Here is a 57,671-nt window from a genome sequence, read left to right on the forward strand (position 1 = left end):
TCAGGCAAGGGGCAACAGTGGATCAAGGGATGATCGTCTCACTTTTTCCTGTCAATGCCATCTGGGTGAACAGTTACCCTCAAGGCGCAGCAGGAGCAGGCTCGCAATGCCCTGCGTCTGCTGCTGGGCCGCAGCAGCGGGCCGTTGGAGTATGCACCCGCTTCCCTTGCAAAGCAGACCATCCCTGAACTTGCGGTGGGTATCCCGGCCAATGTGCTGGCCCGCCGCCCCGACGTCAAAGCGGCCGAATTGCGGCTGCGCAAGACGCTGGCAAAAGGGGACGAGATCCGCACCAGCTTCTACCCCAGCCTGACCCTGACCGGCAGTGCCAGCACGGCATCCGATAGATTGGCGCAGGTGCTGCAAAATCCGGTTGGTACGCTAGGAGCCAGCCTCGCCCTCCCCTTCCTTGAATACAACCGCACCCAGCTCGCCATTGAAAGCTCCGGGCTGGATTACCAGATCGCTGAAACCGAGTTTCGCAAACAGCTCTACACCGCACTGGTGGAGGTGGAAGACAATCTGGCCGCCCGCCACTATGGCCAGCAGCGACTCGATTATCTGCAGGAGCAGTTGAGTTATGCCCAGGAGGCCGAGCGGCTGGCCAAGGCTCGCTTCCAGGCGGGTGCAACCGGCGTGCAAGCCTGGCTTGATGAGCAGAACCGGCTGTGGGATGCCCGACAAAGCCTGCTGGCCCAGCAAAAAGAGCAGCTCACCACCACCGCCAAAATCTATCGCGCCCTGGGTGGCAGCGATAGCGTGATGCCCCGCTAACGGTTCACTCGACTATTCCTCACCCAGCAATACCCCACTCTGCCAGCAGAGTGGGGCTTCCATCGCCATACACCATACAGACCCCCGATCTCACACTGCAGCCAAACTCCATTGCCCATCATCAAGAGGCAGTCATGGCAGCGCAGCCAATTACATGCATCGGTGACCCAGAATATCCCGGCCATACCTTGCGGCTCTCTCTATCCCTCACGCTCCCTGAACGGAGATAACGATTACCGGATATTCCATCAGCAGAGAGCTCGGCTCTTGCCAAGCGGCGCCCCGTGAATCATGAGATGACATATCCGAAGCGCATATCTGCACGACGCATACAAATAGCGATATCACGCAGTTAATCCTGCACGACAAAATTAATCGTAAACAACGAGTGATATTGAGCAAAGTAACAGTGAAGTGAAACGACGGTAAAAAGGATACAAGCGAGGATGTAGATAACAGTGGGGCGGAAGGCGGATTGGATAACAACGAGTAAAACGGCAAAAAATAATGCCGCCCTTGGGCGGCATTATTCGATTTCTAAACCTGACGAATTAGATCAGGAAATCGTTCAGGTCTTTACCCAGCGCTACTTGAGCAGCAATGGCTTTCGGCATACGGCCTTGACCGGTCCAAGTTTTCATTTGACCGTCTTCTTCATACTGATATTTGGCAGGACGCGGAGCACGCTTGCTCTTGGCAGCACCGGCAGAAGCCGCGGGAGCAGCAGCGCTAGCCAGCAGCTCGCGAGGATCAATACCAGCCTGCTGCAGCATTTCGGTAAATTCATTCAGCTTGCGCTGACGCTCTTCCTGTTCAGCTCGGTCCTGTTCAACAGAAGCAGCGCGCTCTTGATAAACCAGGTCAAACTTCTCTTTAGCTTCCAGCAGTTGCTCAAACGGCAGCTCACGAATAGCGGCGCGCAGACTGCGAATGTTCAGCAGAACTTTCAGAAACTCGTTCATTATTTCCTCACAAAAAAGTCGGTTACAGGGATAACCGTTTCAGAATAGCATGGACAATTCTCGACAACATACAGTTTTTCTATATTAACGTTCTTTTTTTCTTAATTTTCACCATTGAGATCGAGTGCGCGTCACTATCAATAACAAACAAGCTGAAATGCAGATCTTTGAGGTTGTAGGTTGATTACCATGTTGTGCACAAGAAAAGTCGGTATTTCAAGACTCATTAATTTCCAGTTCAGTATCCAACAGACTGACTCTGTGACCTGTTATATAAGCCTTGAGCGCTCATTTCTACCATATGCTCAGCATCATTTGGTAAGCCTGCGACTCTCCGTTTAGCCATGAGCAAGCCAGGATCCCACACAGTTCACCCGATGACGAGGAGTATGTCCCAATTGACCATCAATGTATGCAAAACCATCAATTAAAAACAGATAACCACATATAAATCATAATCTTGCAATCACACTGTGACTTTTCAATGTATGTATTTCATGACCAGTTTTGTAGATGTATGTACCAGAAAATAATCTGTTCAGATGCAGGTAATCCAGAAGGCAAGCAATAAAAAAGCCAGCCTTTGTGAAGGGCTGGCTTTCTACGCAGTCAAATAGAACTATTTATTTTTGGTTATATTCTTGCCTGATTGATCAACCCCGGTAATCACTGCCGTTGCAGCCGACCCAGTCAAAAGGGGCTCGGATGGATAGAGCTTAAGTGCTGCTGATCGCATCGCATTGGCTTCCTCCGTACGACCCAATGCATTAAGCGCTATCACCATATTGGCGTATATGTTGGCACGTGGTGTATGGCGTACGAATGCCTGCCCCCACTCCAGATAAGCTTCCAGTTCAGCCTTGTTACTTGTCTGCAAACCCACCATTAGACGAACCGAGTTCACATCAAACTCGACTCGGGTCAACCAAGCCATGGGATTGACAATATCGAGTAACAAGGTCGGCTCTTTATACCCACCCCGTTCGTACTTGGTAACTACCCAGGCGGTGTGAATTGCAGTGAGCATAAAGGGGACCACCAACAGCGGGATAGCGATCGCCATAAATCGCAGCAACAACCAGGGGCGGCACCCCATATCCCACCATGATGAGCAAGCACGGCTCGCCAATCTGATCTCTTCAATTTCGGTATCGATGATATAAATCAGCGTCAGCAGCAACCACCACAACACGATTGCATGGTAGAGAGGATATTCCGTCTGGGTATGGAGCAATATCGGTGTCACCAGGGCAAGCAGCCCCATGGCATTTACCCAACGGACACTCGCCAGACGCCATAATAATGCGCCGCCCATGATCACCATGCCGATCATAGGTGCAATGCCCCCCTCAACAGCCCAATAGAGAAACTCGTTGTGGGGGTGGTCGAGATTGTACTCAATCTGCACCATAGATGGATTCAGCGCTTTATCAGCCATGTAGTGATGGAGAAAAACAGATTCAAAACTGCCGTATCCCCAACCACTCCAGGGAGCCTGTGCAATTAGTTTTGCTGCATAAGGCCAATAAATAGAACGCATGCCACCAGACTGATAAATCTCCAACCCGCGCTTTGCTCCAGCCAGCCAATATTGTGAGAACAGGCCAATCGCTACAGCCAAAATAACCAGACCCAATATTCGCCATAACAGCCGCTGTCGATAAAGCTGAGGCATCAGTAGAAACAGTGCTAGCAGACCGCCTAACTGCCCCACTCGGGATTGCAAAACAACGAGCAGCAGTGCTGCAGATAGAATGACTCCATAGCGCAGCGCCATCAGCAAGCGACCACCCTCTCGGCGTAATTCCAGCCAGATAGAAAGGGCAATCCCAGTCGCCATAAACGTCGCCATCACGTTTGGCTGTTGAAAGATCCCGTAAGGGCGATTGGCTTTGGTGTCATAGCCAATCCAGTTACCTGGCGTCAACAGATAGAATTGCACCAGACCCAATACCGCCTCCATCGCGATCGCAATCAGCATGAGATAGAGCAAGCGATCACGCTGCTGCCGATTAAAGCGCCATTGATAGAGCCCAAACAAAAACAGCAGACCAGCAAAAAGCCCCAGTAATCGGGGAATGGCATAATCCTTGAGTACAAATCCTGGATAGAGCATTGGGAGCAGCAGCAAGAGTGCCCCTACCCATAAGCCAGCCTGCAATGGAGAAAAGACCAGACGCTGGCGTAACGTCACCTTCCACAATCCCAACCCGATAGCCAGACTGGCGAAAATCCATCCCCACGCATTAAAGGGCAGATAGAGCCCAGCACCACCTGGATTGTGCATAAAAAAGTGCATACCGAACAACCAATAAGCGATAAAGAGTACGCCAAACACACCATTTATGTTTTTAATCATCATGCATTCCTAGCATAATTTCTTCAGATTGCCATATTTCTTGGGTAGATAATAAAAGAGCGAGCAGTTTACAACTGCTCGCTCTGTTTTATGAAGAAAGATCGGCCTTATGGCAACTTTCGATTACTGCAACTCTGTCAAACCGTAAAGACCACTCTTGCGGCTCAACATCTGGCCTCCATCCCGTGTCAAAGGAACCCACCCAATACTTCCTTTCGCGGTTGTTGGTTTGAGCAGCATCAAATCAAAAGGTATCGTGACATAAATTCCTTTAGTAAAACTACCTTCACCATACTCGTCCGCAGAGACATCTGTAAATGTTGCATATCCCCCCAAGATAACGCCCGAATCAAACCGTTTGGAGAAGTCGAATGTAGCGCCTTTGTCACCAGCTAAATACTGACCAACGGCGACTTTGGCTGTGACATTACTCATGAATGGTAACTGCCAATAAGCAGTAACATGTCCGGTCATCACATCGTAATCAGCCATTTTCAGGGTGTTGTTCCAGTCTCGCTGTTTCACCCAGTTGGCATCAACGCCAATGGCCCAAGCCTTACCATATGGACGATAGAGTACCTCACTCCCCACGCCTGCATACATCATCTCCAAATATCCCCCATAAACTTGCCCGTACCAATCTTGAGAAAGTGGTTGCATATGGGTTAACTGCAAGTTGTTGAGTAATACATCTGAGGAATCTACATACTCACGAATCCACGTCCGAACTCGTGGTAAGGCCGCGCCATCTGGAGGAGGGGCTTTATAATTGAACTCATCGTAGTTATTCGCCAGATTGACAAACAGCGTACCCTGCAAGCTGTTGTTTTCATTTATACGCCAATCAGCATTGGCATTAATGCCTAACTGATACATATAGAAAGACTCTGCACCACCAAATGATTGCGTCAGATCTGGATCAAAAGAGTATGAAAAAGCTTTGCGCTCAGAGGCATAGATGGGTTTCCCCTGAATTTTTCCTGCAGCCTGCACCGTCGATTTTTCATGCTGTTCGTCTCCCAATACCTGTACCACATTTGCACGACGAACAGATGGGAGATCGATGCGGGTCTCTTGTAACTGGAAATTCGCCTTACGTTCAACGACATTAAGTTCATCGACCGTACCAGGCAAATAATTTGCGGCTAACAAAGAGGCTCTCTTCATCGCCTCACTCTCATCGCGATACTTGCTCTGCGTACCGATGACAGTCACAGTATTGCTAGTTGTGTAAAACTCAGTATCTTGCCAACCAGCATTATCTTTCAAATCAGCGGTTAGCGCTTGCCACTTCACGTCCGTCATGATGGCTGGAACTTGGTCAGGCTGATAAATGGGTCTCGGCTGGTCAATATGAGCTGGTTTCATATCATTAAAGTTAGTCCGAAAAGTCACCCCCCACATCAAGGTGTTTCCTCTCTGCCAGCTAAGATGACTATCCAGATTATCGAAAACGCGGTACACAGCCCCTATATTCCAAGGTGAATTTTGAGATATATGGCCAGCAAACTCTTTGCTATAATCATTGCCATCATATTCCAACTTCAACCTAAGTGGTTGCCATGGTGTTTGATACTCAACACCACCGAAGAGTGCTGCTGGCCCATGAAACAAGCTATCAAACTCAAACTTACCACCATTACCGGAGAAGCTATTATTTCTTTGACACCAGCTATCTTTATACTCACAAAATGGGTTTTTAATATTACCACTTTCGGCCATATTTCCCCAGCCGATACCGATAGTAAAATCAAATGGACCATAGCGTTTGCTAGCCGTCACAAACTCACTGTCAAAGAGACCGGTCCCCATTAAATCTCTAAATCCCACGGAAACCTGTGGCAGATAGTTAGATTCTTGCCAAAGACGGAACTTGAAATCCATTCCTTTGTCTTTATAGGTTTGATCACCACTAAACTCTTCGTACGGACTATATTTTTTTGTTCTTACGTCTGTGTATCTTAGTGTCGCTTCAAACCAATCAAACGGCTGCGCGGAGATAGACCATCTACGATATTGGTCATTATCAACATAGTTGGCACTGAATTCACCTGTTTTTGCCATTCGTGCGGTAGGCATTTGCAGCAGACCCACCCCACCGAAATCCCCCTGTGAGGGACCATAAGGATCAATAACAGACTCTGCAGCACAAACAGCCCCGGAAACAAAGATCGCAATATATTTCAATTTAGGCAACATCATTCTGGTACTCGATTAGCAAGCAGATTGGCAATACGAATGTTGATATCTCTATACTGCTCAGGAAGGAGCTGGGCATCAAAACCGACAAACAGCGTGGCACCCGCCATAGGTTCACGATGCAGTTTGTTCCAGTTAGCTACAGGAACGCGGCTGATAGATCCGTCAGGCTGGATCAGGAATGCTTCATTCTGCGCAGCGCCTGCCAACAAGCGGTAATCCTGCCAATAGCTTGCCAAACTAGCCCCTGATTGAAGAGGCTGTTTACTACGACCGTTAATCAGTCCCACGAAGTAGATAAAGTCGGGTCTTGAAGCAACAAAGAGGGTGTACTGTCCTTTTAACAGTGGATTACCATTCGGATCAATTCTGGACTTGGCAGGGTCTAATGCGATTGACAAACGGCCACTGACAGGAACTTTATCCAGTTCTTGTAATAGCTGTTGAGTTGACTGGATCAATGCGCCTTTGTCACCCTCTCGCATCCAAAATACTTGGAGTGCTTTAAGATCCTTGAGCAAATTCTCTTTAGTCGTCTGGAACGCTGTGATTGTCTTTTCATTAGCTATTTGTGCAGTACGCCAATATATATCCTTAGGCAATTTAACATTAAATAACAGGTCTGCAAGTCTGGCTCCATCGTGAAACTCAATCTTTGCTGTAGAATGACGTTCAAAAATCACGTCTACATCAGTTTGAGCCAAAGCAAAAAATGGTATGAGACCGATCATCAGGTATTTTTTCATAATGCGTACGGCTTTAATATTGTCATTTCAATCACCGGTAAGTCCGGTCCCAATTGCTGCTGGCTTTTTAAGATTCTGCCCGTACTGCGCTCAAACCAATAGTAGTTATGCCAAGAGTTCTGACTCAGTCCGAAACTGACCAACTCGTCAACCAACATAACATCATGTGATTTATCAAGGATTAACAACTTTTCCGGCACTGCGGATATAAACTTAGCCTGCATGTTATATCCACTTACATAGTCTTTTTCCCATTCGGCATTATACTGCCAACGCATAGTATCGGGATTAAAAACCTCATCAGGTGCATTTGCCATTTTTTGCAATGGATCAGGCCAAGATGATGCCACTAAATACAGATCATTTTCCAAACCCACCGTCTTGTACAGCCGACCTGCTTTGGTAATAAAAAGCTTGTTATCCGAACTAACCCAGCTCAATGAGCCATCAGGATCTGCAAACGCAAGCACTATCAATGCCTGTGGGTTATCACCCACTCGCAGATAGGCACTGGCATAAGGCAACTCACGCACTTTTTCAGTCGTGACCTCCACATCATCCACCCCCAAAAAGGCATAGCGGAGCGTTGCATAGGTATCAGTACTGGTGGAGGAACAGCCACTCAAGAGTAACAATCCCCAAGGTATAAACAAACGAAGAGAAAACATAGACGGGTCACTCAGTGGAATTGGAAAATAATTGCAAAGTGACAAAAATAAGGCCGCCAATATGGCAGCCTTATTGCAACATAGAAAAACTTACTTTTTGGTAGAAGTTGTAGTGCTGGTACTGGTACTGGTGGAGTCGTCATTTGCATTAGAAACAACAACAGCAGCCAGAGCTGCGGCACCGACACCAACGGCAACCAGAGTAGTCGTACCCACAGCCGCGGTGCCAGCTACGCCAGTGGAACCAGCAGCAGTACCTGCAACTTCTTCAGCTGCAAATGCATTTGAAGAGAGAACCAACAAAGCAGCCAGAGTCAACGCTGATTTTTTCATTACTAATTTCCTTATTTAAACATGACTTAAAGTACTAATAGGATATCTTGAAACAGACCAATTGACCAGAGTGAGTCGCTCAGATGAACCCTCTCATCAGTGGCGAGGTGAACGACCGATTGCATGGCGTACCAGCACAATCATAACACCTAACATGCCACCAAGCAGAGTCCCCAATACGGCGATCAACGCCCGTTTGGGTTTCGCTTTTTCCTCAGCCACCACTGCAGGATCAAGGGTTTTAAACACGTACTCTTGGTTCACTTCAGTCAACATCAAGGTCTTGGTCTGATCCTCAATCAGTTGATAGAACACCTTCTGCATGTCTGCGACCGGGGTTTTCTCAAGCTGTGCTTTGAGATAGGTAATGTTACGTGTCGCATCAGTTTGATCACGCAGCTTCATGGCCTCATTGAGATCGGCAACCAACCAATCAACCCACTGCTTGGCACGCTTCGGCGAGTAGTAATCTACCGCAACCGTAACCAGCCCCGATTTGGCATCCTGGCTGATACTGGCAATATCGCGAAATGCCTTGATCAGCTCCCAGTCCGTTGGTTCAACCGACTTGCCAGGAGGAACTTCACGGACCCACTTTTTGCCGGTGACATCATAGACGCCTTCATCAATTACCAATTCACCGGTCGCCTTGTCCGCTTTGACGACAGCCATCAACGGCACTTCCAGCTGATGTTGACGAATAAAGTGACTTAAGAATTGGCGGGATTTCCCGATCTCAACCGCAATAGCCGTCTTGTCCGAACCGCCACCACTGAGATTTACGCCAGCCAAACTGGCAAGACCGCCAAACTGGGCAGCCATGGCGGCCAGCCCACCTCCTTGCTGCTCGGCAGAAGGTGCTAGCAACGCCTCTGAGCGATAAATATTGGGCAATGATATTGCAACAACAACGGCTATCACCGCCCCCACCAAGGTAGTGGCGACTATCCACCACTTACCACGCCAAAGCGCCGCGAATAATTCACGCAAATCGATCTCATCTTCCCCCCCTCCATTCATTGCTACTGGCAAGGGTGGGTGTTCTTTTACTTGTGTCATAACAAACCGGATCTCAGAAGAGTCAGGTGGCCTTCACCACCTGACTGAATGGGTTGTCAAATGAACGATACCATTACTTGATTGCACTCCACGCGACACCCAGTTGGTAGAGGATCTGGGTTGCAGAGGTCATGATACTCAGGTTATCCAGATAATCAGAATCTACTGGTACCACGATGGTATCCCCCGGCTCCAGGCTCTTGCGACCACCAAACCAGCTATCACCCGGCAGCGTCACACTACCATTGGCCTTGATCACGTAGATACGGTCGGTATCAGCCTGTTTCTTGGTTCCCCCGGCACGACTCAAGTAATCACTAACACTCAGGTTGCCATCGTAAACGTGGGAGGAGGGGAACTGCACCATCCCCTGAATAGAGACCACATTTTGTAACGCAGGCACATAAAGCTTGTCGCCATCTTGCAGCATCACATCAGCCTGCTTGTCACCAGACAATATCGCCGGCATATCGATGGTCATGCGACCGACAGCCTTGCTGTTTTCCAGCTGATTAACCACCGTCATAGCCTCTGCAGGCGAGCTGGTGTAGTTGGCGATACTGGATTGACGACGCAGTGTCATCGTCGCGATCTCTTGCTTTAGTTCATCACGCAGCAAAGAGATGCGCTCAGCTTCCTGCTTACGCAGCGCCTCACGGGCAAAGACTGTACCATTTGGATTGGCATAGGAGGTAATGCCACCGACACGTTGGATCAAATCCTGCAAACTTTCTCCACGACGAACCGTATAGGTACCGGGATACTTCACCTCACCAAACACCTGAACAGTTGCCTCTTCACGCCACTGAGGATGAGGCAACACATTCAAGCTGTCTTTTGATTGCACCAACGGCGAACCGGTTACCCGATTTGCTGTTGCCAAATCCAGACGCTGATTTTCAATTGCAATATCATTCCCTCGCTCACTCACGCGAGATAACTCAATCACATTCGCTTGTTCGTTAAACCCCCCCGCAGCCATGATCAAATCATGGGTATGGCTATAAGGCGTCAAGGGATAGATACCCGGATATTTAACCTCACCACGCACTTCAGCAATCTGTACCGGTTTACCTTGTGCGGCTTGTGCTTTCAAACGCTCAATAACCGGAGCGAGCAAAGCTTGACGAGAAGCCCCGACCATCGCCTCAGTCTTGGTCGTGCCAGACACACTAGCCAGAGTCATCTTATCTTCTTTAGCCAGCTGAGCACGGCTACCATCGGCACCAGTGCTGTTATCTACCGCATCGACTTGCTGCTCAATGCGTTGGTTAGCCTGATTGTTGATACTTGTCGAAGAGATCTGAGTGCTCGCCAGCTGCTTCAGCCGGTCGGTTGCATCATTGCTAAAAATAAGCACCTGATCCCGAGGCTGCAAACGAATGTCATCTTCCCCGCCCGGCATTTGCAACGCACGGCCCAGATTGAATTGCAGCACCTCGATATTACGTTGGGCATCCAACTCACGTACAACCAAGGCATAATTCAAGTCAGTGACCGATGTCAGATCGCGATCGGCACTTTGCAACACACGACTGATCCGTATCCCAGGCTGAAAGCTAAATACCCCCTCACGAACAACAGCACCTTTTACTACGATCGCTTGGCTATACTCGGTACTGCTCGGCTTGACCGAGATCTTGTCACCATCACACACGACAAACTGACGATCATGCTGATTGGACAAGTTCAGGTTAAATACCCGCATCCCAGTTTCACCATAACGTGTGACCGAGACCTCTTTCAGTGCAGCGGCTTTCATACCACCTGCGAGTCCCAGTACATTGACCAGGGCCGCAGGGCTACTCAGTTCATAAATAGCAGGGCGTTTCACCAGACCATCGATACTGATCTCACTCCCTTTCGCAGGGATAAAAACCGTATCACCAGAGCGCAGACGGATATCCTGGCTGGTGTCACCCCATACCAACATCTTGTAGAGGTCAACATCGATAACTTTCTGCCCTGCACGCTTGACCTGGATCTTGCGCAGCGATCCCACAGTGTCGATACCACCTGCGGCTTGCAAAGCCTGGGTCACTGTCGCCATGCCATTGACGTTGTAGGCACCGGGGCGATAGGCATCGCCCATCACAAAGACCTGCATGGTGCGCAAAGCACCAAAACTGATAAACGCCTCTACACCAATCTTTTGCTCTTTGATCCGGTTTTCCAGTTCAGTACGTAGTTGCTGGAAAGTCTGACCACTGGCAGCAATAGGGCCAAGTGATGGGAAGTCAATAAACCCCTCACGACCAATCGCAAGGCTGTAATTTGCATTCTCTTTGCCATAAAGCTGAACCCGAATCTCGTCACCCGGGCCCATCACATAATCATCGGCAACCGGCATATCTACCACAGGCGCATCGGTCAGCGGTTCACCGGCAAACACGCTATAGCCAAAAGGCTGTAATGCCCCCTCTTGCGCCGCCCCGGCAACCAAGGGCCGTTGAGATGCCTGGCTGTAATCCACTTCACGTGGAGCCGCCACAGGCGCAGTGTTGACCGGTGTGACACTGCTTTGGCTGTTACTCCCTCCCAACTGGGATGGGTCGATACCATACTGAGCGGCCAGCGCCTGCTGCTGGGCAGGAGACAACTGTTTAAATTTGGCCATCATCTCAGGCGTAATTTGTGGCGCCGCCATAAGCGGCAAGCCCACCAAAGCCAGAGAAAGAAGCAATCCCTTTTGATTCATCTTGATAAAATCCACCACATACAAAAATATTGATGCCACCCACGGCATAGGCAGGCGGCATCATAACAAAAAGCGCACAGATTAGGACAATGCATTAAACAGGAGACCTAGAAAATGCTTCAGCCTGACGTTAATCGTTACCAAACAGATCGCGGGTATAGACCTTGTCAGCAACATCGGCTAACTCAGACACCATGCGGTTAGCCAAAATTACATCACAACTCTCTTTGAACTCGGCAATATCTGTGAGCACTTTTGAGTGGAAAAACTCCGGCTCTTTCAAGGTTGGCTCATAAATCACCACATCAATACCCTTGGCCTTGATACGCTTCATTACCCCCTGAATGGCAGAGGCACGAAAATTATCGGAGCCCGTTTTCATTACCAACCGATATACACCAACCCTCTTGGGATTTTTACGGATCACCGAGTCGGCAATAAAATCCTTACGGGTAGTATTGGAATCGACAATCGCCCGGATCAGGTTATTCGGTACCTTGTTGTAGTTGGCCAACAACTGCTTGGTATCTTTCGGCAGGCAATAACCACCATAACCGAATGAGGGGTTGTTGTAATGGCTACCAATACGTGGATCCAGGCCGATGCCATCGATCACCTGACGGCTGTCAAGGCCATGGTGCTGAGCATAGGTGTCGAGCTCATTGAAAAAGGCGACCCGCATGGCCAGATAGGTGTTGGCAAACAGCTTGATGGCTTCGGCTTCAGTACTGTCGGTAAACAGCACAGGCACATCCTGCTTGATTGCCCCTTCCAGCAGCAGATTGGCAAATACCTGAGCCCGTTCACTGCGCTCGCCGACCACGATGCGAGACGGATGCAAGTTGTCGTAAAGCGCACGCCCTTCACGCAAGAACTCCGGCGAGAAGATCAGATTGTCACACCCCAACTCTTCACGTAGACGAGCAGTAAACCCGACCGGAATGGTGGATTTAATCACCATCACCGCATCAGGATTGATGGCCATCACATCCTTAACCACGGATTCGACCGTGCTGGTATTGAAGTAATTGGTCTCGGGATCGTAATCAGTTGGCGTCGCAATAATAACGAAGTCAGCTCCGTGATAAGCCTCTTCCTTATTAATGGTAGCGAGTAAATTGAGATCATGGCTGGCCAGATAGCTTTCAATCTCTTTATCAACAATAGGAGAGCGCCACTGATTGATAAGCTCAACCTTGCTGACTATAACATCAACAGCCACTACCTCATGGTGTTGCGCTAGTAATACCGCATTGGAAAGGCCGACATAGCCTGTACCAGCTATAGCAATTTTCATTATTATTTCCTGTACTTTATGAAACCATTGACGGCGTACCACCCAAAATACCATGCACTCTGTAGAAAATTTAAACCTACTACATCACGATACAAACGCCACTGATAATGTGCAGCATTAATTTTATTCTGCGACATGCCACTATCAGTACGATAATGTGCCAATACCTCTGGAATACCATAAGCTTCATCGCACAACCTAAGTAACTTAAGCCAGAGTCCCATATCCTGACGCTTGCGAATAAGTGGCATAGTTTGGCGCCCTAACATTTCGGCGTTGTACATAGCAGTAAGACAACCTATTACACACCCTTTAAGCAATTTATTGTAAGTGACGCGCATTGGCGGCATAATCACACCACCTAATCCCGCATCAGAAAATTTTTGGTAACCAGTGTATGTGAACACCACACCAGTTTGTTCCATATAAGCAACTTGGGTGCTAAGTTTATTTGTCAACCAGAGGTCGTCTGCATCTAAAAATGCAATATATTTACCTTTAGAGCGATTAATTGACTGATTTCGAGAAAATCCGGCACCAGAATTAACAGGATTCACTTCAATGCTAATACGGGGATCATTAATTGCTAATTCCCTTACCAATTCAATAGTGTTATCAGTGGAGCAATCATCAGTGATCAATAACTCCCAATGAGCATAAGACTGCTGCTGAACACTTTTAATACTACTTAAAACCGTAAGTGCAGAATTATAAGTCGGCATTATAATAGATACTATTACTTCATTATTCATGCTGTATAATCTCATTTGACCTTATCAATCTAACAGGCACACCCGCATAAAATGAATCACTATTTAACTCTCCTCTAACTAATGAATTAGCGCCGACGAGAACACCTTTACCGATTAAACTTCCTGCTGTAATTGTGCAATTACCTCCAATCCATGAACCAAAACCGATATGTATATCACCAGCAACACTAGGACCAAATCGAAAAGATCCATTTAATTTTGTATGATTGCCAGCAACAACTACAGTTTCATGTCCAATCATTACTTGATCACTCAGAAAAACTTTGCCTCGCGCATTTATAACTACACCACTAGCTATATATACATCGCTTCCTAATTTTATATTTTCCAGTCCAAGCAGTCTGACAGAGTTAGCAATCTGGATATTTTCACTTGAAGTTTTAAATGGCAGAAAATAGAGCCACCCTCTAAAACGCATGGTAATTTTCATGTCTGGTATAAAAAAGGTAATTAGCCAAACAAACCAGCTGTATAACAACAATAACTTATGTTTCACTAGCCACCCCATGTAATTTTAAAATACGTTCGATATCAGAAAGCCAGTATTCTTGCAAAGATTGTGCGGCCATCGATACAGCACCAGCATACAGCTTATTATATAACGTGGCGTCATCAACAAGCCGTAGCAAACTAGCATATAGCTGTTCTTGATCGCCTGGTGGAAAAATAAAACCATTTTCCTCATGCTTAACAAATGCATTTATCCCACCAACATTAGCTACGACCACGGGCTTGTGATGCGACCATGCTTCCATAATTACCCGCGGGAAACCCTCGTAAAAATTATTAGAGGGTACGACGACTACATCATGCCTATCATAAAGTTGGGATAATTGATTATGTGGCAACTGCCCAGTAAATAATACCCGATGAGCTAAGTCTAATTTTTCACAGTATGCTTTTGCACGTTCTAACTCAGGGCCACCACCAGCGATGGAAAAATTAAAGCGATCTCCTAGTCGCTTGGCAACATCCAACAAGTCGAACACACCTTTATCTGTAACAATACGTCCCACAAATAGGATTCGTAATTGATTCTCTTGATAAGTGATGATTGGTTGATGTGTTGGAGGTTTCACCATGACATCAACAAACTGGTAAGTATGATTAGGTGCAACTTTTTTACTGAACTCTTCGAGCACATCACCAGTGCATAAATTGATGGTGTTAGGATGTTTGCATATTTGTCGCAATTTATATCGCAAAAAACGTGATACTAAAAAGCCAAAACTTTTTTCAAAACTGGAATATTTGGCATCACGCCAAGTATTAGAGGCATCCGCACACATATGGTGCAGAACGGTTTGACCGGCAGCTAAAGCTCTTAAGCCAAAAAAAATGCTGCCTATTGATGGTGTTCTTATCCAGAACAACTCGCCTTTATGCCTAGCAATCACCGCATCCGCTGCAGCCATGAATTGTGGATAAAAGGTTGGCTTTAATAATGATTTAAGTAGAAACTCTTTGGTTGACCTATAATTAGGTGCTGGATAAATGTGGCTCAGAGCAACAGTGGTACTATAACCGCCACGCAATTGCGTAACATCCTGCATCGGCGAAAAAACATAAACGTTTTCAGGACCTACGCAATCCTGTAAAAATGCAACTGACGTTGGACTGGTATAAGCAACACCGTGATGAACATCAAATGTCTCACCGACAAATGCAATTATTTTTTTCATTATAGATCACTTTTATTAAAATGGTTTTTATAAAAATGGAATAAGACTCTTAATCTAAAATAAATATTCCTATGCATTCCTTTCTTATAAAGATTGTTACTAAATACCATCTTGAGCCTAGAAGATATTTTTCCACCAGAGTGAACCGCATCCTCTAACACTTTTACCGCTTTAATTGGTATATCATTATCTTTGAATATCTGATAAAAAATAACAGCATCATCAATATAGGAATGCTTATCGCGCATTCTAAGCGTGCTTTTTATCGAGCGTTTAAGTCTTGACAAAATTGTAGTAGATGCACCAATAGCATTATTATTGTGCTGTCTATAAAGAATTCCAATATTGTTAACTGTTCTGATTTCACCAAACACAGCTGCAATCATCAAAACCCACAGGTCATGAATACTCACCTTCCATGCAATTGGATTATGGAGAGATTTTTCTATTAAGTTGTATAATTTTTGGTTGAAAACCATCGCACAGCCAGGGATATTATTATCAACTAGCAGCTGACCAAGTTCTATATTTTTACTACATAGTAGTACATCACGCACACTATTGAGATTAACATCAGCTACAGTATAAGAACAACAGACTAGGCATGCTTTATCGTTATTGACAGCAGCGATCATCGCAGTTAATTTATCTTTTATCCAAACATCATCTTGATCACAGAAAGCATAGAAATCATACCCTTTAACCTGTTCTAGAACAATGAGTTTGAAAAAGCTATGGGTTACACCAACATTCCCACCTTTTATTAAAAAAATATTTTTATGTGCATCTGCATATTTAGATATTATATCTGTTGTTTTATCTATTGAGCCATCATCACGAATAAAAATATCAACTCTGGCATTTTCACATTCTTGTGCTAAAAGTGAATTTATTTGTTCAGATATATATTTAACACCATTAAATGATGATAAAAGAATTGCAACTTTAACCATAATAAAGACCTTTATTTTTATAAACAGCTTCTTTCCTCAGCAGAAACCCCACAAATAAAACGATATAAAACAAATAAAAATAATCTGGCCGCTGATAAAAATTTAGCGTAAGGATAAATAACCAAAAGATGAAAGAATAAACTGCATTTTTACTTTTTATAAAATCACTCTTTAACCTATGGGTCGAAATAAAAACAGAGAAATATGATAAAAAAACCATGCAAAAAATAGCAGTGAATCCAAAATAACCATAGTCATAAATACTTGAAATGAACGATGATATGTCGCAACCAGTGCTTTGAGTCGCGCCGTGTTCGATACCGAAAATATAATGCCCTGGCATATTATTTTGATATGCACTTGAAAAGCAGCTGCTTACTCTATTATTGCCGGAGCTAAGCTTATAATCAATAATTGGTTGAAGTGAATTAATTATATTATCAGGTAAAGAGCTGATAACAATTAAGACAGAAATCGAAAATGATATAAGCGATAGTGTAGCCTTCTTTAGGCTCAAATTAACCATATATCTCATTATAAAGAAGACAAAAAAAGTGGTTGATAATGATAATAGCCCACTTATTACCATTATCAATTTCTTCCATTTACTATCATCCTCATTCAATGTCAACAGAATAAGACCAGAAATAGTGCCTACGACACCTGGCTCATCAAATATAGACTGAAATCTATACATATCAGAACTGTTTGCTGATGTCATGATCAGTAATCCATATACACTTTTAAATGAAATACCATTTTCAATTTTTAGTGGATGGATTGAATTAATAGTATCAGTAGCATGAACAAAGCCAAAAACATATGCAATATAAAGTATTATCCCGATAAGGAATATAATACTGAATAATGAGACCGACGTTTTAAATAAGAAAAAATAATACTCTAATTTTAAGTTAATGAATGAAATAAGAAGTATCAAGCCACCAAAATTTAAAGCTACAGGAGCAGAATATAGTAAATAAAGCAATACGTATATGCAGATAATAAGACCAGATAATATTAAACGATTCAACGATGTTGAATACATTCTAAAAATCAAAAAAGACAATGGCAAAACCAAAGCGCACAATTTATATACAGCTAACCGAAGTACGTCATTCTCAGTTACCCAACTCATTGATGATAGGGATAACATAAAAAAGACTATCGAAATACAATAATATTTAACACTCATAATTGATCGCGCTTTATTAATTAGGTGATTCCATTTTTAACTAGAGAAAGCCTAGTAGCTGCTTACTTTTAACATCTGGTACACGATACAGCATTTCTATTTGCTCTAAGCTTAATGTAGTTATATCAATAGAACCGACATCAACAGTGCTCATTATTGATATCACATCGTCACTAAATCTCATTTTGATTAGCCTTGCGGGGTTGCCCCCAATGATTGAATATGGAGGAAATGATCTCGTCACCACACTACCCGCAGCGACAACAGAGCCTCGACCAATGTTCACACCAGATAGTATTGTTGCACCAAAACCAATCCACACATCGTTCTCTACTATAATACTACCTTTTGAATAAGAATCATAAACATCGCTTGGACTTAACCTTAGCTTAGCCATTACTGGATATGTCATAAACCCTGTTGTGACATGGTTACCGCCCAAAATAAAAGTAACATTTTTAGCAATAGAAACATACGAGCCTATTTTTAGAAATTCATTACTAGCCCCCCAAGACAATATATTCAACTCACCATATGTTTTATTACCTATGGTGACTTTTTGGGGATTGAAAATCGTTTTTACTGTTGTCTCATTGTGACTATTTTTACTTCTCCAACGCCCTTTAAAATAGTAGAGTTTTATTTTCTTGATGAACATCCCCACAACCGATCTAATCATTTAGCCCCCTTTAAAATACTTATTATTTTAAATAAATTCTTTCGGCTTTTTACAACACCAAATAAAACTATAACAAAAAATGTAAAGTCGTTTTTTAATAGCGAATATAATGTTGGTAAAAAACGATTCATGAAATTTGTCGACTGTACGGCAGCTGCTTCAAAATATATTTCATTAAGAATATCTTGGCTTATATTGTAGCTATTAATACTATTTAACTTCATTGATTCTGGATTTTCTATAAGCACTTTAAAGCTTTCATTAAAATTAAGTTTATTCATTATTGTATTTTTTAAGCTCAATGCTCTAATCTGTCGATATTCTTTATCTTTTATCAACTTTCGTAATTCTTGGTAAAAATCATCCTTGTCGAAAAAAGTTAACTGAATATTCTTATTTTTTAGTGGAAATAGTGTTTCGATGATATTTATTGGTAAATCTTCACGAGTATACTGAATAAGCGGTACGTTATACTCCGCAGCTAACTGTGACATTAACCCACCTGAGATCGGGTAAGAACCGACATATATATCTATATTTTTAAAAATTGAAGATATATTATTCCTATTACCCAACATAAAAACTCTATTATGGTAATTATTATCCATAACAAACTTATTAAATGTTCTCCTATTACCATCACCGGCGATAAATAAACCTACTTCATGGTTTTCATCTAAAACCCGCTTCATTAAATTAAAATATTCACCATTGTCACCATCAAACTTATATAATGCACCACCCGAAAAAATTTTTATTTTAATTTCCTCACTAACATTAGGAAATTCTTCAAAAGAATCATTTGAGGTCGTTATAGGATAAAATGGCAAATGCAATATTTTATCTACATGAACTCCCCTGCAACCACTAGAGATCTGTGCGCCATATGATCTAAATTCTATTAGATAATCTAAACATGATGTTCCTAACCAAAATGCATGATCTGTTAAGTTTATTTGATAACGTTTAGCTCCATCATAACAAGACCATGCAGCCACGCCAACAGCATCATTCGGTTTCATATGTAAAAAGACATGGCTTGGAGAGAGTTGCTTTATAAGCGAAATCAATTCAAACAATTTAGCTTCTGGTGATTTTATTTTCGATATATCAATAATTTTTGCGTTTTCACATGACAGTAACTCGTTTTTTATATCAGGATTTTTTGTTAAACATTGATCGCTGTTCAAAATAAATACAAAGGGTAATCTAGCATGCTTAATAGCTCTAATATACTGCTGTGTTAATCCCCTTGAGTCATAGGCAAAACAATCATAAAAAACTATCTTACTCGTGAAATGATCCAAATCAGAAAAAATTTTAAACTCACTAGTTTTTTTTTCAAAAAAATCCTTTCCAATATTTTTACATAAAAATTCAAGATCACTATCTTCATATCTAAAATTATAATAGTTTGCTATACCAGCAGCAACAGATATACATTTAAGAGCGCTGTTATAAGATTTAGCGATATATTCTTTATCTGCTATGCGTTTTAATCTTTCATAAGATGCAACAACACTGCTATTCATTTTACATCCACAGTCAATAAATAAAAATAAAATTCATATCTTAAATATAATTTACTTCGCATATCTATGAACACCAAAAAACATTAAAATAAAATAAAATAAATAATTTATCGTATAAGCTATATTTGCCCCCATGACACCATATTGCGGTACGAGAAAAAAAGTTAATATAACAAAGCTCATTGTGAATACTATTTCTGTTGTCATAAACCATCTTGTAGCACCACGTGAGATCATGGGGTAAGCATACAGCCAAGCCAATATCTTGATTACATCACCAGTTAATTGAATTGCAAACAGGTCACGAGCACTGCGGAATGCCTCTGTGAACAGCAGTGAAATCGCTACATCACGCAGTAAATAAACACATAATGCCATAGAGACGACAATTGGGACTACTATGCATGCAGTTTTATGAATTTCACCTATTATCGCGTCGATGCCAGTTAATGAAGCCAAACGCGGTAAATAATAGGTGCCAAGCGACATGGTGATTACCCCCAAATAGACTTCAGAGATTTTATAGACCGCTTGCCATTGACCTGTAGCCTCCCAGCCTACTTGATCAATTAAGATGTTGCGCACAAAGATCATGGATATCGGCACGGTTAACGCACTCGTTATCGCCATCAGCATATATTTGCCAATATCTTTGCGGGCTTGGGAGTCCACTGCGCCCCACCAGTAATGCAATTTAAACCAGGGCTGACGTAGGTTAGCAATTAACATCACCAGGCCAATCAAGGCGCTTTGTAGCGCGGCAGCTAATAGTGCACCCTCGATGTTGTGCAAGGCGATCATCGTCAGCATTACGCCGCCCGAAATCAGCGCCGATAACATCCCAAGACCGACATAACGTCGATATAACTGCTGACCGTTAATGACCGAATTACACAAAGTACCAACGGCAGCAAAAGGCAACACACTCAAGCTTGCCATCACTACCCAAGCAAGGTTGACATTTTTAAATAAACTGTTGGCAATCGGCTTGGCAAATAACAACCCAACCGGAATAGCAATAGCTGAAATAATTAATACCCAATGTAGCGCCGCTCGCCACCAAGGGGAGCAAGCATCAAATCCTTGATCCTTATTTTCAGCAGTAAAACGCACCACGCCGCTGCCTACGGGCGCATTAATTATACCATTTAAACTACCGACTAAGCTTTGCACTTGACCTAACATTGCCATACCGGTGGGGCCAGTATAAATGGCCACCACCTTGGCAATCACAAATCCCATCACCATGCGTAGCAGGGTTAATAACCCCGTCATGGCGGTGACTTTGAGTAAACGTCTCATCCAGCAAACCCATTGATAGCAGCAATCACTTGCTTAACCGCAGCATCACTCATAGTCGGGTCGAGCGGAATAGAGAGCACTTGCTGGTGAATTTGTTCGGTTAGCGGCAACGGCATATCCGCATATTGCTGATATGCCTGCTGCTTGTGCGGTGGAATGGGATAATGAATTAAGGTTTGAATACCTTTTTCTGCCAAATGCTGCTGCAAGGCTTGCCGCTGTTCACAACGCACTACAAATAAGTGCCAAACGTGGGCAAGTTCTTCATTGACTTGCGGTAGCGTAATTAGCGGGTTGCTGATATGAGCACGATAAGTTTGGGCGATGTGCTGACGGCGGGTGGTTTCTGTTTCTAAGTAGCGCAGTTTCACTCGCAGCATAGCGGCCTGAATTTCATCAAGTCGGCTATTTACACCTTGATAGAGATTTTCATACTTTTTATGTGAACCATAGTTGCGCAGGGCTTTGAGCGTTTGAGCTAGTTCATCATCATTAGTGGTGATAGCGCCTGCATCGCCGAGAGCGCCAAGGTTTTTGCCTGGGTAAAAGCTAAAGCCAGCCGCATCGCCCCAGTTACCTGCTCGTTGCCCATTTATCTCTGCACCGTGGGCCTGGGCGCAGTCTTCTAGCACTAATAGGTTATGCTTCTTGGCAAGCGTCATAATTTCCGGCATAGGACACAACTGGCCATATAAATGCACGGGCAGAATGGCTTTAGTTTTCGGGGTAATAGCATCGGCTATCGTGGCTGGATCCAAGTTATAGCTGGCCGGATTTGGCTCAACGAATACCGGCACCAATTCATTTTCGGTGATGGCTAACACGGAAGCAATATAGGTATTCGCTTGGACAATAACCTCGTCACCGGCCTGCAGTTTGCCCTGCTCCTTCCAAGCTCGCAGTGTCAGAATTAAAGCGTCCAACCCATTAGCCACACCAATGGCGTGCTTTACCCCGCAATAAGCTGCAAACTCGGTTTCAAATTGGGTTAGCTCATTGCCCATGATATACCAACCGGAATCAATGACGCGAGCACAAGCATCTTTAAGTTCCTGCTGGTATTGATTGTTGATGACTTTTAAATCGAGGAAGTTGATCATTTTATCACTCTGGAATATAAATTTCGGCGGTCCCTGTAATAACTTTTGACTTACCAACCTTACAGTAGGTATCAAAAAATACGCGCCTTCTTTTAAAATCTACTGATGTAACTTCAATAGTCGCTGTCACAGTATCACCAATATATACTGGTTTGCGAAATTTTAAATCCTGGCTGACATATACACAACCTCGCCCAGGGAGTTGAGTGCCAAATAAAGCTGAAAAAAAGCTAGAACTTAACATCCCATGTGCAATGCGTCGCTCGAACCTTGACTCTTTTGCGTATATCTCATCCATATGCACTGGGTTTTTGTCACCAGATATTCCTGCAAAATCTTTTATATCTGCATCAGTGATGGTCTGTGAGTATGATGCTGTCATTCCAGCCTCAATTTCTTCTATTTTATACATTATCTGAAAACTCTTTTATCCATTCTTGAACTATGTGTTCTGGGTAACCTCGAGTGAAGTGTTTCCTCCACGGGTAAGCAGGTCTGCGTGTTCCATCTTTTAGTTTTAATTTTGATGTACAACCAATCGCTTTGGCTGGCGAACCAGAATAAATAGTATCTTTTTCTGTCTTTCCAGATAAACAGGAATGTGCACCTATTAAACACCCTTCAGAAATATGTGCTCCAGGCAAAATAACTGACATAGTTGCAATTACTGCAAAGTTATCTACTATAACCCCCTGCATTACATTACTTGGAGGGGTTGGATCATTTGTGAGAACAACATAGGGGAAAATCCATACAAAATCACCAATTTTAGAATTTTGACCTATATGAACATTGCTATGGGTTCGAACATAATCACCAATTTCACAATGACCTTGTATATCTGACAACGTACCGATTTGAAAATTTTTTCCCGCTTTTGTTTTTTCGCGTACAGTGACACGGTGGCCTGTAACAAGCAATGAATCGAATTGAGAGCCCTCATAAAAAATACTATGTGAGCGAATGTGTGCATTGGCGCCGATAATCAAAAAATTGCCTTCCGATAATGAATTAGCAACTCCAAGTTCACAAAATGATTCAATCACCGAACCGTCACCTATATCAACATTATCGTAGACTGCTGTATAGGCACCAATAGTTACATTTTTACCAATTTTAGCCTTGTCTGATATTATTGCTGTAGGGTGTATACTCATCTAATCTCCTCCAAAAAATGCTCATAATCCCTAATATAATCCGACTCATCATAAAGCTGATCAGCTAACACCATCAAAACACAATCTTCGGAAAAGTCGTACATTTCCCGCCACATAAAGGATTCTATCAGCAAGCCTTGGGCTGGATTATCGAGCAACACCTCGACATGCTCGTTACCATCATCCAATAAAAAACGGCAATAACCACGTACCGCAATAGCGACTTGCTTAAGCGTTTTGTGAGCATGAAAGCCACGGCGTACACCATCTTTGGTATTAAAAAGATAGTAAACCCGTTTAACTGGAAAAGGAATGTTTTTGCCTTCCTCCAGTGCAATCAGCGAGCCGCGCTCATCACCGTGAGCTTGAAGGGGTATTAGCTTAATTTGCATGTTAAAAAGCCTGTTTGAATTGTAGAAATGATTGAGCATTCTTATCTTTTTCTGAAAGAAATACACTATCAATAGGCCATTGAATTTTCAGCTCGATATCATTCGACGCAATTGCACCTTCACTTTCTCGATGGTAATAAGCAGTGGTCTTATACAAAAACTCTGCACTCTCGCTCAGCGTTACAAATCCATGGGCAAACCCTTCCGGGATCCACAACTGTCGCTTGTTTTCACCTGACAGATGTACCCCAACCCATTGACCAAAAGTCGGTGACCTTTTGCGGATATCTACCGCCACATCAAACACTTCACCAGCCACACAGCGCACCAGCTTACCCTGGGCATGGGGCGGCAACTGATAGTGCAAGCCGCGCAATACGCCTTTTGACGATTTGGAGTGATTATCCTGCACAAAAGTAACCGAATATCCTACTGCCTCTTCAAACAGCTTGTGGTTGAAACTCTCAAAGAAAAAACCACGCTCGTCACCAAAGACCTTGGGCTCAAAGATCAGCACGTCAGGGATTGATGTTTTGATTACATTCATCTGTGTATCCACATTTAATTCAATCTTTATGGGGGGAGCATATTCCCTCCCCCCATATCACATCAGGCTTTGGCAACCATTCTTAACAAATATTGACCATAAGCATTCTTTGCCAGCGGTGCAGCAAGTTCACGCACCTGCTCAGCATTAATGAACTTCTGGCGATAGGCAATCTCTTCCGGACACGCGACTTTCAACCCCTGACGTGTCTCGATGGTCTGAATAAAGTTGCTCGCTTCAATCATGCTCTCGTGGGTTCCGGTATCAAGCCAGGCATAACCACGGCCCATCATCGCCACCGACAGATTACCTTGCTCCAGATAGATACGGTTCACATCAGTGATTTCCAGCTCACCACGTGGCGATGGCTTAAGACTCTTGGCGATCTCTACCACGCTGTTGTCGTAGAAATAGAGGCCAGTGACCGCATAGTTGCTCTTGGGATCCAGTGGCTTCTCTTCCAGTGAAATAGCGGTGCCCTGCTTATCAAACTCCACCACCCCATAACGCTCAGGGTCGTGCACATGGTAGGCAAAGACGGTAGCACCGCTCTCTTTGGCCGCAGCAGACTCCAGCTGTTTCTGCAGGTCATGGCCGTAGAAGATGTTGTCGCCCAGCACCAACGCGCAGGGGTCTGAACCGATGAACTCTTCACCCAGAATAAAGGCTTGTGCCAACCCGTCCGGGCTTGGCTGCACCTTGTATTGCAAGTTAAGGCCCCACTGGCTGCCATCACCCAGTAATTGCTCAAAACGGGGGGTATCTTGCGGCGTGCTGATGATCAAAATATCGTGAATACCCGCCAGCATCAGGGTGCTCAACGGGTAGTAGATCATCGGCTTGTCATAGATGGGCAGCAACTGCTTGCTCACCGCCATGGTGACCGGATAGAGACGGGTGCCAGAACCGCCGGCCAGAATAATGCCTTTACGTTTAGTCATGATGCTTGTTTCTTATTTTTAAATTGCAAAAGAAAAGGGTGGCGTGAGGCCACACCTTTCTGTTTTATCCCTGCCAGCCGGGGATGCATTCAATACATCCCTGGCCAGTGATTTACTTCCCCAGGATCTCGGTCAACATCCGCCCCACACCGACCGTCCACTCCGGCAGCACCAGATCGAAGGTGCGCTGGAATTTGCGGGTATCAAGGCGAGAGTTATGGGGGCGTTTGGCCGGAGTCGGGAAGGCGCTGGTCGGTACCGCATGGAGTTGCGTCACCGCCAATTCAACGCCAGCCTCTCTGGCTGTGGCAAACACCAGCTGGGCGTAGTCAAACCAGGTGGTGGTACCGGAGGCTATCAGATGGTACAGCCCGGCAACCTCGGGTTTACTCTGCGCAACACGGATCGCATGAACGGTACAATCGGCCAGCAACTCGGCACCGGTCGGGGCACCAAACTGGTCATTGATAATTGACATTTCGCTACGCTCTTTGCCAAAACGCAACATGGTCTTGGCAAAGTTGGCGCCACGGGCGGCGTAGACCCAGCTGGTGCGGAAGATCAGGTGACGCGCACAGAGGGTTGCGCCCTGTTCCCCTAGCAGCTTGGTTTCGCCGTAGACGTTGAGTGGGGCGGTCGCATCAGTTTCCACCCAGGGGCGCTCGCCGCTGCCATCGAACACATAATCGGTGGAGTAATGCACCAACCAGGCACCCAATACTTCCGCTTCTTTGGCAATCGCCGCCACACTGGTCGCGTTGAGCAGCTCGGCAAACTCTCGCTCGCTCTCCGCCTTGTCGACTGCGGTATGGGCCGCAGCGTTGACAATCACGTCCGGCTTGACCAGACGTACCGTGTCGGCCACCCCTGCTGGGTTGCTGAAATCGCCGCAATAGTCGGTGGAGTCAAAATCAACGGCTGTGATGCGCCCCAGCGGCGCCAGTGCACGCTGCAACTCCCAACCTACCTGGCCATTTTTACCAAACAGCAGAATATGCATCAGGCACGATCCCCGTAGTTCTGCTCAATCCAGGACTGGTAGGCACCGCTCTTGACGTTGTTGACCCACTGCTGGTTATCCAGATACCACTGCACGGTTTTGCGAATGCCAGACTCGAAAGTTTCTTGCGGTTGCCAATCAAGTTCTGCGCTCATCTTGCTGGCATCGATGGCATAACGGCGATCGTGACCGGGGCGATCCGCCACATAGGTGATTTGATCGCGGTAAGAGCCAGCTTTGGGCACCATCTCGTCCAGCAGATCACACACGGTATGCACCACGTCCAGATTCTGCTTCTCGTTGTGACCGCCGATGTTGTAGGTCTCCCCAACCAAGCCAGTAGTCACCACCTTGTAGAGCGCGCACGCGTGGTCTTCCACATAGAGCCAATCGCGAATTTGGTCGCCCTTGCCATAGACCGGCAGCGGCTTGCCATCCAGCACATTCAGGATCACCAGCGGGATCAGCTTCTCGGGGAAGTGGTACGGGCCGTAGTTGTTGGAGCAGTTGGTGACGATGGTCGGCAGGCCGTAAGTACGGCGCCAGGCGCGCACCAGATGGTCACTGGAGGCCTTGGAAGCAGAATAGGGGCTGCTGGGGGCATAGGGCGTGGTTTCGGTAAAGAGCGGCAATGCCTCACCGGCAGCCACTTCATCCGGATGGGGCAGATCGCCATACACCTCGTCGGTGGAGATATGGTGGAAGCGGAAGGCCGCCTTGCGCACCTCGTCCAGACCGTTCCAATAAGCGCGAGCCGCTTCCAGCAACATATAGGTGCCGACAATATTGGTCTCGATAAAGTCAGCCGGCCCTGTGATGGAGCGGTCAACATGGCTCTCGGCGGCCAGGTGCATCACAGCATCCGGCTGGTGCAAGGCAAACACCCGATCCAGCTCGACGCGATTGCAAATATCCACCTGCTCAAACGCATAACGATCGCTTGACGATACATAGGCCAGGGATTCCAGATTGCCTGCATAGGTGAGTTTATCGAGATTGATAACGGAATCTTGGGTATCACGGATGATATGGCGCACCACAGCAGAGCCGATAAAGCCTGCGCCACCGGTAACAAGTATTTTCATTTTATTATGCCAAATTAGACTGTTTATGTAAGGAAAGCCTGATGTAAAAAGTCAAGTCCAAAAAAATGATAATTTAGAGACGTCTAGTTAACTGGCTAGACTAATTGAGTACTTAAATCGCACTTACTCATACGAAGTATCATAGCAACAGTTATCGCCCCATACCAAAGAGTACTGTTTTCACGGTCAAAAAAAGAACTTTAATATCCAACAAAAGATTCTGGTGCTTTATATAGTAAATATCATACTTGTGTTTCCAGACAGCATCCTCAATAGACGCACCATAAGGATAGCTTACTTGAGCAAGCCCAGTTATTCCTGGTTTTACGGCATGACGAAAACGATAGTAAGGAATCACAATTTCTAGTTCTTTTATAAAAATCTCTCGTTCTGGTCTAGGCCCAACCAGTGACATCTCACTCTTAAATACATTAATCAGCTGTGGGAGCTCATCTATTCGTGTTTTCCTAATGAACGCACCAATTCGCGTAACACGCGCATCATTTTTACTTGCCCACTGGGCTCCATTTTTTTCAGCATCATTTCGCATAGAACGAAACTTGATAACATCAAACTCACGATTGAACTGGCCAACACGCGCTTGACGATAAAAAATGGGACCTGGAGACTCCAACTTGATTGCTATAGCAGTTAAAACACAGATGGGTATAGCAATCAACGCGAGAGCACTAGCAGCAATCAAGTCAAGCCCTCGCTTAACTATGCGATTAAAGGCACTAGAAAGAATAGAAAACGCCTTCATGTGCAAAAAATAACCACTATGCAATAATTCTACTTCTGTCAGACCAAAACGACGATCAATGTAACTCACCAAGGGCTCGACATAGGCACCACACTCTGTCGCCCTAACCAACATGGCAGAAATATCATCTGATAGAGTATTACTCTTGTAATGAACAAGAGTTTTCCCTCTTAAATCATTGAGTACATTTTCATTAAAGTACAGAGTTAAACCATGCTTTGACAAAACCCTCATAACAAGAGGTTCATCATCCACATTACAGTAAACGTACAGCTCATTCGTCTTAACATGCTCTTTTTTAAACTCATCGATGACTCGGTTTACATCAATGGGAACATATTGAGAGCAAGGTTGAGTAGTTTTATCACAAGCGACAGAACTTTGCTCCATGATTGAGTCTTGCTCAACGGCTGTATTTTTCATGTGTATCCGCATCCAAGTTGTGCAAAAAAAATCTACTGTTATCCAATCAGACATTGTCATGTACATCTTTACTCAATACCTTTGCCATAACAGATAACTGTTAGCATAGTGACAACAGATGGTGTCAAAAAGATATACATTATAAGCAACACATGGTCGAGAATGAGGAAGCTACATAGAACACTATTTCCTAGAAAACACAGTGGCTACCGCCCCTGGGTTACAGCCCCCAGTTTGCTGCTTTTAACCTGATTGTGCTTGCTGTTGGCCATCATGTCCTCCAGCATTGTTATGATTGTTGATGCATGACCATACAGTTCTTTTTTGCGTCATGACGCCAATAAAAGTTGTGCATAGAAAACATCGCATCGTACAAACCCGATAGATCTAAGATCTTATCTCTATTCCGACAAAACTGCACACAAAAAAATGTTTCAACATCTCGTTTTTAACCAAGATTCGATAGAAAACCAGAAGAGCTGTATGACCCCACCAAAAACACGATTAAAAGTCAACCTAACGTAACCGGTTGGGACAAAAAAATGGCTATGTCCCAATTACGTGTCGCATGGAGTACCCCAGCGCCTCATGCAAACACACTTTGATATTTACGCCCCTCCCGTAACGCTCCAGAATCCTGCGCCACTAGGTAGTTCTTCAGGTAGTGCGTCGCCACGCCATGGAAACGCTCCATCCACTCCTTCAACCGATGGTGATACCCGTTCACGTGCTGGATGTGATACGCACCGACCACCCGTTCGCCTTGGCGATTGTGCACTACCTGATGGGTGACGCCCTGCGCTTAGCTGAAACTGGCATACACACCCGCTCCATCGCTACACAGCACCGCATCCGGTGACACCCGCGGCTTCAAAACCGCGATGACCGCCTCGGCATTTATCTTCTCCAGCTGAAAATCCACATGGGGGCCTGCCCGGTCTTGCACCACCATCTCTGGGATGTAATCCGCCCGGTTCCACAGGTTCGCCCCTTATCACCACGATGCCCTCTTCCCGCGTGGCTTGACGGGTTGCCATTGCGCGCAAGAAACGATGACGCCAGAGGAACACGGTATTTTTGCTGACCCCACAGCGCTGCCTGGCGGACGGTCAGTCCTTCAATGAGGGCTTGCGCGTAGTCTTCCCAGCATTGTGCTTGGTGCAACCGGGCCAGAGGCGTTTGGGTCAGAACGGTGCTGGTGCGCAGACACAATTTGCAACAGTAGCGACGCATCCCCAAGGCACCAGTTGAGCGACATCGGCCTGACAATGTGGGCAGCCGCTGCATGCCGGTAACTGAGTATTGACTGAGATAATGGTGTGGAGTGCAGTGAGCTCCTGCTGAGCAACACGGTGCCGGCACAGGGTTAACTGGGGAAGAGGGACAACAGGTGTTGAAAGGCTGGATTATGCATGATGGTAGACCTCAAGGTGATGGCCTACTTCAAGATTAGCCTTTCAACACGTAAGCGGGACAGCGCCAAAAAATAGGGCAACCATTCAGGTTGCCCTATTTGCAGGTCAGATTTGGTCTGGCATTATCTTCTGATACCGCAGGTTAACTGAGAAAAGCACTGCCATCAGTCATATTTTGACTCATGGGTATGGGTCAGGCGCTCTTCTTTGCTACTGTGTTTGGTGAAGTAGCGCATCACCAGCACAAAGAAGAGCGGTACGAAGAAGATGGCCAGCACGGTGGCACTGATCATCCCCCCCATCACGCCGGTACCGATGGCGTTACGGCTGCTTGCACCTGCGCCAGAGCTGATTACCAGCGGTAGCACCCCGAGGATAAAGGCGAGCGAGGTCATCAGGATCGGACGCAGACGCAGGCGTGCCGCCTCCACCACCGCCTCACCCAAGCCCATCCCCTTGTCGTAGAGCTCTTTGGCAAATTCCACGATCAAAATCGCGTTTTTTGCCGACAAGCCGATGGTAGTGAGCAGACCAACCTGGAAGTAGACGTCGTTCTCCAATCCGCGAAGGGTGGCAGCCACAATGGCCCCCAGAACCCCGAGCGGTACTACCAGCATCACCGAGAACGGAATGCTCCAGCTCTCGTAGAGGGCCGCCAGACAGAGGAACACCACCAACAAGGAGATGGCGTAGAGCGCAGGAGCCTGTGAACCGGCCTGACGCTCCTGGAAGGAGAGCCCGGTCCACTCGATGCCCACCCCTTCCGGCAGCTGTTTAACCATCTGCTCAATCGCAGCCATCGCATCACCGGTACTCTTGCCGGGCGCCGCCTCACCGACGATCTCCATCGCCGGCACGCCGTTATAACGCTCCAGACGGGGCGAACCGAAGCTCCACTCGGTGCTGGCAAAGGCGGAGAAGGGCACCATCTGACCGGCACTGTTGCGCACATACCAGAGTTTCAGGTCCTCCGGGTTCATCCGGAAGGGGGCATCCGCCTGCATGTAGACCTTCTTGATCCGGCCACGATCAACGAAGTCATTGACGTAGGACGAGCCCCAGGCAGTGGCCAGGGTGTTGTTGATATCCGCGATGGAGAGCCCCTGCGCCAGCGCCTTCTCGTAGTCGATCTTGATGTCGAGTTGCGGCGTATCTTCCATCCCGTTCGGGCGTACCCGCACCAGGGTGGGATCCTGCGCCGCCATGCCGAGCAGTTGGTTACGCGCCGCCATCAGCTTGTCGTGACCGATACCGCCGCGATCCTGCAGGAAGAAGTCAAAACCGGTCGCCGTACCCAGCTCCGGGATCGGAGGCAGGTTAAAGGCGAACACTTGCGCCTCCTTGATGCTGAACAGATAGCCCATGGCACGACCGATAATGGCATTGGCGCTGCGATCCGGGCTCTTGCGCTCGCTCCAGTCCTTGAGCTTGATAAAGGCCATACCCGCGTTCTGGCCACTACCGGCGAAGCTGAAGCCGGATACGGTCAGTACGGAGTCAACGTTATCCTTCTCGTTTTTCAGGAAGTAGTCGCGCATGTCGGCCAGCACCACCTCGGTGCGCTGCTTGGTGGCCCCCACCGGAAGTTGGACCATGGACATGATGACCCCCTGATCCTCTTCCGGCAGGAAGGAGGTGGGCATCCGCATAAAGAGCACTGCCAGTACCGCCAGCATGGCGCCGTAGATCAGGCTGTAGCGCACGCCCTGCTTGATCACCTTGCGCACGCCGCTCTGATAGCGGTTGGTACCCGCATCAAAGGCGCGGTTGAACCAGCCAAAGAAGCCGCGCTTGGCACCAAACTCGCCATGTTTCATCGGCTTGAGCAGGGTGGCACAGAGCGCCGGTGTCAGGATCAACGCCACCAGTACCGACAGCACCATGGCCGAGACGATGGTCAATGAGAACTGGCGATAGATGGCGCCGGTCGAGCCGCCGAAGAAGGCCATCGGCACGAACACGGCGGAGAGCACCAACGCGATCCCCACCAACGCACCGGTGATCTGGGTCATCGACTTGCGGGTCGCTTCCAGCGGGGAGAGATCCTCCTCGCTCATCAGCCGCTCCACGTTCTCCACTACCACGATGGCGTCATCCACCAGCAGGCCGATGGCCAGCACCATACCGAACATGGTGAGGGTGTTGATGGAGAAGCCGAACGCCGCCATCACCCCGAAGGTACCGAGCAGCACCACAGGCACCGCAATGGTCGGGATCAGGGTGGCGCGGAAGTTCTGCAGGAACAGATACATGACGCAGAACACCAGGAAGATCGCCTCGATCAGGGTCTGCACCACCTCCTCGATGGAGATCTTCACAAACGGCGTGGTGTCGTAGGGATAGACGATCTCCATGTTGGCCGGGAAGTAATCCGACAGCTCATTGAGCTTGGCACGCACCTTCTCCGCGGTATCCAGCGCGTTGGCGCCGGTAGCCAGCTTGATGGCGACCGCGGCGGTAGACTGGCCGTTGTAGAGCGCATCGGCGTCATAGCTTTCGCCTGCCAGCTCGACCCGGGCCACATCTTTCAGCCGCACCTTGGAGCCATCCTGATTCACCCGCAGCAGGATGTCGTTGAACTGCTCCACGGTAGAGAGCCGGGTCTGCCCCATGATGGTGGCGGTGAACTGCTGATCTTCCACCGACGGAGTACCACCCAGCTTGCCGAACGCCACCTGGGCGTTCTGCGCCTTGATGGCCGCCTGCACATCACCCGGTGTCATCTGCACCCGGTTGAGTTTGTTGGGATCGAGCCACACCCGCATGGAGTACTGGCTGCCGAACAATGTGATCTCGCCCACCCCGTCCAGACGGCTCAGGGGCTCCTTGATGTTGGAGACCACATAATCCGCCAGATCGTCGTTCTTCATGCTGCCATCGCTGGAGATGAAGGCGGCCACCATCAGGAAGCTGCTGGAGGTCTTCTGTACCCGGATCCCCTGCTGCTGAACCTCTTGCGGCAGCAGCGACATCGCCTGCTGCAGCTTGTTCTGCACCTGCACCTGGGCGATATCGGGATCGGTCCCCGGCTGGAAGGTGAGTGTTACCGACACCCGACCCGCGGAGTCAGACTGGGAGGACATGTAGAGCAGGTGATCCAGCCCGGTCATGTTCTGTTCGATGATCTGGGTCACCGAGTCTTCCACCGTCTTGGCGGAGGCGCCCGGATAGCTGGCAGAAATGCTCACTGCCGGGGGCGCAATGCTCGGATACTGGGCTACCGGCAGCTTGATGATGGCCAGGCTGCCCGCCAGCATGATCACCAACGCGATCACCCAGGCAAAAATGGGTCTGTCTATAAAAAATCGAGCCATGAGGCGATTACTCCATCCTACTTGTTGGCCGGGGTGCTGGACGCAGCCTGGGCAGACTGCGCATCGGCGCCCTGCTCAGCGGGATTGACCACGGCGCCCGGTCGTACTTTCTGCAAGCCAGCCACAATCACCCGCTCGCCGGAGGTGAGGCCGGACTCCACCACCCAGTTGCTGCCAACGACACGGCTCAGCTGGACGTTGCGCAGCTCCACCTTGTTGTCAGCCGTCACCACCATCACGGTCGCGCCACCATTGGGGGTGCGAGTCACGGCAGTTTGCGGCACCAACAGCCCTTGCGCCCGCTCACCCTCTTGCAGGGTGGCGCGCATGAACATGCCGGGCAGCAGCAGTTGATGAGGGTTGGGCACAATCACCCGCAGGGTCACCATGCCGGAGGTCTCGTCCACGGTCACATCGGAGAACTGCAACGAGCCCTCTTCGCCATAGGTGCTGCCATCTTCCAGCTGGAAGGTCACCTTGGCGCCTTTCTGCTCGTCCTGGGTCAGCTTGCCCTCGGCGACCAGTCGCTTGAGGCGCAACAGATCGGCGGTGGACTGACGCACGTCCACATACATGGGATCGAGCTGCTGGATGGCGGTCAGGCTGTCTGCCTGCTGGGCGGTCACCAGCGCACCCTCGGTCACCGCGGATTTACCGATGCGGCCGCTGATAGGGGCGGTGATGCGGGTGTAACCGAGATTGATCTCGGCAGTGCGCAGGGCCGCCTTGCTTGCCATGATCTCCGCCTTGGCCTGCTTCCAGCTGGCGTCGGCGTCGTCATAGTCCTGACGGCTGATGGATTTGACCTTGAGCAGCTCTTGATAGCGCTGCGCCTTGAGGCGGGCACTCTGCTCGTTGGCCTCGGCCTTGGCCACATTGGCTTTGGCGCTGGCAACCGCCGCCTGATAGACAGCCGGGTCGATCTGATAGAGCAGATCGCCCGCCTTCACATCGCTCCCCTCGGTAAAGAGGCGCTTGAGGATGATGCCGCTCACCTGCGGACGCACTTCGGCCACCCGCAGCGGGGCGCTGCGGCCGGTCAATTCGGTGGTCAACATCAGCGGGCTGCTCTGCAGGGTCACCACGTTGACCGCCGCGGGGGGCATGCCGCCCTGTCCCTGGGGCGCGCCGCCCTTGTCACCACAACCTGCCAGCAAGCCTGTTGCCAGCAAGGCAAGACCAACTGAACGAGCAAGAATATGTTTATGCATGAAACACCTGAGCCTTTGCCAGTCAATGAACAATCAGGGCCACATGGGCCCTGTTGGTAAATATTCGCAAGATGAGGCAATATACATACATTCATAAATGTATGTAAGTGACTTTTTGCTTGCATGAGGCACTAATTTCGATGGCCAGACGAACCAAAGAAGAGGCGCAGCAAACCCGCTGCCACATCATGAGCACGGCGCTGGATCTGTTCTGCTCTCAGGGACTGGCCAAGACCAGCCTGACCGACATCGCCAGGGCGGCCGACCTGACGCGCGGGGCCATCTATTGGCACTTCAAGAACAAGGACGAACTCTTCATTTCGCTCTGGAAAGAGCTCTGCAGCCCACTCGCCCACCAGCTCGATGCCTGCCTCAATACCGACGAGCCGGATCCGCTGGGGCAACTGCGTCTCTTCTTCGAAGGGGTGCTCCACAGCTTCATTCACAATCCGGCGCAACGGCAGATGTTCACCCTGTTGTTCAATCTCGAATCGCTGGAGGGAGAAGCCATCTCACTGCGTGAACATATCCGCAGCGAGTCAGCCCACTTTTTTCAGGATCTGGAGACGACCCTGGCCAACGCGGTACGCCGGGGCCAACTGCCGGCAGACCTTAACTTGCAGCGCGCCGCCACCCTGCTCCACTGCACCCTGGATGGCTACATCATCAACTGGCTGCACTTTCCGGGGCGGATCGACCTGCAGAGTGAGTCCGGCTTTCTTATAGAGAGCATGTTCACCATGCTGGCCCAGCCCCACGGGCCCGCCTGCGGCCGCTAACCGGCTCCAGCATCACCAACACATCCCCGCAAACCGGGGCCTGACCGCACCAGCTTTGGCAGTCAGGCCCCGATTTGTTACCCTGTGCGCCCCCTGCTTGAGGTAACCCCTGTGCCACACTCCGACGCCATCCCCGCTTCCCGGCCCTTGAACGACCAGCATGCCCGCGCTCGGGCAGCCTTTGTGGCGCGCCTCAAACCCGGCGCCCATCTGCTCAATGGTCAGTGCGGTACGGGGGAGGATCTGTGCTGGCTGCGTGCAGAAGGGTATGTGGTCACCGCCTGTGACGCCGTGCTGGCCGACGCCAAAGTTGCCTCGCAGCAATCCGGACAAGCGGTGCGGGTCTGCCCCCTCCCACGGATGCACTCGGTGCTCCCTTACGATGGCATCTGGCTGAGTCGCCCGCTTGATAGCGATGCAGCCACTCTTGTCCCCCTGTTGCAACAGCTGGCTGCCCTGCTCAAAGCAGGCGCTCCGCTCTGCTTCCCTCTGCTGCCAGCTTGCGGGATGAACCACGACCAGCAGATCCCGCATCTGCAGCAACTCATCACCACATCCGGGATAGCGCTGCAACTGGCTCCGATGGAAACCGTCTCGACCAACACGCCACAATCCGCAAGCCAAAACGCCAGCCAATACGTCATGTTGCTGCGTGGCGATCATCATGCCCCCTAACGGGCTAATTCATCACGGATTTTTCAGTTCAACGCCAAACCGACTGCCAGTCGGCGATTTTGGCTATCGACAATATTTAACTCGGTGTTAACGCAGCAAAGGCAGACATAACACGGTTTCTGTGTTAAAAAGTTCGATTAATATCAAAATTTAATAACAAAACAGACAATACAACCAACTCCGGATTTCCTTATGAAACTTGTCCTGAAACTCATTGCTGGCATCCTTGCCGGTCTCTTGCTCGGTCTCTACGCCCCTGAGTGGGTGGCGCGCGTGCTGTTTACGGCCAAGACAGTGATAGGTCAGCTGATCACCTTCACCATTCCGCTCATCATTCTGTTCTTTATCATGAGCGGCATCGCCAGCCTGCCGAAAAACTCCGGCAAGCTGCTGGGCAAAACCGTGGCCCTCTCCTACTGCTCCACCATTCTGGCAGGGCTGTTCGCCTTTACCGTGGCGAGCCACCTGATCCCACTGCTCACCACCGCTGCCGAGCCCACCACGGCCACGGCCATCAAGCTCGCCTCCTACGTCAATCTGGAGATCCCGCCGCTGTTTGGCGTGATGTCGGCACTGGCCGCCGCCTTTGTGTTCGGTATCGGCATCAGCGCCACCCAGGCCACCGATCTGCGCCGGGTCGCCGATCAGGGTCGTGACATCATCGACCGTCTGCTGGCCAGGGTGATCATCCCGCTGCTGCCGTTCTATATCGCCGGGGTCTTTGTCGAGATGACGGTAGAAGGCACCGTGTTCGCTACCCTGAAAACCTTCGGCGTGGTGCTGGTGATGGCGATCCTGATGCACTGGATCTGGCTCTCCGTGCTGTTTATCGGCACCGGTCTAGCCCTTGGCCGCTCACCGGCCCAGCTCATCAAAAACATGCTGCCCGCCTACTTCACCGCGCTGGGGACCATGTCGAGCGCCGCCACCATTCCGGTCGCCCTGCAATCGAGCAAGAACAACGGGGTGAGCGACGGCATCGCCAACTTCACCGTGCCGCTGTGCGCCACCATTCACCTCTGTGGCTCCACCATTACCCTGGTCACCTGCGCCACCGCGGTGATGTTCCTCTCCGAGCATCTGGCTATTCCGGGCATCGAGACCATGCTCCCCTTCATCATGATGCTGGGGGTGATCATGATCGCCGCTCCGGGCGCGCCGGGTGGTGGCGTGATGTCGGCACTGGGTCTGCTCACCTCCATGCTCGGCTTCGGTGAAGCCTCCATCGCCCTGATGATCGCCCTCTATCTGGCACAGGACAGCTTCGGCACCGCCTGCAACGTCACCGGTGACGGCGTGATCGCCCTGTGGGCCGATCGCTTCGCCAACGGCAGCGAGAGCACTGAAAGCGCATCCCCTGTGGCCGAGGCCGAACAGGCGTAAGCTCGCCGGGAAGGCAACCGCCATCCTCTATCAAAAACCGCAGGCCCGAACCATGTTCGGGCCTGCGTCGTTTCTGCCACCTTCACTACTTTTGTACGTCTTCCTCTCCCCCCTCTTTACCCCTCTCTGCCATAAACAGCATTCGCGCAACCCTCTACATCCGACAAAATTATTGGCATATGCCACATATGAGCGTATAAATGGCGTATGCCAATTAGGAGCCACCATGCCAAGACCCAAGATTGCCCGCCAGATCTGTGGCCGCCCCGCCAACAGCTGCTTCAAACCCAACGGCCGCCCCATGCATCAGCTGGAGCAGGTCACCTTGGCCCCTGACGAGTTCGAGGCGTTGCGCCTCGTCGACCTTCAAGGAATGCAGCAGCAGGAGGCCGCCCTGGTGATGGGCGTCTCCCGTCAGACCTTGGCCAATATCCTGAAAAAAGGGCGCTACAAGGTGGTGGAGTGTCTGAGTCTGGGCAAGGCATTGATGATGCAACCCGCCGAGCCCGACCACCAAACCAGTGGAGAAGATCCGAAATGAATCCTGTCACAAACATCCCCTGCAACAGCGCCCTGATGCTAAGTCAGGGCCTGCTGGCCGGCCACTTTACCCGTGCCGAGCAGTTACAGATCCTCAGCCCAGAAGGGAATGTTATCACCACCCTGGCCAACCCGGCCGCCGCCGAAGGCTGCCACGGCAAGCAGGGGCTGCTCGACGCCCTCGCCCATCATCAGGTGGGTCAGGTGGTGGTGCGCAATATCGGCGAGCGGATGCTGGGGCGCCTGCTGGCGGCCAATATCCGGGTACTACAATGCCGCTCTGCCCGCCTGCCGCTGCCCGCGCTGCTGGCCCCTGCCAATCTGCAACCTCTCACCGAGGCCAGTCAGGGCCGCCCGTCTCGCCGTCATCAGAGCAAGTCGGCGATCCGTGCCATCCAGCCTGTTGGCGCTGGCCACAGCCATGCCGATTGTCATGGTGGTTGCAACAGCAGCTCAGGTCACTGTTGCGCTAATGGTGGCCATCAGGCAGATAGCTCACGACAAGGCCATACTTGTTGTCACGGCAGTGAGGGCGCAGGCCAACAGGGCGGTTGCTGCCATCATCACTGATGCCATCACAGTGCATGTCATCACCATCAAGGAGAAGAGATCATGTCCATCTGGTTGTTGAGCCTGCTCGCCTCGTTCGTGCTGATCCTGGCCATGGGAACCATCATCTGGTGGCGTCAATACCAACTTGCCCAGAAGCGGGAGGATAAAGAGGTGCGCCCCTGTGGCTGCTCCAGCGCCTGCGCCGATCACCTCCACCAAATCAGCGAGCCGACGCCCAAAAAATAACCCGCCAGCGGCCCGCCACAGATACAAGGTTGGCAAAATGGAGGCGCATTGAATAGAAAGACGCCTAAAAGAGAGGGGGCACCTGCTGGTGCCCCCTCTCTATTTATTCCTCATCATGCTTGAACCGCCGCTGTGCCCCTTACGCTCATCACGCGCGCTCAACCCGGCTCAGCACCGCTGGCCGCCTCTCCGGCCGGATCCTGATACTGCTGATAGATGGCATAAAACTCGGCCTTGTTGTGCAGGGCAGCGGCAACACAGGCGGGATCGAACTGGCTGCCGGCATGCTCCTCCAAATAGGCAAACGCCATCTCGAACGGCCAAGCCTGCTTGTAGGGGCGCTCGCTGGTCAGGGCATCAAACACATCGGCTACCGTCACGATGCGGGCCGCCAGCGGAATTGCCTCCCCCGCCAATCCTTGCGGGTAACCGGTGCCGTCAAAACGCTCGTGATGATAGGCAATAATATTGGTCAGCATATCGGTGTGGTGAATGCCATCGAGGCCAAACTCGTTGATCATCAGGTTGATCATCTCCTGTCCCTTGCCGGGGTGGCTCTTCATCACCTCAAACTCTTCCGGCGCCAACTTGCCCGGCTTGAGCAAAATGGCATCCGGCACCGCGATCTTGCCGATGTCGTGCAGCTCCGAGAAGAGATAGATAAACTCCACCTCCTCATCGCTCAACCCGCAACTCGGTGCCAGTGTCCTGGCGATCAGCCGGGAGTAGCCCGACATCCGGTGCAGGTGGTTGGCGGTCTCCTCATCCCGATAACGGCTGAACTCCCGCGCCGTAGTCAGCGCGCCGCCAAGGGTCTGGATGGAGAAAAACTCCACCGCAATGATGGCCGACAACACCTGGGCATAGGCTGACAGCTCGCTGCGGATCGGCTCGTTGAAGTAGCCCGGCTCCATCGCATCGCAGAACAGAAAACCAAACAGCTTGCTGTTGAACAGCAGCGGCTCGGTATAGCTGGAGGCATAGCCCGCCTCCAGCAGCTTGCGGCTGTGCTCAGACGCCGAGCCACGCAGGGCATCGAGATTGCCAAGCACCCGAGGCTGCTTGTGCTCCGCCAGATAGCGCAGGGAGGGGACATCGCTCAACTTCACCTCATACTGCACCAGCGGCGAGTGCCCCTCGGTGCTGTGAGCGAAGGTCTTGAGCTGATCCGTATGGGGATCATAAATCGCGATGGCCACCCGGCTCAGCTTGTCAAAACGCTCGCGCAGCGTGGCATGCACGCTCTGCATTCTTTCGCCAAATGAACTTTCCATCGTCTTCTCCACCGTATCCCCGTGGTGGGAGTATAGTGACTCCCGTTGCAACCCTCCCTGCCATTGAGCCGAAAATGACAGGAAAGCCAACAAAGCGGGATCTTCGTAACAGGCCCGCGCGACAGGGGCAATAGCCCCATCAAGGGCGCGTCATTTCTGGCCATTGATGCAACCCAATCCTGCCTGCCCGGAGATATTGTTCGGTTCTGCCATGCTGGCTGTATAGTTTTTGGTTAACCATTCCGGTAAAATCCGCGCCCTTGAATAAGAGCCACCTAAGAGTGATTGAGCGATGTCCAACACAAAACAGGCCCCCAAAGTAGGATTCGTCTCCTTGGGTTGCCCCAAAAACCTGGTCGATTCAGAACGCATCCTGACCCAGCTGCGTACCGAAGGGTACGATGTGGTGCCCAGCTATGACGATGCCGAGCTGGTCGTCGTCAACACCTGCGGCTTTATCGACAGCGCGGTGCAAGAGTCGCTGGAAGCGATCGGCGAAGCGCTGGCCGAGAACGGCAAGGTGATCGTCACCGGCTGCCTCGGCGCCAAAGAGAATCAGATCCGCGAGATCCACCCCAAGGTGCTCGAGATCACCGGCCCCCACGCCTACGAAGAGGTGCTGGGCCACGTCCACAAATATGTGGAGAAGCCGCAGCACAACCCCTTCACCAGTCTGGTTCCGGCCCACGGCGTCAAGCTGACCCCGCGCCACTACGCCTATCTGAAGATTTCCGAGGGCTGCAACCACCGCTGCACCTTCTGCATCATCCCCTCCATGCGTGGTGATCTGGTGAGCCGCCCCATCGGCGACGTGCTGGCAGAAGCCAAGCGCCTGAAAGAGGCGGGCGTGAAGGAGCTGCTGGTGATCTCCCAGGACACCTCCGCCTACGGCGTCGATGTGAAGCACCGCACCGGTTTCTACGACGGCATGCCGGTCAAGACCAGCATGGTCGCCCTGTGCGAAGAGCTGGCCAAGCTCGACATCTGGGTGCGCTTGCACTACGTCTACCCCTACCCGCACGTGGATGACGTTATCCCGCTGATGCGCGATGGCAAGGTACTGCCCTACCTCGACATCCCGCTACAGCACGCCAGCCCGCGCATCCTGAAACTGATGAAGCGCCCGGGTACGGTCGAGCGTACCCTGGAGCGGATCCAGAAGTGGCGCGAGATCTGCCCGCAGATCACCCTGCGCTCCACCTTTATCGTCGGCTTCCCGGGCGAGACCGAGGAAGATTTCCAGATGCTGCTCGACTTCATCGACAAGGCGGAGCTGGATCGGGTCGGCTGCTTCAAATACAGCCCGGTCGAAGGGGCGCTGGCCAACGAGCTGCCGGATCCGGTACCGGAAGAGGTACAGGAAGAGCGCTTCCAGCGTTTTATGGAGCTGCAACAGCAGGTCTCCATCCGCAAACTGGCTCGCAAAGTGGGTCAGGAGATGACCGTTATCATCGACGAAGTGGACGAAGAGGGCGCCACTGGCCGCTCTTTTGCCGATGCACCGGAGATCGATGGTCTGGTCTACCTCAACGGCGAAACCGGCCTCAAGCCGGGCGACATGGTCAAGGTGCGGATCGACGAATCCGACGAATATGACCTGTGGGCCAGCCTGATTGGCTAACCCTGCCATGGGTAAACACGCCGCGCGTTGAGCCGATAGCGTTCAACGTAACTAAACAAAAAGCGCCTGATGGCGCTTTTTGTTTAACAACTACTGGCGATAAACCGCTAGCCGAGGTCGTGCAGTGCCTTGCCAAGGGGCGCTGTGAGGCGCAAATCAGAGAAGTGCACCGCCAGTCCCTGCCGCTCCGGTGTGCAGCACATCACCCCGATAAAGCAACTTTCGCCTGGCGGAAACGGGGCTAGACGCAGCAGCGGCCACACCTTGCCATCTGAATGCGAAAGGGGACTCCCTCCGACGTAGGTGGGAGGGGAATTTCGCCGGGGCGTCAGCCCCGCTGGTTTTGAATGTATTGCTTGATCACCTCCAACGGCGCACCGCCGCAAGAGCCAGCAAAGTAGGAGCGTGACCAGAGCTCGGGCTTACTGTAAGCACCTCTTAAGTCCAGGAATTCATTGCGCAGTCGCCTTGATGTGACTGCCTTCAACGAGTTCACCAGTACCGATAGCTGTACTGTTGGGCCGTACTCTATCAGCATGTGAACATGATCAGCCTCTCCGTCACACTCTTTCAGTTCCGCGCCAAAGTCGTTACAAACCACAGTGGCATACTGATTGAATGCGGCAAGGTGTAAATCGCCCAATATCTTTTTTCGATACTTGGTCACAAACACCAAGTGAACATGGAGGAGATAAGCGGCATAGCGTGACTTATTGATGTTTATGACTTGCATTCAATGACTCTGTTCGGTGTAATGATGCGAAGAAATATTGCTACATACTGAGTATTGAATGCAAATTCTTAAAGCCTACAAATTCCGACTTGATCCGACTGAACAACAAGCACAACGCCTGCGCCAGTTGGGCGGATGTGCTCGTTATGTCTGGAATCACGGGCTGGCAGAAACCAAACGCCTTCTTGATGCTGGCGAAAAACTGCCTTCTGCTTTTGAGCTGAACCGGATGCTCACCAGTTGGAAGAAAGACCCGGAAATGGCCTTTCTGGTTGAGGCATACACCGACAACCTCCAGCAGAAACTCAAGGATTTGCACGGCGCGTGGATGCGCTGTTTTGATAAGAAACTCGCCGCCAAGGCTCCTGTTTTCAAGAAGAAAAGCGACAACAGAGACTCAATCAGATTTGTCAACTTCGACAAGTATTGCCGCCTTGAAAAAGGGCGAGTGAAGCTGCCAGCCGGGCTGGCTTGGGTCAAGTTCCGCCAGTCCCAGCTAGTTGAAGGGAAGATTAAAAACGCCACTGTCAGCCAAGCCGCCGGGCACTGGTATATCTCCTTTCAGGTCGAGCAGGAGCACCCCGAGCCAGTTCACCCGTCCGGCTCAATGGTCGGGCTGGATGCGGGTATCGCCAAGCTCGCAACCCTGTCAGATGGTACGGTGTTTGAGCCCGTCAACAGCTTCAAAACCAATCAGGCCAAGCTGGCAAGGCTCCAACGCCAGTTGAGCAAAAAAGTAAAGTTCAGCAGTAACTGGAAGAAGCAAAAAGCCAAGATCCAGCGGCTGCACTCACATATCTCCAATACCCGCCGCGATTACCTTCACAAGGTCACCACGACAATCAGCAAAAACCACGCGATGATTGTTATTGAGGATTTGAAGGTTTCCAACATGTCAAAATCAGCAGCGGGCACGACAAGCCAGCCGGGGCGCAACGTCCGGGCAAAATCAGGGCTGAATCGTTCGATATTGGATCAGGGCTGGTTTGAGCTACGCCGCCAGCTCGAATACAAGCAGGCATGGCGAGGCGGTCAGGTGCTGGTGATTAATCCGGCCTACACCAGCCAGCAATGCGCCTGTTGTGGGCACGCTGCGAAGGATAACCGCCTGACGCAAAGCCAGTTTAAATGCGTTGCGTGTGGTTATGAGGCGAACGCCGATGTGAACGGCGCTCGCAATATTTTAGCGGCGGGACACGCCGTTTTAGCCTGTGGAGGAGCGGTGCAAACAGGCCGCCCGATGAAGCAGGAACCCGGTACTGCGAGAGCAGCTATCACCCAGTAATGGGAATCCCCCTCCTGAGACGCGAAGCGCGAAGGTGGGGGAGGATGTCAAACCAGGTGCTGCGCCAAAAATCGGTCTGCTAGTCCGTTACCACCAGCAAACCGTCATCTGTCTGGTGCCATTCGGCGGGCTCATTGAGCCAGCGCCATTCCATCCCTTCCATCATCCTGCTTTGCTCCCTTTTATCCCGCGTAATCCCGCACAAATGGGGCTAGCCAACGCCTCGTCCGGTCACGACAGGTCATGGCTGCGCCTCTGCGGAACCCATAAAAGGAGTCAATAGTGTCGCTATTGCTGCCCCGATACAAGGCTTGTGCGTTGCGCCATCAGTGCGTCCCAAAAAGCGCGGGGGGCCTGATGGCCCCCCGCAAACACACCGGATGAGAAAATGCCTTACTTGGCGGCGCTATCCTTCACGCACTTCTGGACAAAGCTGTTCTTGGCCGCGCCAGCCAGCTTCTTGTCGGCTGCCGCCTTCTCGCACTTGGCCGCCGGATCCACCGCCGCGCCCGTCTTCACGCACTTCTGGATAAAGCTGTTCTTGGCCACACCGGCCAGCTTCTTGTCGGCGGCCGCCTTCTCGCACTCACCGCTCGCGGCGCCAGTGGCATCTTTCACGCACTTGCCGACAAAGCTGGTCTTGGCGGCGCCGTTAAGCTTTTTGGCTGCGGCCTGCGCCTCGCACTGCAACTGGGCTGCGTCGTTGGCAAAGACCGGATTGGCCAGCAGCACGCTGCCGCAGAGCAGGCCGAACAGGATGGTACGCTTCATGGGTGATCTCCTCTCTATCTGGTGATGTGTTTGCATGGTCATATTTGCATGACGATGTGTTGCAAATGGCTGTGATTGCAACATCTGATTGTTGCCGCAGATCCCCCGCCTCGCCAGCTTGGGAGCGGAGCAAAGGGCAACCATCGCCCGCACTATAGCGCCGATTGGCTGAGCGGGATGGTCCCCAGCCAACCCTTCCCCGACGGCAAGTCTGCCCCCAACTTTCCCGCCACGCCCGCCAACTCCAATAAAATCAAGGGCCATGGGAATCCGGTTCCCGGTCAGAGCGATTTGTTGAGCCAGCGCAAAAAACCAGTCATTACTGACACTTACGTCATTTTTTGACTGGCACGACCAGATTCGACTGGCTTAACATAGCCATCCGGTGCCTATTCATCAGTGATGGGCTGCTGCCCCGCTGGTTAATGGAGCATATTGGAAGCTGTAATCCACGGGCGGTAGCGTGGGTTTTGCACAGTGATTGATGCATTGCGTAGGTTGGCGCTGAGCGTAGCGAAGCCCAACACGCGAGCCCTCGGCCAGTTGGTGGCCATTCGGTGCAACCGAACAGACTGGATATTTCCGGAAAGGAGAACCATGCGCTATCGCCGAGCAACAACCAGTGGGGCATGTTGGTTCTTCACCGTCAACCTGGCTGACCGAAAGCAGGATCTACTGGTACGTCATATCGACCTGCTGCGCGAAGTGCTCCGCCACGTCAAACAGCAACACCCCTTCGAGATTATTGCCATGGTGGTGATGCCGGATCATCTCCATGCCATATGGCAACTACCGCCGGGTGACAGTAACTATCCCATGCGCTGGTCTCTAATCAAGGCCGGCTTTTCACGAAGTCTCGCCAAAACAGAGCGGATACGGGAGAGCCGACTCAGAAAACGGGAACGCGGTATCTGGCAACGCCGTTATTGGGAGCATCTGATCCGGGATGACAAGGATCTGCAAGCCCATGTCGATTACATCCATTTCAATCCGGTCAAACATGGTTATTGTGCCAAACCTGTCGATTGGCCTTACTCCTCCATTCATCGCCATATCGCCGCAGGATGGATAACGCCAGATTGGGCCATTGATAGTGACTCGCGTCGGGAATAATCGACTTGGGATATGTTGTAGGTTGGCGCTGAGCGCCGCGAGGCCCAACAAACGGGAGATATGATTTCCCAAATAAGATCATTTTTGACCATATAGAATCGATAACCAAAATCAAATCTAGGGAAGGTGCGAACAAGTGGATCGCACCTTCACCACGAACTCTTTGTCCGCATTTGAAATGCCCATCACTCCAAAAACCTGACTTTTTGCTGCAAGTATTCGGCTATTAAGCGCCATTTAGCCTCATTTTCGAGGCTTATCTCGATTTTTGGGCACAGCTATCCCATGCCCGTATCATCTGGTCCACGCGAAACAGATTCGCCAGCGTAAACAACATCGCCAGTTGGTTGTCGTTCTTACGCAGCCCCTTGAACCGCGCCTTCACAAAGCCAAACTGACGTTTGATGATCCGAAACGGGTGCTCCACTTTGGCGCGGATGGAGCCTGTAAATGATTCTGTGTAACTGCCCACTCCATTACAGGTGACCGTTCAGGCGATCACCGAACTCGATAATAAAGCGATTTAGGGCAAGCTTCCAATTCTGGATCGGCATGGTCCATTTCTTGGAGGCCTGCTGTATCGCGAGAAACGCCACTTTTAGCGCAGAGTCGTCGGTCGGGAAGAGCTTCCTTTGCTTGGTCGCTTTGCGCAGCACGCTGTTCAACGACTCAATGGCATTGGTGGTGTAAATCACCTTCCGGATGGCGGGGGGATAATCGAACAGCGTGATCAGATTATCCCAGTTGCCCTGCCAGGAGCGCGCTATTTGCGGGTACTGGCTATCCCAGCGCTCGCCGAAGGCCGCCAGCGCCTGTTGAGCCTCACGTTCCGTCGCAGAGTGGTAGATCTGCTTCAGATCCGCCGTCACCGCCTTGTAGTCCTTCCAGGAGACATAGCGCAACGAGTTGCGCACCATGTGGACGATACACAGTTGAACCTTGGTCTGGGGATACTCCACAGCAATCGCATCAGGAAAGCCCCTGAGACCGTCCACACACGCAATCAGGATATCTTCCAGGCCGCGATTCTTCAGCTCGGTCAGGACCGACAGCCAGAACTTTGCCCCTTCGATCTCGGCCAGCCACAGGCCTAACAGCTCCTTGTGACCCTCCATATTGATGCCCAGTGCCAGATAGAGCGACTTGTTAATCACCCGCTGGTTCGCGCGGATCTTCAGCACAATGCAGTCCAGATAGACGATGGGATAGAGTGGATCCAGCGGCCGGTTTTGCCATTCGTGGACCTGCTCGATGACGCGCTCGGTCACCTTCGATACCAGCCCTGCCGAGATGTCGGCGTCATACATCTCTTTGAACGCGTCCACGATGTCACGGGTGCTCAAGCCCCTGGCGTAGAGGGCGAGGATCTGGTCGTCCATCTGGGTCAGGCGGGACTGGCCCTTGCGGACAAACTGAGGCTCGAAAGAGCTGTTGCGATCACGAGGCGCCTGGATGGTGACCTCTCCGTGCTGCCCTTTGAGGCGCTTGGTGGAATAGCCATTGCGATTGTTACCGGTCCCGCGGCCTTGTGGGGCGTGTTTCTCGTAGCCTAGGTACTCGTCCATCTCGGCATTGAGCGCGGTCTCGACGGTGAGCTTGATCAGCTGTTGGGTGAGGGTGCCGAGATCTTTTTCAGACTTGATGTCTTTGGCCAGCTCAGCGGCCAGTGCTTTGAGTTTGTCTTGGTCCATTTGCTTACCCACGAAGGTATCCTTTTGAAAAAGTTACTTATTCGTGGGCGGTTACACAATTGGATTTACAGGCTCCGCGGATGCTGGATTTGAGCCTCTCAAAGGCAATCACAGCCTTGTTTTTGTGCGGATGTTTTTTGAGCTCCTTGAGCCTGCCAGGTCGCATCGCAATCGCCCATTGTGCCTTTACATCTGCCAGCTCTTCACGGTTTTCTGCACCCTGATATCCTGCGTCAGCGAACACAAATGCCTCCTCGCCATGGAGCAGATTTCCCACTTGATTGAGGTCGTGCTCATTGGCTGCCGTGGTCTCCAGACTGTGCGTCAGGCCACTCTTGGCATCGACACCGATATGAGCCTTCATGCCGAAGTACCATTGATTGCCTTTCTTGGTCTGGTGCATCTCGCCGTCACGCTCGCCACGCTTGTTCTTGGTCGAGCAAGGGGCCTCAATGAGAGTGGCATCGACCAACGTGCCTTGCTTCATCATGATGCCGGCGTCAGAAAGCCATTGGTTGACGGTGTCGAAGAGCTGCCGGGCCAGCCGGTGCTGCTCCAGCAGATGGCGGAAGTTCATGATGGTGGTACGGTCGGGGATGGCCTGGTCCAGTGAGAGCTTGGCAAACAGACGCATCGAAGCAATCTCATAGAGCGCATCCTCCATGGCGCCGTCGCTAAGGCTATACCACTGTTGCATGCAGTGAATACGCAGCATGGTATCGAGTGGGTAGGGACGACGGCCATTACCTGCCTTGGGATAGACGGGCTCGATGACCGCCAGCATCATTGCCCATGGGAGCAACGCCTCCATACGAGCTAGGAATAACTCCTTACGGGTTTTGCGGCGTTTGCCATTGAAAACTCGCTATCCGCGAAGGTGAGCTGATGATTCATGCTGAACCTTATCCCTGATGCCAAGTGGGGCTCATGATCTCACATCAGGGACTTGTTCGCACCTTCCCTAAGCGGCTTAGCCCACCAAAAACGCTCTTAACCGGGCAAACTCCGCAGGCAAATTAACGGAGAGCAGCGGCAGTTCGGCGTGCTTGGCCAGCGGGCCGGGCAGCGGTACATCGAGATTGAGGATCTCGTCTACCGACTCCTTGAACTTGGCGGGATGGGCGGTGCAGAGGAACACCCCCACTTCGTCCTCGGCCAGCTGTTCCTCCAGCAGATCCCAGGCAATGGCGCCGTGGGGTTCGCAGAGGTAATCCAGCTGATGCAGGCGTTTGAGCGCGTCGCGGGTCTGGGCATCGTCACGCATACCGGAGCCTAAGGTCTCCAGTGCCCAACCCTTGCGACGGCAGAGCTCTTCTACCCGCGGCCAGTTGTTGGGGCGGCTGACATCCATGGCATTCGACAGGGTGGCCACTGTCTGGTGCGGCTCCCACTGACCGGTTTTCAGGTAGCGCGGCACGGTATCGTTGGCGTTGGTGGCGGCGATAAAGCGCTTCACCGGCAGCCCCAGCGCCTTGGCAATCAAGCCTGCGGTGAGGTTGCCAAAGTTGCCGGACGGCACGCTGATCACCGCCTTGGCGCGGTCGGCTTTGGGCAGCTGGGCCACCGCCTCGAAGTAGTAGCAAACCTGCGCCAGCAGACGGCTGATATTGATGGAGTTGGCTGAGTTGAGGCCAATGGCCTTTTTCAGCGCCTCGTCGTCAAAGGCCTGTTTCACCAGCGCCTGGCAGGCATCGAAGTCACCGTCGATGGCGATGGTGCGAATATTGCCGCCGAGGGTGCAGAAGAGCTTCTCCTGCAGCGGGCTTATCTTGCCCTTCGGGTAGAGAATGACCACCTCGATCCCCTCCAGCCCATAGAAGGCGTGGGCCACGGCGGCGCCGGTGTCGCCGGAGGTGGCAGTGAGGATGGTGATATTGTCATTTGTTCTAAAGGTGGCGAGGCACTGGGCCATAAAGCGGCCGCCAAAATCCTTGAATGCCAGGGTCGGGCCGTGGAACAGCTCAAGGGCATAAGTGCCATCTTTCAATTTGACCAGCGGTGCCGGGAAGGTGAAGGCGGCGTTGATCAGCTCGCTGACCTTGGCGGCGGGCACTTCATCCCCCAGCAGGTGGCTCAGGATGCGGGCAGAGCGTTCGGCCAGCGGCAGATCCAGCAAGGCATCCACATCGGCGAGCGCTTCGAGTTGTTCGGGGAAGAAGAGCCCCTGTTCGCGACCCAAGCCCTGACGCACCGCCTGCGCGAAGCTCACCTGTTCGCTGTTGTCCTTGATATTGTAGAGATTCATAGCTCGCTTCCTGTTACCCGTGCCCCGGCCATGTCCAGTTTGCAGACCCGGGCAAATCCATCTTCGTTCTGCACAAAATGTGCTTCCATCCAATCCTTCATTCGCTCGGCCTGCGCCAGATCCTTCATCACCACAAAGACGGTGGGGCCGGAGCCGGAGATGCCGGTAGCGAGCGCCCCGTTCTGGGCCGCCTGCGCCCGCACCTCGGCAAAGCCTTCGATCAGCGCCGCGCGGTAGGGCTCGGCAATCACGTCTTTCAATACGCTGGCGGCCAGCCCCTCCTGCCCGGTGTAGCTGGCGTGGACAAAGGCAGCCAGGCGACGACCGTAGGTGAGGCAATCCTGACGGCGATATTGGGCCGGCAGGATGGCGCGGGCGGCGGCGGTAGAGACCACAGTGCCCGGGTAGCAGACCACCCAGTACCACTGCTCGAACACCGGAATGCCCTGACTGATAACGCCGTGCTCTTCCAGCACCAGCTGCATGCCACCGAGATAACAGGGGGCCACGTTGTCGTAGTGAACGGAGCCGGAAATGCGCCCTTCCATCTCCCCCATCAGCAGCAGCATGTCGTGCTCGTTGAGCGGCTCACCGTGAAAGGCGTTGAGCCCTTCCAGCGCCGCCACCACGCTACAAGCGCTGGACCCCAGCCCCGAGCCGACCGGCAGGTTCTTCTCCAGCACCATTTCGAGCGGCTTGAGTGTCAGGCCGCGCTTCTCCAGCGCCTCGCCATAGGCAACCCAGCAGTCAAACAGGATATTCTTTTTCGGATCGTCCGGCAGCTTGTGGGCGTAGCGGCCCACGGATGAGAGCGCAAAAGGCACGTCAGCGGTTTTCACCTGCACCCGATCGCCGAGCAGGGTGCCATTCACGGGGGCGAGCGCCGCCCCCAGTACATCGAATCCCACGCTCAGGTTGGCGCTGGAGGCGGGAGCATAGGCGACCACGCTACTGCTCTGGTACATGTCTGAACTCATGCTTATAGCTCCTGCTTCCAGTTCTGGGTGCGCAGCACATCGGCAAATACGCCCGCCGCGGTCACTTCGGTACCGGCGCCGTAGCCGCGCAGCACCAGCGGGATCGGCTGGTAGTAGGTGGAGAAGAAGGCGAGCGCGTTTTCCCCGTCTTTGACCTTGAACAGCGGCTCATCGCCACCGACCGCCTTGATGGCGACCTTACACTTGCCACCTTCGATGGAGCCCACATAACGCAGCACCTTGCCTTCACGCTGGGCAGCGGCGAACTGGTCGCGGAACCAGCCGTCCGCTTCGGGTAGGCGGGCCATAAAGGCTTCCACGTCGCCACTGACGTCAAATCCGGGCGGCAGCGCCTGCTCGACTTCGACATCGGAGAGCTCCAGCGCCATGCCCGCCTCGCGAGCCAGAATGAGCAGCTTGCGCGCCACATCCATGCCGTTGAGATCGTCGCGGGGATCCGGCTCGGTAAAGCCGTTGCTGCGGGCGATTTGGGTCGCCTCGGAAAATGCCATCCCCTCATCCAGCTTGCCGAAGATAAAGGAGAGCGAACCGGACAGGATGCCATCGAAGGCGCGCAGCTTGTCACCGGCCTTGATGAGGTTCTGCAGGTTCTCGATAACCGGCAGGCCCGCACCCACGTTGGTCTCGTACAGGAACTTGCGGCGAGTCTGACGAGCAGTGCGGCGCAGCGCCTTGTAGTAATCGAGCGAACCGGTGTTGGCCTTCTTGTTCGGGGTGACCACATGGAAACCGGCGGCCAGGAAGTCGGCATACTGCACGGCCACCGCCTCGGAGGAGGTGCAATCGACGATCACCGGGTTGATGATATGGCTATCTTCCACCAGCTTTTTCACCCATTCCAGCGAGAAGCTGTCGCGGGCCTCGACCAGCTGTTCGCGCCAGTTGGCGAGGTTGAGGCCATCCTTGTTGACCGCCATCTGGCGGCTGTTAGCGATGCCCACCACCCGCAGGCCAGTGCCCTGCTCGGCCAGTACCGGTTGCTGGCGGGCAATCTGATCCACCAGCGCGGCACCGACGCCGCCGACCCCGACCACAAAGAGGTCGATAAAGTGCTGGCTACCAAAGAAGTTCTGGTGACACGCCTTGATGGCTTCCGCCACCTTGCGATCCCGCACCACCGCCGAGATGGAGCGCTCGCTGGAGCCCTGCGCAATGGCGACGATATTGATGGAGGCTTGCGCCAGCGAGGTGAAGAAACGGGCTGCCATCCCTTTGCTGGTGCGCATGCCGTCACCGATGAGGGAGATGATCGCCAGATCGCTGATGATATCCAGCGGCTCCAGCAGCTGGTTTTTGAACTCCAGCTCGAACTCGCGCTCCAGCACCTTGCGGGTCTTCTCACTGTCGTAGCTGTGGATACAGAAGCTGACGCTGTACTCGGAAGATGACTGGGTGATCAGCACGATACTGACCCCGGCGCGGGAGACGGCGGAGAAGATGCGACCGGCCATGCCGACCATCCCCTTCATACCGGGGCCGGAGACGTTGAACATGCACATGCCGGACAAGTCGGAGATGGCCTTCACTTTCAGGTCATCGTCGCCGCTCTCGGGGCCGATCAGGGTGCCCGGACCTTGTGGGTTGAAGCTGTTCTTGATGAGGCAGGGAATATGGAACTGGGCCACCGGCGCGATGGTTTTCGGGTGCAGCACCTTGGCGCCGAAGTAGGAGAGTTCCATCGCCTCCTTGTAAGAGAGGGTTTTCAGCAAGTAGGCATCCGGTACCAGACGGGGGTCGCAGCTGTAGCAGCCCTCGACGTCAGTCCAGATCTCGCAGCACTCTGCATCGACACAGGCGGCCAGCACGGCGGCGGAGTAGTCGGAGCCGTTACGGCCCAGCAGCACGGTTTCGCCCTTGTCGCTGCCGCCGGTAAAGCCCGGCATCAGGTAGAGGCAATCGCTACGCAGACCCTTGGCGGCAAAGCGCAGACGGGAGGCTTCGATATCGACGTGGGCTTCCAGATAGCCGCCGTCGGTGACCAGCAGCTCTTCCGGTATGATCAGCTCCAGATCCAGACCGCGCACCCGCAGCAGTTCGTGCATAAAAGCGATGGAGAGGTTCTCGCCACGGCTCAGAATGCGCGCCTGCACGTTGTCCGGGCAGAGGCCCAGAAGACGGATGCCCTGCATCAGCCGCTCAACCTGATCCAGCTCGGCGGTGAGACGGGCCAACAGCGCCTTGTCATCGAGCGCCGGATAAGCCGCCTTCAACCCGGCCAGCAGGCGGGAGAAGATGCCGTTGACTTCAAACAGGGTGGAACTGGCATCCATGCCGCGACTGGTCTGTTCCACCAGCGCCACCAGATGATTGGTCACCTTGGCAGGCGCAGACAGCACCAGGGCTACCTGAGATTGGCCGTGGGTATTGACCGCGATATCGGCCACCCGTAAAAAACGCTCTGCATCGGCCAGTGAAGACCCGCCAAATTTCAACACTCTCATCGCTTTCTCTCCCTGTAAATCTATGAAATTCAATCTAAAAACCAATCCAACAAAAAGGCCCGTACTGGGTGGGTACGGGCCTTTTCTGATTTCTGTGCTTGTTCGTCAGCGCATCAACCGGCCCCAGTGCCACCTGTGGTGGTACCGGTAATAATGGTGGTGGTGATGACGTTGGTGAATAACTGCATGACGAACACTCGTTGACGAAGCTGGCTTTTAGCAATACCGCGGCGGGCGATGGGCTGTCAACTTAAACCTCTTTGCTACTCACGCCCAAATCGGCGCGCAAGGTCTTTGCAGAGCAGATGGAGCATGTTCAAATCCCGCTGCGGCAGCATGGGCACCCGGTCCATCACCCATTGATGCAGTTTTTCATCCTGCGAAACTCCGAGCTCACCCAGCAATTCTGCTGTTTTGCTTTTCAGCACCCGAACCTGCCCGGCGTTATCAAAATTTTCTGCTACCGCAGCGGCGCCGTCGGCGTTCAGCTCATCCATCAGCTGACTCATCTCGTAGGCGTAGAGCATGATCGCCTGCCCCAGATTGAGGGAGGGGTAGCTCACCTTGAGCGGCAGATAGCTGATGAGATCGACCTCGGCCAGCTGCTCGTTGGAGAGTCCCGACTCCTCGCAGCCAAAGACGATGGCGACCTTGCCGAGCGATGGCTTGATGCGGATCTGCTCGCGGATCTCCCCCGGCGTGAGGTAGTGCTGGTAGCGACCGCGCTCACGGGCGGTGGTGGCGATCACCAGATCCATGTCAGCCAGCGCCTCGGGCAGGGTATCGAACGCCTCGGCCTGGGTCAGGATCTCCTGGGCGCCGTGGGCCACCCAGCTCGCCTCCTCCTCTTCGTGTACCCGGCTCGCCACCAGTCGCATGGCATCGAATCCCATGGTTTTCATGGCGCGGGCCGCCGCCCCCACATTCGCAGGACGGGCAGGTGCCACCAGGACAAAATAGAGCTTCATCGGGTTTCCTCACAGGCCGGACGGCCTCTCAAACAGACTGCAAACAGTCGCTAAACCATCAGCAAAACAGGGGCGCAATCTACCGTTTATCCCCGAAAATTGCCACTTGAACAGACGTTTCAATGTTGCGATAGTGGCCTGACGTGTGAACAAATTACACCCAATCCTTCGCGCTATCGGCCCGACAGATCACAAGGAAGAGAGAGATGCAGCAGCCATTGGAACAGGCCGTCGCCGAGACGATTCTGCAACGCTTCGAGTCGTTTTACAGCCGGTTTCTCGAAATCACCCAGGGCAGCAAGAGCCGCTTCGAGAACAGTGACTGGCTGGGGGTGCAGCTCGCGGGGCGCGAGCGTATTCGCCTCTATGACCACCATGTGGGGGCCACCGCCAGCTCCATCCGCCAGATGATGGGGGAGCACCACGCCACCCAGGCGCTGCTCAAACAGGTCAAAAGTGCCTTTAGCGATCTGCTGCCAAAATGCGAGAACTTCGAGGTGGCGGAGTCTTTCTTCAACTCCGTCTATCGCCGGATCTTTCGCCATCGCAATATCCGTGACGAGAACCTCTATATTCATCCCTTCGTCAGCCGTGGCGAAAAACCGGACCTGAGCGCCCTGCTGCGGGTCTATCGCACCGATCTGGCCCACCTGCCGCAGACGTTGAGCCAACTCTTGGGGGATTACAGCTTCACCCTTCCCTACGAGGACAAGCAGCGGGATATTGTCGACATCCACCGCCATCTTGCGGAGAACGGCCCGCAAATCCTCCATGACGAGCCGTTTGCCATCGAGCTGCTCAAAGAGGTGTTCTACCGCAACAAGGGGGCCTATCTGGTGGGGCTGATCCGGGCCCGGGATCAGGTGTTCCCCTTTATTCTGCCCCTGCTCAGCACGGGTCACAGCATCTATGTGGACACGGTGATCTTCGAGCCGGATCTCGCCTCTATCGTGTTTGGTTTCGCCCGCGCCTACTTTATGGTCTATGCCCGCGAACCGGCGCTGTTTGTCGCCTTCCTGCGCCAAATCATGCCCCACAAGCCCGATTACGAGATCTACAACGCCATCGGTTGCCAGAAGCACGGCAAAACCGAGCTCTATCGCCACTACCGCCACCATCTGGCCCAGAGCCGGGATCAGTTCATCATCGCCCCCGGCATCAAGGGGATGGTGATGAGCGTGTTTACCCTCCCCTCCTACGATGTGGTGTTCAAGGTGATAAAAGACGAGTTCACTCCCCCCAAGGATGTGAGCCACGAGCAGGTGAAAGCAAAGTACCGGCTGGTTAAACAGCACGATCGGGTGGGCCGCATGGCCGATACCCAGGAGTTCACCAACTTCGAGTTTCCCCTCGATCGCATCTCACCCGAGCTGCTTGCCGAGCTCAAGACGGTGGCACCGTCGGCGCTCACCATCAGCGACGACAAGCTGGTGATCAAGCACCTCTATACCGAGCGCAAGATGATCCCGCTCAACCTCTATCTGGACAAGGCGGACGAGCAGCAGACCCGGCTCGCGCTGGAGGAGTACGGCAACGCCATCAAACAGCTGGCGGCGGCCAACATCTTCCCGGGGGACATGCTGTTCAAGAACTTTGGCGTCACCCGCCACGGCCGGGTGGTCTTCTACGACTACGACGAGATCTGTTACATGACGGAGTGCAACTTCCGCCAGATCCCGCCGCCCCGCTACCCCGAAGACGAGTGGAGCGCCGAGCCCTGGTATTCGGTGGCCCCCAACGACATCTTCCCCGAGGAGTTCGCCACCTTCCTGCTGCAAAAGCCGCAAGTGCGGGAGATCATGCTGCAGCTGCACAAGGAGATGTTCGACGCCAACTACTGGAAGATGCTGCAGAGCAACATCAAGGTGGGGGTATTCGAGGATGTCTACCCCTACCGGCGCAAGAAGCGTTTCAAGTACCAGCGCGGCGGCTGATCCCGCTGGCCCAGCGCGAATGGCAGCAACGAAAACGGGGTGGCCAAAGCCACCCCGTTTTGCTATCCGCTTTGCGCCTTAACTGCCGCGACGGCGGATCACCCCCTCCTGCATGGTGCTCGCCACCAGCATGCCGTCACGGGTAAAGAACTGGCCGCGCACCAGACCGCGACCGCCGCTGGCGCTCGGGCTGTCTACCACGTAGAGCAGCCAGTCGTCGAAGCGGAAATCCCGGTGGAACCACATGGAGTGATCGATGGTAGCCACCTGCATATCCGGCTCCCAGTACGACACCCCGTGGGGCTGCAGGGAAGTGAGCAGGAAGTTGAAGTCGGAGGCGTAGGCCAGCAGGTATTTGTGGATCCGCAGATCATCCGGCATCTGGCCATTGGCCTTGAACCAGACGTGACGCACCGGATCCTGCACCGTTGGGCGAATAGGGTCGACCAGGGTCACCGGGTGCATCTCGATGGGCTGCTCGCAGAGGATCTTGTCGCGCAGGGAGGGCGGGATCAGGTTCTCGTAGGGACGCACCAGTTCCAGCTCGCTCTTGAGCGCTTCCGGCGGGGTGATGCCGGTGGGCATCTGCGCCTGATGCTCGAAGCCGTCGGCCGGCACCTGAAACGAGGCGTTGAGATAGAAGATGGGCTTGCCGCCCTGAATCGCCTTGACCCGGCGGGTAGAGACGGTCTGACCGTCGCGGATATTCTCCACGTCATAGACGATGGGGCGGGTCACATCCCCCGGACGCAGGAAGTAGGAGTGAAAACTGTGAACCTGACGGCCGGTCTCGACCGTCTGCTTGGCGGCTGACAAGGCCTGCCCCATTACCTGTCCGCCAAACACGGCCCGCAGACCGAGATCCTGGCTCTGGCCCCGAAACAGGCCCTCCTCGATTTTTTCCAGCGCCAGCAACGCCAGCAGCTCATCAAGTACCTTGCTCATCGTTCACTCCTCTATCAGAGCCGCACAGGCTAACAAGCTCACCGGAGCAGAGCAACCATGGCGACGAGTCTGCGGGCGATCAGACGACAGAAACGCCACTCAACCTCTTGCCCGCCTCCCCTTTTGCAAGCGATGGGAGGTCATTTGATACAAAAAAAGCCCGCACCATCTGGTGCGGGCCTTTCTATTGGCCGACTGCGCGCTATTTGACGGCGCGCAGTACGCAACGGGTTGTCGGCTTACTTGCTGCCGGTACCTGAGTTACGGGTAGAGGCTTGCGGCTTGCGACGGGCGGTGGTAGCGCGAGCGCGCGGCTCTTTGCCCTGCATCTCTTTGTGACGCTGCACGGCGCGACGGATCTGGGCGGCCTGCTTGTGACGGCTGGTTTTGCCATCTTGCTGCAGATCGACCTTGGATTCTGTCTCCGGCGGCAGGTTGACCAGACCGCGCAGGTAGTTCACTTCCGGCAGTTTCAGCTCTTGCCAGCCGCCGCGCGGAATGCCGCGGTCCAGCTTGACGTCGCCGTAGCGGATACGCATCAGGCGGCTAACCTGCACTTCCTGGGATTCCCACAGGCGGCGTACTTCACGGTTGCGACCTTCGGTCAGGGTGACGTTGAACCACTGGTTCAGACCCTCACCGCCAGCCGGTTTGATCTTGTTGAACTTGGCGGTGCCATCTTCCAGCTGCACGCCCTTGCGCAGACGCTGCAGCATGGCTTCGGTGATTTCGCCAAACACGCGTACCGCGTATTCCCGCTCCACTTCATGGCTCGGGTGCATCAGACGGTTGGCCAGCTCACCGTCGGTGGTGAACAGCAACAGACCGGAGGTGTTGACGTCGAGGCGGCCGACCGCGATCCAGCGGGCACCTTCCATCTTGGGCAGACGATCAAACACGGTGGGACGACCTTCCGGA

Annotated in this window: 48 protein-coding genes and 5 pseudogenes (1 of these 53 running past the window's edge); 11 read left to right on the forward strand and 42 right to left on the reverse strand. The window is 51.8% G+C overall.

Annotated features, from left to right (window positions below; genetic code table 11):
* Window positions 1–75: 75 nt before the first annotated feature.
* Window positions 76–774: pseudogene (locus tag OKC27_RS13185) on the forward strand (TolC family protein); the annotation flags it as partial.
* A gap of 551 nt (window positions 775–1,325) precedes the next feature.
* Here OKC27_RS13185 and OKC27_RS13190 read toward each other — a convergent pair.
* The 29 genes and pseudogenes from OKC27_RS13190 to OKC27_RS13330 all read right to left on the reverse strand — a co-directional run bounded on the left by OKC27_RS13190 (window position 1,326) and on the right by OKC27_RS13330 (window position 34,559).
* Entirely contained in the window at window positions 1,326–1,736 is a 411-nt protein-coding gene (locus OKC27_RS13190; protein ID WP_042018649.1) for an H-NS family histone-like protein, read from the reverse strand.
* A gap of 619 nt (window positions 1,737–2,355) precedes the next feature.
* The gene (locus tag OKC27_RS13195) at window positions 2,356–4,095 is read right to left on the reverse strand and encodes a PglL family O-oligosaccharyltransferase (RefSeq protein WP_270806376.1); all 1,740 of its coding nucleotides are present in this window, start codon (window positions 4,093–4,095) and stop codon (window positions 2,356–2,358) included.
* A 123-nt stretch (window positions 4,096–4,218) separates the two neighbouring features.
* On the reverse strand, window positions 4,219–6,297 hold the full coding sequence (locus OKC27_RS13200; protein ID WP_270806352.1) for a YjbH domain-containing protein: 2,079 nt from the start codon (window positions 6,295–6,297) through the stop codon (window positions 4,219–4,221).
* A complete protein-coding gene (locus tag OKC27_RS13205; protein WP_270806353.1) occupies window positions 6,294–7,040 on the reverse strand; it encodes a capsule biosynthesis GfcC family protein in 747 nt (248 codons plus the stop codon). The genes OKC27_RS13200 and OKC27_RS13205 overlap by 4 nt, the downstream gene beginning before the upstream one ends.
* Window positions 7,037–7,708, reverse strand: coding sequence for a YjbF family lipoprotein (locus tag OKC27_RS13210; protein WP_201995243.1), 672 nt, complete (start codon window positions 7,706–7,708; stop codon window positions 7,037–7,039). The genes OKC27_RS13205 and OKC27_RS13210 overlap by 4 nt, the downstream gene beginning before the upstream one ends.
* Before the next feature lie 90 nt (window positions 7,709–7,798).
* A complete protein-coding gene (locus tag OKC27_RS13215; protein WP_270806354.1) occupies window positions 7,799–8,041 on the reverse strand; it encodes a hypothetical protein in 243 nt (80 codons plus the stop codon).
* Between the two features lie 96 nt (window positions 8,042–8,137).
* Entirely contained in the window at window positions 8,138–9,100 is a 963-nt protein-coding gene (locus OKC27_RS13220) for a Wzz/FepE/Etk N-terminal domain-containing protein (protein WP_270806355.1), read from the reverse strand.
* Between the two features lie 73 nt (window positions 9,101–9,173).
* A complete protein-coding gene (locus tag OKC27_RS13225; RefSeq protein ID WP_270806356.1) occupies window positions 9,174–11,798 on the reverse strand; it encodes an SLBB domain-containing protein in 2,625 nt (874 codons plus the stop codon).
* Window positions 11,799–11,928: 130 nt separating this feature from the next.
* Entirely contained in the window at window positions 11,929–13,095 is a 1,167-nt protein-coding gene (locus OKC27_RS13230) for a nucleotide sugar dehydrogenase (RefSeq protein ID WP_270806357.1), read from the reverse strand.
* A gap of 2 nt (window positions 13,096–13,097) precedes the next feature.
* On the reverse strand, window positions 13,098–13,847 hold the full coding sequence (locus OKC27_RS13235) for a glycosyltransferase family 2 protein (RefSeq protein ID WP_270806358.1): 750 nt from the start codon (window positions 13,845–13,847) through the stop codon (window positions 13,098–13,100).
* Window positions 13,840–14,364 carry an acyltransferase gene (locus tag OKC27_RS13240; RefSeq protein WP_270806359.1) on the reverse strand — a complete coding sequence of 175 codons (525 nt, stop codon included), beginning with the start codon at window positions 14,362–14,364 and terminating at the stop codon, window positions 13,840–13,842. Before OKC27_RS13240 ends, OKC27_RS13235 begins: the two co-directional genes overlap by 8 nt.
* Window positions 14,354–15,550, reverse strand: a complete 1,197-nt coding sequence (locus OKC27_RS13245; RefSeq protein ID WP_270806360.1) for a glycosyltransferase family 4 protein — start codon at window positions 15,548–15,550, stop codon at window positions 14,354–14,356. The genes OKC27_RS13240 and OKC27_RS13245 overlap by 11 nt, the downstream gene beginning before the upstream one ends.
* Window positions 15,550–16,503: a glycosyltransferase gene (locus OKC27_RS13250; protein ID WP_270806361.1), complete on the reverse strand. Its 954-nt coding sequence runs from the start codon at window positions 16,501–16,503 to the stop codon at window positions 15,550–15,552. Before OKC27_RS13250 ends, OKC27_RS13245 begins: the two co-directional genes overlap by 1 nt.
* The gene (locus OKC27_RS13255) at window positions 16,496–17,224 is read right to left on the reverse strand and encodes a hypothetical protein (protein ID WP_270806362.1); all 729 of its coding nucleotides are present in this window, start codon (window positions 17,222–17,224) and stop codon (window positions 16,496–16,498) included. Before OKC27_RS13255 ends, OKC27_RS13250 begins: the two co-directional genes overlap by 8 nt.
* Window positions 17,225–17,738: 514 nt before the next feature.
* Window positions 17,739–18,377: a CatB-related O-acetyltransferase gene (locus OKC27_RS13260; protein ID WP_270806363.1), complete on the reverse strand. Its 639-nt coding sequence runs from the start codon at window positions 18,375–18,377 to the stop codon at window positions 17,739–17,741.
* Window positions 18,374–19,909, reverse strand: a complete 1,536-nt coding sequence (locus OKC27_RS13265) for a hypothetical protein (protein ID WP_270806364.1) — start codon at window positions 19,907–19,909, stop codon at window positions 18,374–18,376. Before OKC27_RS13265 ends, OKC27_RS13260 begins: the two co-directional genes overlap by 4 nt.
* Before the next feature lie 51 nt (window positions 19,910–19,960).
* Window positions 19,961–21,211, reverse strand: coding sequence for an O-antigen translocase (locus OKC27_RS13270; protein WP_270806365.1), 1,251 nt, complete (start codon window positions 21,209–21,211; stop codon window positions 19,961–19,963).
* Complete coding sequence (locus tag OKC27_RS13275) at window positions 21,208–22,311, reverse strand: DegT/DnrJ/EryC1/StrS family aminotransferase (RefSeq protein WP_270806366.1); 1,104 nt, start codon at window positions 22,309–22,311, stop codon at window positions 21,208–21,210. The genes OKC27_RS13270 and OKC27_RS13275 overlap by 4 nt, the downstream gene beginning before the upstream one ends.
* A gap of 4 nt (window positions 22,312–22,315) precedes the next feature.
* Window positions 22,316–22,723 (reverse strand): MaoC family dehydratase, encoded by a 408-nt coding sequence (locus tag OKC27_RS13280; protein ID WP_098969892.1) that lies wholly within the window; start codon window positions 22,721–22,723, stop codon window positions 22,316–22,318.
* The gene (locus OKC27_RS13285; protein ID WP_270806367.1) at window positions 22,716–23,468 is read right to left on the reverse strand and encodes an N-acetyltransferase; all 753 of its coding nucleotides are present in this window, start codon (window positions 23,466–23,468) and stop codon (window positions 22,716–22,718) included. Before OKC27_RS13285 ends, OKC27_RS13280 begins: the two co-directional genes overlap by 8 nt.
* Window positions 23,465–23,860, reverse strand: a complete 396-nt coding sequence (locus OKC27_RS13290; protein WP_270806368.1) for a sugar 3,4-ketoisomerase — start codon at window positions 23,858–23,860, stop codon at window positions 23,465–23,467. The genes OKC27_RS13285 and OKC27_RS13290 overlap by 4 nt, the downstream gene beginning before the upstream one ends.
* 1 nt (window position 23,861) lies before the next feature.
* Window positions 23,862–24,407, reverse strand: a complete 546-nt coding sequence (rfbC, locus tag OKC27_RS13295; protein WP_270806369.1) for a dTDP-4-dehydrorhamnose 3,5-epimerase — start codon at window positions 24,405–24,407, stop codon at window positions 23,862–23,864.
* 62 nt (window positions 24,408–24,469) lie between these two features.
* Complete coding sequence (gene rfbA, locus OKC27_RS13300) at window positions 24,470–25,348, reverse strand: glucose-1-phosphate thymidylyltransferase RfbA (RefSeq protein WP_270806370.1); 879 nt, start codon at window positions 25,346–25,348, stop codon at window positions 24,470–24,472.
* Between the two features lie 112 nt (window positions 25,349–25,460).
* Window positions 25,461–26,348 carry a dTDP-4-dehydrorhamnose reductase gene (gene rfbD, locus OKC27_RS13305; protein ID WP_270806371.1) on the reverse strand — a complete coding sequence of 296 codons (888 nt, stop codon included), beginning with the start codon at window positions 26,346–26,348 and terminating at the stop codon, window positions 25,461–25,463.
* The gene (gene rfbB / locus OKC27_RS13310) at window positions 26,348–27,433 is read right to left on the reverse strand and encodes a dTDP-glucose 4,6-dehydratase (protein ID WP_270806372.1); all 1,086 of its coding nucleotides are present in this window, start codon (window positions 27,431–27,433) and stop codon (window positions 26,348–26,350) included. Before rfbB ends, rfbD begins: the two co-directional genes overlap by 1 nt.
* A 151-nt stretch (window positions 27,434–27,584) precedes the next feature.
* Window positions 27,585–28,619 carry an exopolysaccharide biosynthesis polyprenyl glycosylphosphotransferase gene (locus OKC27_RS13315; protein ID WP_270806373.1) on the reverse strand — a complete coding sequence of 345 codons (1,035 nt, stop codon included), beginning with the start codon at window positions 28,617–28,619 and terminating at the stop codon, window positions 27,585–27,587.
* A 546-nt stretch (window positions 28,620–29,165) separates the two neighbouring features.
* Window positions 29,166–30,033, reverse strand: a pseudogene (locus tag OKC27_RS13320) (IS1595 family transposase).
* 165 nt (window positions 30,034–30,198) lie between these two features.
* Window positions 30,199–33,348: an efflux RND transporter permease subunit gene (locus OKC27_RS13325; RefSeq protein WP_270806374.1), complete on the reverse strand. Its 3,150-nt coding sequence runs from the start codon at window positions 33,346–33,348 to the stop codon at window positions 30,199–30,201.
* A gap of 17 nt (window positions 33,349–33,365) precedes the next feature.
* Window positions 33,366–34,559, reverse strand: coding sequence for an efflux RND transporter periplasmic adaptor subunit (locus OKC27_RS13330; protein ID WP_042056871.1), 1,194 nt, complete (start codon window positions 34,557–34,559; stop codon window positions 33,366–33,368).
* 140 nt (window positions 34,560–34,699) lie between these two features.
* Here OKC27_RS13330 and OKC27_RS13335 point away from each other — a divergent pair, with 140 nt between their 5' ends.
* From OKC27_RS13335 to OKC27_RS13360, 6 genes are all read left to right on the forward strand, one after another.
* Window positions 34,700–35,338: a TetR family transcriptional regulator gene (locus tag OKC27_RS13335; RefSeq protein ID WP_127008422.1), complete on the forward strand. Its 639-nt coding sequence runs from the start codon at window positions 34,700–34,702 to the stop codon at window positions 35,336–35,338.
* A gap of 111 nt (window positions 35,339–35,449) precedes the next feature.
* Window positions 35,450–36,013, forward strand: a complete 564-nt coding sequence (locus OKC27_RS13340) for a hypothetical protein (protein ID WP_075113071.1) — start codon at window positions 35,450–35,452, stop codon at window positions 36,011–36,013.
* Window positions 36,014–36,205: 192 nt separating this feature from the next.
* Window positions 36,206–37,396 carry a dicarboxylate/amino acid:cation symporter gene (locus tag OKC27_RS13345; protein WP_234605482.1) on the forward strand — a complete coding sequence of 397 codons (1,191 nt, stop codon included), beginning with the start codon at window positions 36,206–36,208 and terminating at the stop codon, window positions 37,394–37,396.
* Window positions 37,397–37,622: 226 nt separating this feature from the next.
* Window positions 37,623–37,937, forward strand: coding sequence for a DUF134 domain-containing protein (locus tag OKC27_RS13350; RefSeq protein ID WP_042657840.1), 315 nt, complete (start codon window positions 37,623–37,625; stop codon window positions 37,935–37,937).
* Window positions 37,934–38,506, forward strand: a complete 573-nt coding sequence (locus tag OKC27_RS13355; protein ID WP_234605484.1) for a NifB/NifX family molybdenum-iron cluster-binding protein — start codon at window positions 37,934–37,936, stop codon at window positions 38,504–38,506. Before OKC27_RS13350 ends, OKC27_RS13355 begins: the two co-directional genes overlap by 4 nt.
* A 42-nt stretch (window positions 38,507–38,548) precedes the next feature.
* Window positions 38,549–38,734 (forward strand): hypothetical protein, encoded by a 186-nt coding sequence (locus OKC27_RS13360; RefSeq protein WP_127008414.1) that lies wholly within the window; start codon window positions 38,549–38,551, stop codon window positions 38,732–38,734.
* Between the two features lie 158 nt (window positions 38,735–38,892).
* On the opposite strand, the gene OKC27_RS13365 is transcribed toward OKC27_RS13360, so the two are convergent.
* Window positions 38,893–40,008, reverse strand: a complete 1,116-nt coding sequence (locus tag OKC27_RS13365) for an HD domain-containing phosphohydrolase (RefSeq protein ID WP_234605487.1) — start codon at window positions 40,006–40,008, stop codon at window positions 38,893–38,895.
* 292 nt (window positions 40,009–40,300) lie between these two features.
* Here OKC27_RS13365 and rimO point away from each other — a divergent pair, with 292 nt between their 5' ends.
* On the forward strand, window positions 40,301–41,629 hold the full coding sequence (gene rimO, locus OKC27_RS13370) for a 30S ribosomal protein S12 methylthiotransferase RimO (RefSeq protein WP_064341428.1): 1,329 nt from the start codon (window positions 40,301–40,303) through the stop codon (window positions 41,627–41,629).
* Window positions 41,630–41,736: 107 nt separating this feature from the next.
* Here the strand turns inward: rimO and OKC27_RS13375 are convergent.
* A pseudogene (locus tag OKC27_RS13375) lies at window positions 41,737–41,904 on the reverse strand (DUF1349 domain-containing protein); the annotation flags it as partial.
* A gap of 53 nt (window positions 41,905–41,957) precedes the next feature.
* Window positions 41,958–42,362 (reverse strand): IS200/IS605 family transposase, encoded by a 405-nt coding sequence (tnpA, locus tag OKC27_RS13380; protein WP_064341427.1) that lies wholly within the window; start codon window positions 42,360–42,362, stop codon window positions 41,958–41,960.
* Window positions 42,363–42,420: 58 nt separating this feature from the next.
* Here tnpA and OKC27_RS13385 point away from each other — a divergent pair, with 58 nt between their 5' ends.
* The gene (locus OKC27_RS13385) at window positions 42,421–43,647 is read left to right on the forward strand and encodes an RNA-guided endonuclease InsQ/TnpB family protein (protein ID WP_064341426.1); all 1,227 of its coding nucleotides are present in this window, start codon (window positions 42,421–42,423) and stop codon (window positions 43,645–43,647) included.
* Between the two features lie 393 nt (window positions 43,648–44,040).
* Here the strand turns inward: OKC27_RS13385 and OKC27_RS13390 are convergent, their stop codons facing one another.
* Window positions 44,041–44,418: a hypothetical protein gene (locus OKC27_RS13390; protein ID WP_064341425.1), complete on the reverse strand. Its 378-nt coding sequence runs from the start codon at window positions 44,416–44,418 to the stop codon at window positions 44,041–44,043.
* A 597-nt stretch (window positions 44,419–45,015) separates the two neighbouring features.
* Here OKC27_RS13390 and OKC27_RS13395 point away from each other — a divergent pair.
* Window positions 45,016–45,531 carry an REP-associated tyrosine transposase gene (locus OKC27_RS13395; RefSeq protein ID WP_127008408.1) on the forward strand — a complete coding sequence of 172 codons (516 nt, stop codon included), beginning with the start codon at window positions 45,016–45,018 and terminating at the stop codon, window positions 45,529–45,531.
* Window positions 45,532–45,787: 256 nt separating this feature from the next.
* On the opposite strand, the pseudogene OKC27_RS13400 reads toward OKC27_RS13395, so the two are convergent.
* The 7 genes and pseudogenes from OKC27_RS13400 to OKC27_RS13430 form a co-directional block, all read right to left on the reverse strand.
* Window positions 45,788–45,979 (reverse strand): annotated as a pseudogene (locus OKC27_RS13400) (transposase); the annotation flags it as partial.
* Window positions 45,980–46,007: 28 nt separating this feature from the next.
* Complete coding sequence (locus OKC27_RS13405; protein ID WP_270806377.1) at window positions 46,008–47,222, reverse strand: IS256 family transposase; 1,215 nt, start codon at window positions 47,220–47,222, stop codon at window positions 46,008–46,010.
* 76 nt (window positions 47,223–47,298) lie between these two features.
* Window positions 47,299–48,116 (reverse strand): annotated as a pseudogene (locus OKC27_RS13410) (IS5 family transposase); the annotation flags it as partial.
* Between the two features lie 76 nt (window positions 48,117–48,192).
* Complete coding sequence (thrC, locus tag OKC27_RS13415; protein ID WP_127008406.1) at window positions 48,193–49,467, reverse strand: threonine synthase; 1,275 nt, start codon at window positions 49,465–49,467, stop codon at window positions 48,193–48,195.
* A complete protein-coding gene (thrB, locus tag OKC27_RS13420; protein WP_182939204.1) occupies window positions 49,464–50,444 on the reverse strand; it encodes a homoserine kinase in 981 nt (326 codons plus the stop codon). The genes thrC and thrB overlap by 4 nt, the downstream gene beginning before the upstream one ends.
* A gap of 2 nt (window positions 50,445–50,446) precedes the next feature.
* A complete protein-coding gene (thrA, locus tag OKC27_RS13425; protein WP_270806375.1) occupies window positions 50,447–52,906 on the reverse strand; it encodes a bifunctional aspartate kinase/homoserine dehydrogenase I in 2,460 nt (819 codons plus the stop codon).
* 263 nt (window positions 52,907–53,169) lie between these two features.
* On the reverse strand, window positions 53,170–53,874 hold the full coding sequence (locus OKC27_RS13430; RefSeq protein ID WP_182939203.1) for a tRNA/rRNA methyltransferase: 705 nt from the start codon (window positions 53,872–53,874) through the stop codon (window positions 53,170–53,172).
* A gap of 206 nt (window positions 53,875–54,080) precedes the next feature.
* Between OKC27_RS13430 and aceK the strand changes: the two genes are divergently transcribed.
* Window positions 54,081–55,808 carry a bifunctional isocitrate dehydrogenase kinase/phosphatase gene (gene aceK, locus OKC27_RS13435; protein WP_058053100.1) on the forward strand — a complete coding sequence of 576 codons (1,728 nt, stop codon included), beginning with the start codon at window positions 54,081–54,083 and terminating at the stop codon, window positions 55,806–55,808.
* A gap of 78 nt (window positions 55,809–55,886) precedes the next feature.
* Here aceK and tesB read toward each other — a convergent pair whose 3' ends face one another.
* Window positions 55,887–56,753 (reverse strand): acyl-CoA thioesterase II, encoded by an 867-nt coding sequence (tesB, locus tag OKC27_RS13440; RefSeq protein WP_064338413.1) that lies wholly within the window; start codon window positions 56,751–56,753, stop codon window positions 55,887–55,889.
* Between the two features lie 239 nt (window positions 56,754–56,992).
* On the reverse strand, window positions 56,993–57,671 hold the 3' portion of the coding sequence (gene rluB / locus OKC27_RS13445; RefSeq protein ID WP_270795572.1) for a 23S rRNA pseudouridine(2605) synthase RluB. 245 nt of this gene lie beyond the right edge of the window; 679 of the gene's 924 nt are visible here — the last part of the coding sequence; the start codon falls outside the window, past its right edge; its stop codon occupies window positions 56,993–56,995.

Origin of the sequence: Aeromonas sp. QDB62 (assembly GCF_027705695.1) — a bacterium.
GTDB classification, from domain to species: Bacteria; Pseudomonadota; Gammaproteobacteria; order Enterobacterales; family Aeromonadaceae; genus Aeromonas; species Aeromonas allosaccharophila.

Coding starts and splice junctions, on each gene's coding strand:
- OKC27_RS13190 (WP_042018649.1), bottom strand. CDS start 1,736: ATGAACGAGTTTCTGAAAGTTCTGCTGAACATTCGCAGTCTGCGCGCC.
- OKC27_RS13195 (WP_270806376.1), bottom strand. CDS start 4,095: ATGATTAAAAACATAAATGGTGTGTTTGGCGTACTCTTTATCGCTTAT.
- OKC27_RS13200 (WP_270806352.1), bottom strand. CDS start 6,297: ATGATGTTGCCTAAATTGAAATATATTGCGATCTTTGTTTCCGGGGCT.
- OKC27_RS13205 (WP_270806353.1), bottom strand. CDS start 7,040: ATGAAAAAATACCTGATGATCGGTCTCATACCATTTTTTGCTTTGGCT.
- OKC27_RS13210 (WP_201995243.1), bottom strand. CDS start 7,708: ATGTTTTCTCTTCGTTTGTTTATACCTTGGGGATTGTTACTCTTGAGT.
- OKC27_RS13215 (WP_270806354.1), bottom strand. CDS start 8,041: ATGAAAAAATCAGCGTTGACTCTGGCTGCTTTGTTGGTTCTCTCTTCA.
- OKC27_RS13220 (WP_270806355.1), bottom strand. CDS start 9,100: ATGACACAAGTAAAAGAACACCCACCCTTGCCAGTAGCAATGAATGGA.
- OKC27_RS13225 (WP_270806356.1), bottom strand. CDS start 11,798: ATGAATCAAAAGGGATTGCTTCTTTCTCTGGCTTTGGTGGGCTTGCCG.
- OKC27_RS13230 (WP_270806357.1), bottom strand. CDS start 13,095: ATGAAAATTGCTATAGCTGGTACAGGCTATGTCGGCCTTTCCAATGCG.
- OKC27_RS13235 (WP_270806358.1), bottom strand. CDS start 13,847: ATGAATAATGAAGTAATAGTATCTATTATAATGCCGACTTATAATTCT.
- OKC27_RS13245 (WP_270806360.1), bottom strand. CDS start 15,550: ATGAAAAAAATAATTGCATTTGTCGGTGAGACATTTGATGTTCATCAC.
- OKC27_RS13250 (WP_270806361.1), bottom strand. CDS start 16,503: ATGGTTAAAGTTGCAATTCTTTTATCATCATTTAATGGTGTTAAATAT.
- OKC27_RS13255 (WP_270806362.1), bottom strand. CDS start 17,224: ATGACATCAGCAAACAGTTCTGATATGTATAGATTTCAGTCTATATTT.
- OKC27_RS13260 (WP_270806363.1), bottom strand. CDS start 18,377: ATGATTAGATCGGTTGTGGGGATGTTCATCAAGAAAATAAAACTCTAC.
- OKC27_RS13265 (WP_270806364.1), bottom strand. CDS start 19,909: ATGAATAGCAGTGTTGTTGCATCTTATGAAAGATTAAAACGCATAGCA.
- OKC27_RS13270 (WP_270806365.1), bottom strand. CDS start 21,211: ATGAGACGTTTACTCAAAGTCACCGCCATGACGGGGTTATTAACCCTG.
- OKC27_RS13275 (WP_270806366.1), bottom strand. CDS start 22,311: ATGATCAACTTCCTCGATTTAAAAGTCATCAACAATCAATACCAGCAG.
- OKC27_RS13280 (WP_098969892.1), bottom strand. CDS start 22,723: ATGTATAAAATAGAAGAAATTGAGGCTGGAATGACAGCATCATACTCA.
- OKC27_RS13285 (WP_270806367.1), bottom strand. CDS start 23,468: ATGAGTATACACCCTACAGCAATAATATCAGACAAGGCTAAAATTGGT.
- OKC27_RS13290 (WP_270806368.1), bottom strand. CDS start 23,860: ATGCAAATTAAGCTAATACCCCTTCAAGCTCACGGTGATGAGCGCGGC.
- rfbC (WP_270806369.1), bottom strand. CDS start 24,407: ATGAATGTAATCAAAACATCAATCCCTGACGTGCTGATCTTTGAGCCC.
- rfbA (WP_270806370.1), bottom strand. CDS start 25,348: ATGACTAAACGTAAAGGCATTATTCTGGCCGGCGGTTCTGGCACCCGT.
- rfbD (WP_270806371.1), bottom strand. CDS start 26,348: ATGCATATTCTGCTGTTTGGTAAAAATGGCCAGGTAGGTTGGGAGTTG.
- rfbB (WP_270806372.1), bottom strand. CDS start 27,433: ATGAAAATACTTGTTACCGGTGGCGCAGGCTTTATCGGCTCTGCTGTG.
- OKC27_RS13315 (WP_270806373.1), bottom strand. CDS start 28,619: ATGAAAAATACAGCCGTTGAGCAAGACTCAATCATGGAGCAAAGTTCT.
- OKC27_RS13325 (WP_270806374.1), bottom strand. CDS start 33,348: ATGGCTCGATTTTTTATAGACAGACCCATTTTTGCCTGGGTGATCGCG.
- OKC27_RS13330 (WP_042056871.1), bottom strand. CDS start 34,559: ATGCATAAACATATTCTTGCTCGTTCAGTTGGTCTTGCCTTGCTGGCA.
- OKC27_RS13335 (WP_127008422.1), top strand. CDS start 34,700: ATGGCCAGACGAACCAAAGAAGAGGCGCAGCAAACCCGCTGCCACATC.
- OKC27_RS13345 (WP_234605482.1), top strand. CDS start 36,206: ATGAAACTTGTCCTGAAACTCATTGCTGGCATCCTTGCCGGTCTCTTG.
- OKC27_RS13350 (WP_042657840.1), top strand. CDS start 37,623: ATGCCAAGACCCAAGATTGCCCGCCAGATCTGTGGCCGCCCCGCCAAC.
- OKC27_RS13355 (WP_234605484.1), top strand. CDS start 37,934: ATGAATCCTGTCACAAACATCCCCTGCAACAGCGCCCTGATGCTAAGT.
- OKC27_RS13360 (WP_127008414.1), top strand. CDS start 38,549: ATGTCCATCTGGTTGTTGAGCCTGCTCGCCTCGTTCGTGCTGATCCTG.
- OKC27_RS13365 (WP_234605487.1), bottom strand. CDS start 40,008: ATGGAAAGTTCATTTGGCGAAAGAATGCAGAGCGTGCATGCCACGCTG.
- rimO (WP_064341428.1), top strand. CDS start 40,301: ATGTCCAACACAAAACAGGCCCCCAAAGTAGGATTCGTCTCCTTGGGT.
- tnpA (WP_064341427.1), bottom strand. CDS start 42,362: ATGCAAGTCATAAACATCAATAAGTCACGCTATGCCGCTTATCTCCTC.
- OKC27_RS13385 (WP_064341426.1), top strand. CDS start 42,421: ATGCAAATTCTTAAAGCCTACAAATTCCGACTTGATCCGACTGAACAA.
- OKC27_RS13390 (WP_064341425.1), bottom strand. CDS start 44,418: ATGAAGCGTACCATCCTGTTCGGCCTGCTCTGCGGCAGCGTGCTGCTG.
- OKC27_RS13395 (WP_127008408.1), top strand. CDS start 45,016: ATGCGCTATCGCCGAGCAACAACCAGTGGGGCATGTTGGTTCTTCACC.
- OKC27_RS13405 (WP_270806377.1), bottom strand. CDS start 47,222: ATGGACCAAGACAAACTCAAAGCACTGGCCGCTGAGCTGGCCAAAGAC.
- thrC (WP_127008406.1), bottom strand. CDS start 49,467: ATGAATCTCTACAATATCAAGGACAACAGCGAACAGGTGAGCTTCGCG.
- thrB (WP_182939204.1), bottom strand. CDS start 50,444: ATGAGTTCAGACATGTACCAGAGCAGTAGCGTGGTCGCCTATGCTCCC.
- thrA (WP_270806375.1), bottom strand. CDS start 52,906: ATGAGAGTGTTGAAATTTGGCGGGTCTTCACTGGCCGATGCAGAGCGT.
- OKC27_RS13430 (WP_182939203.1), bottom strand. CDS start 53,874: ATGAAGCTCTATTTTGTCCTGGTGGCACCTGCCCGTCCTGCGAATGTG.
- aceK (WP_058053100.1), top strand. CDS start 54,081: ATGCAGCAGCCATTGGAACAGGCCGTCGCCGAGACGATTCTGCAACGC.
- tesB (WP_064338413.1), bottom strand. CDS start 56,753: ATGAGCAAGGTACTTGATGAGCTGCTGGCGTTGCTGGCGCTGGAAAAA.